The following is a 56690-nucleotide window of genomic DNA, read 5'->3' as shown; positions in this document are numbered from 1 at the left end:
ACGGCGTCCTCACCCGGGATCCGGCGGGCGTCATCCTCGTCATGTCCGATCTCACCGCCGTCCAGCGGGAGTTGCTCGTCAGCCGGGACGTGCCCTTCGTCGTCATGGACCCGGCGGGCTACCCCGCGGACGACGTCCCCTCCATCGGTACGACCAACTGGCAGGGCGGCTACACCGCGACCCGCCACCTGCTCGACCTCGGCCACCGCCGCATCGCCGTCATCGGCGGCCCGGAGAGCGTGCTGTGCAGCCGCGCCCGTATCGACGGCTACCGCGCGGCGCTGGAGACCGGCGGCGTCGACTGCGACGCCCTCGTACGGCACGGCACCTTCCAGACCGAGGCCGGCCACCGCATCGCCCGCGAGCTGCTGTCCGCCCCCGCCGCCGACCGCCCCACCGCGCTCTTCGCGGGCAACGACGTGACGGCGATGGGGATTTACCAGGCCGCCCGCGAACTGGGCCTGCGCATCCCGGAGGACGTGAGCGTCGTCGGCTTCGACGACCTGCCGGTGTCGGCGTGGATGGGCCCACCGCTGACGACCGTCCGCCAGCCGCTGGTCGACATGGCGGAGGCCGCGGCCCGCCTGGTGCTCGACCTCGGCCGAGGCGTGCAGCCCGGCATGCGCCGGGTGGAGCTGGCGACGAGCCTGGTCGTGCGGGGGAGCACGGCGGAGCCGCCGCCCGGCGCGCAGGACGCGTGAGTGAGCCGTACGGCCGGGGGGGGTGGACGCGCCCGGGCGTACGGCTCACGGCTTGGCGGCCGTCCGGCGTCAGTCCAGGACGACGTGCCCGATGGGCGGCATGTCGTTCGTCCAGGTGGGGACGTAGCCGAGGCAGTACCCGGTGTTGCCGTAGTAGTCGTCGCCGTTGGTGAGCAGGACGTAGCCGGTGCCCGGGCCGACGACGCCGTCCACGGTCAGCCCGCCGGACACGTACGGGCCGAGCTCGGCCTGCACCCAGCGGACCTGGTTGTAGGTGGCGGGTCCGAAGACCCCGTCCTCACCGATCTTCGGGTGGCCGAGCGTGTCGGCGATGTCGTTCGCCAGGTGCTGCACGCACCAGACGGCGTGCGTGTTGTTCGTGTAGCCGTACCCGACGTACGGGGAGCTGGTGCTCGCCTGCGCGGTGCCCGTGCCGACGGCCAGGGCCAGGCCCGCCGCCGTCGCGGCGACGGCGGCGCGGCCGAGGATCTTGCTGAACACGTGTGTGTCCCCCTTCGTGCTGCTGCTGCCGCCCGGCGGTTCACCGGGCGGCAGCAGCAGCGAACCAGGGCCGGCCAACGAGCGGCCAACACCGCACCAACACGCTTGGCACGCACGGCCGTTCGTCGCCGGCGGGCTGCCGGACGGTGGCCGTTCCCGCCGGAGGCGGCAACTCCGGGTCGCGACGGTCGTATTGCGGCCACGGGTGTCCGCTCACACGAAACCTGGCCGTCATCGAAGCGGGTTACGATCCGCTCACCTCCGCCCAGCACCACCCCCACCCTCACCCCGCCCCACCCCGCCGCCGATTCGTCGGCCCCCACCGTGAGGAGCGCGCCATCGCACTTCGGATCTGGCTCAGCAGCGCAGGCGTGGCCTCCACCCAGGTGATGCGGATGCTGCGGGACAACCCCGACGGGGTCGCCGTCCGCATCCACGGCAGCAACGTCGACCAGGACGCCCCCGCGCTCGCCGCGTGCGACGCGTCCGAGGTGGAGCCGCGGTACGTCGGCGACGCCGAGTACGCCGAATTCGCCCTCGACCTCTGCCGTCGCCACGCGATCGACGTACTCATACCGCCGCGCCGGCTCTCCGCCCTCGCCGGCCGCGCCGACGACTTCGCCGCGCTCGGCACCCGGCTGATGTGCTCGCCGCCCGCCGCGATCGCCGCGCTCACGAGCAAGACCCGTACGTACGAGGCCGCGCGGGCCGCCGGGGTGCCGGTGCCGCCGTGGCGGGCGGTGCGCGACGCCGCCGGATTCCGCACCGCCGTCGAGGAGTTGACGGCGGACGGCGAGCGGGTGTGCTTCAAGCCCTCGGGGGAGTTCTCGGCGTTCGGCTTCCGGGTGCTGGACGACCGCCCGCTGCGGATCCGCGACCTGCTCGCGCCGCCCGTGCCGGTGGTGTCCGTGCGGGCCGTCGCCGACGCGCTGGAGCGGGCGGCGGAGGCGGGCGAGAGCGTGCCGGAATTCCTCGTCATGCCGTACCTGGACGGTCCGGAGATCAGCGTGGACTGCCTTTCCGCGCCCGGCGGGACGCCGCTGGCGACCGTCCCCCGCGCCAAGCAGGGGCGTTACCGGCTCCTGCTCGACGACCCCGAGGCGATCGGCATCGCGCACGCCGTCGTCGAGCACTTCGGCCTCGCGTATCTGTCGAACGTCCAGCTCCGGCACCGCGCAGGGCGCCCCGTCCTGCTGGAGGCCAACCCGCGCGCCTCCGCCGGGGTCTTCCAGACCGCCTTCACGGGCCTCAACCTCCCCTGGGCGGCGGTGCGCCTGCTCGTCCGAGGGGAGCCCGGCGTGCTGCCCGAGCCGCGGCTCGGCGGGCGCGTCGCCGTCACGGAGTCCGCGGTGCAGATCGGCACCCCGGCCCCGGCACTGACCGGCCTGGACGGCGGGCGGGTCACGGGCGGCGTGGGGGCGCGGGTGCCCGCGCAGGCGGCGGTGGCCTTCCACGAGGAGGCGGCGGCGCCCGCGACCGGGTGATCCTCGGCACGCCGGGAAGATCGCCGCGGGCCCCTTGAGTTGACGGCTTCGGGGAGCAACTCCCCACGAGCCGACGACCGGAGGACGGACGCGATGACCAGGACGGTGCTCTTCCACGAATACGGCGGACCCGAGGTGCTGCGGGTCGAGGACGCAGACCCGGGCGAACCCGGCCCCGGCGAGGTGCTGGTGCGGATCGACGCGGTCGGCCTCAACCGCGCGGAGGCCCTCTTCCGCGCGGGCCACTACATCGAGCCCGTCCGCAGCTTCCCCGCCGGGCTCGGCGCGGAGGCCGCGGGCGTCGTCGAACGCCTCGGCCCCGGCGTCTCCGGGCTCGCGGCCGGGCAGCCGGTGAGCGTCATTCCGGCCTTCTCGCAGAACGACCACGCCGTCTACGCCGAGCGCGCCGTCGTCCCCGCCGCGGCCGTCCTCCCCCGCCCCGAAGGCCTCGGCGCGGTCGAGGGCGCGGCCGTCTGGATGCCGTACCTCACGGCGTACGGCGCGATGGTGCAGGTCGGCGGGCTGCGGCCGGGCGACACCGTCCTCGTCAACGCCGCCTCCAGCAGCGTGGGCCTGGCCGCGCTGCACGTCGCCGAACGCATCGGTGCCCGCGCCGTCGCCCTGACCCGCGGCCCGGCGAAGAAGGAGGCGCTGCTGCGCGAGGGCGCGTCGGAGGTCGTCGTCACGTCCACGGACGACGTCACCGAGGCGGTCCGCGCGGCCACCGGAGGGCGCGGCGTGGAGGTCGTCCTCGACGCGGTGGCGGGCCCGGGCGTGCGCGAACTCCTGGGCCTCGTCGCCCCGGACGGCACCCACATCGTCTACGGCGGCCTCAGCGGCGAGCCGACCCCGTACCCCGGCCTCGAACTCGGCATGCCCCCGGTCGCGTTGCGCACCTTCCTGGTCTTCGAGACCACCCACCACCCCGAACGCCTGCGCCGCGCCGCCGCGTTCATCGGCGCGGGCCTGCGCGCGGGCGCCTTCCGCGCGGTCGTCGACCGCACCTTCGAGCTGGGGGAGGTCGTCGAGGCGCACCGGTATCTCGACGCGGACGACCGGGTGGGGAAGACGGTGCTGACCGTCGCGCGCTGACGTTCACGGCGCCGACGCGGGCGGGTGCCTTCCGCCGGGCGGCGGGCGGGGGGGAGTCGTGCGGGCTCGGGCCCGGGTCCGTGCACGGGTGGGGTGGAGCGGCCCCGGGGGCAGCCTCCGTGTGGCGGGCGCGGGGGGGAGTCGTGCGGGCTCGGGCCCGATTCCGTGCACGGGTGGGGTGGAGCGGGCGCGGGGGCAGCCTCCGTGTGGCGGGCGCGGGGGAGTCGTGCGGGCTCGGCTCCTGCCCCGGCGGCGGGAAGGCACTGGCCTGCACGGATTCGGTCCCGCCCCTGGACAGCGGGCGCGGGCGGGCGCAGGCTTCTCGCTCATGAGCCCCGACGCTCCCGAGCCCCCCGCACCCGGCGCCGCCGCCTCCGGCACCCACCGCGACGGCACCGACGTCATGGCCGCCGCCGTCCACGACGCGGCCGACCGTATCGCCGGGCTGCTGCGGAACGCGTCCGCGTTCGGGGCCGGGGCCGGGGTGCGCATACCCCGCGCGGTGTGGACGGTCGGGGAGGCGGCGGCGCATCTCGCGCTCGCGAACCGGCTGATGGCCGGGCTCGCGGCGGGGGAGGACCACGGGACGTACGGCGACGGCACGCCCGGCGGGCTCGCGGCCGCCAACGCCGCGTCCCTCGCCGCCTACCCCGAGCGCGACCTGGACGTACTCGCCGCGGAGATCGCCACCTCCGCCCGCGCCTTCACCACCGCGGTCGCGTCCCGCCCACCGTCCGCCTCCGCCGACACCCCCATGGGCCCGATGGACCTGGCGACCTTCGGCTCGTACCTGCTCACGCACATCCTCGGCCACGGCTACGACATCGCGACGGCCCTGCGCCGCCCCCACATGCTCACCCCGGTGAACGCCGCCCTGACCGTGCCCTTCCTGCGTACGGCCATGCCGCGCGTGGTCAACCCGCGCACCGCCGCCGGCCACACCGCCTGTTACCGCCTGCGGCTGCGCGGCGCCGGGGCCCCGCCCTTCGCGGTGACCTTCACGTCCGGCACGGTGGAGGTCAGCGACGAGCCGCCGCGCCGCCCGGACTGCACGATCACGTCCGAGCCGGTGAGCTTCGTGCTGCTCGCGCTGGGCCGCCGCACGCCCGTTGCCGCCGCCGCCCGCGGGGCGATCGTCCCGACCGGCCCGCGCCCGTGGCTGGCGCCGCGCTTCCCGGGCCTGTTCACGGCGCCGTGAGGGCCGCGACCTCGTCCGCGGCCTGGGCGGCGCACCCCCAGGAGAGGGTGACGCCCGCGCCGCCGTGGCCGTAGTGGTGGACGACGGTACGGCCGCGAGGACGACGGCAGTGGTCAGACCGCTGACCCCGGCCCCGACGACGGTGACGTGCGAAGAGTTGGCCACAACAACGACCCTGGCCGCCGGGGCCCGCCCGGACGGAGTGCCCGACCGGCCACGATCTCCGGCCAACCGGCTTCGCGCCGGCGGCTACGCGCCTGGTGCGACGAAGCACAGCGCGTCCACCGCGCCGCTCGCGAACTCGTGTACCGCGGGCCCGAGTTCGGTCCAGCCCAGGCGCCGGTAGAGGCGGATCGCCGCGGTGTCCTTCGCCAGGACGTCGAGGACGAGCCGCATCCCGCGCGCCCGCGCGTCCGCGGTGGCCGCCTCCACCAGCGCGGCCCCGGCCGCGAGCCCCCGGGCCTCGGGGAGGACGAAGAGCCGCGCCAGGACGCCCACACGGTCGGGGTCGGCCCCGCTCCGCTCCACCCACATCCGCACGGCCACCTCCCCCGCGCCACCCCGGCCGACGGCCACATGCCCGACGACCCGCCCGTCCGCCTCCGCCACCCACGCCCCCAGCATCCCGGCCGGGCTGAGCCACCCCTCGGGGTCGCTCACCCCCTCCACCGGATAGCCGTCCGTCACGTGCACGACGGCGAGCCCGGCGGCCGCCTCGGCGAGGTCGCTGTCCCGCCGGACACGTACGAGGACGCCGGGCGGGGTGGCGGGCTGGTTCACGGGGTCTCCCTGGGGGTGTCCAACGGGTGGGTCAGCCGATCCTCATGTCGTAGCGGAGCCGCTGGCCTTCGGCGCGGAAGACGGAGACGTCCACCTGGTAGGGACGGGTCGCGTCCTGCGTCACGCGGACCATGCACAGGACGGGCTCGCCCGGGGCGAGCTGGAGGGCGGTGCGCTCGTCGGGGGTGGCGAGCCGGGCGTACACCTCCTCGTGGACGCGCCGGGGCTCGTGTCCCTGTGAGGCCAGGTACGTCACCGCGCCGCCGGGGATCTTCGCCTTTCCGGCGAGCGGGGTGCCGAGGGCCACGTCCACCGGGTAGTACGTGTCGGTCAGCTCGACCGGGGTGCCGTCCAGCAGCATCACCCGCCGCCGTACGACCACGGCCTCCCCCTCGGTCGCGCCGAGTCCCGCCGCGACTTCCGGCGGGGCCGGCACCTCACCGGCGGCGACGATGCGCTGGCTGCCGCGCCCGCCGCGCTGCCGCGCCTCCTCGCTCCAGGCGTCCGGTTGCCCCGCGCGCCGGGGCGCCACATAGGGGGCCGACGTGCTCACCCAGTCTCCGCCGGTCATGGCGCATGCCCTTCCCGTGGTCGGAGGTTGCCGTCCTCCACGGTAAGTGATCAGGCCCCGCGCTACGTTGGGGGCATGACCACCGGGACGGCCTCGCGCCACGCACGGATCGGTGACCCGGTGCTCCGCTGAGCGCCGTACGGGCCGGTGCGGGCCCGTTGTCCGGTCGGGGGACCCGCGGTGCCGCGCGGGCTCCGCCTTCGTCGTGTCGATGCTCAGGCTCCAACACATCAACCACGACAGGAGAGTTCATGCCCACCAGGACCGTGCACATCCCCACCGCCGACGGCCGGGCCGACGCCTTCGCCGCCTACCCCGACCAGGGGGACCAGCACCCGGGGGTGCTGATGTACCCGGACGGCTTCGGGATCCGTCCCGTCATACGGGAGTTGGCCCGCGAGCTGGCCGGGCACGGCTACTACGTGCTCGTCCCCAACGTCTTCCACCGGCACGGCCCGGCACCGGTGGTCGAACTCCCCGCGTACATCGGGGCGGAGGCCCGGCCCGCGGTCTTCGCCGACCTGATGCCCCTGATCGAGGCGCACACCGCCGCGCGGGTGCTGAGCGACGCCGATGCCTACCTCGGCTTCCTCGCCGACCGGCCCGAGGTCGGCCCCGGGCCCGTCGCAGTGACCGGCTACTGCATCGGCGGCCTCTACGCGATGCGCACCGCCGCGGCCCACCCGGGCCGGGTGGCGGCCGTCGCCGCCTTCCACGGCCCGGTGGGCGCCGCCGGGCCCGGCCTCTTCGCCGGCCTCACCGCGCAGGTCCACCTCGGGCACGCCGCGAGTGACCTGACGCCCGAGGCCCTCGGCGAACTCAACCGGGCCCTGGACGTCGCGGGCGTCAGCCACACCTCCGAGATCTATCCCGGCACGGTCCACGGCTTCACGATGTCCGACACCGACGCCTTCAGCGCCTCCGGCCTGGAGCGCCACTGGGACCGCCTGCTCCCGCTCCTGGGCCGGACGCTGCCCACGCCGCCGACGACGTCATGACGGCTGCCCGGTCCCGGCGCCCCAGCCCGTGGGCACGGTGTAGCACCAGCCGTGCGGCTGCCACGCGAAGGGGGCCGCGAGCAGGTCCGGGAGGGACGCCCCGGTGAGGAGGCAGTCGAGTGCCCATTTGTTCGCCGTGTGGGCGATCACCAGGACGCGCCGGCCGTCGTGGTGCTCGGCCAGCTCCCGCAGGAAGGAGTCCGTCGCGGCCAGCACCTGCCGGTAGCTCTGGCCGCCGGGGAAGGGGGTGTTGATACGCCGCGCGCGCTGCGCGTCGACGAGGTGGGACGGACTGCCGTTGAGATCACCGTAGTCGCACTCGCGCAGCCGCACGTCCTGGTGGATCGGGGGCCGCCCCCCGGGGAAGGCGATGCGCGCGGTCTCCACCGACCGGTGCAGGTCGGAGGTGAACACGGCGGCGATGTCCTCGCCCCGCCGCCGCTCACCGAGGTCGAGCGCTTCGCGGACGCCCTCCGCGGAGAGTTGGCCCGGCAGCCAGCCGGTGGAGATGCCGGCTTCGTTGTCCGTGGTGAGGGTGTGGGTCTCGTAGACGAGGGCGACTGCCATGGCGGGGCTCCTGACGCCGGGGGCCGTGGGCGGGACGGGGTGGCCGGTGACGTCACCGGGGCCAGTGGTCGTAGGGGTGGCGGCCCGGGCGGAAGCCCTGGGCCTCGACCATGGCCGCTGCGGCGGCGAAGCCGTGGGCGAGGCCGACGGGCGTGTGCGCGTCACTGCCGAAGGTGACCGCCTCGCCGCCTTCCTCACGCCACCACCGGACGATCTCGGGGTGCATCGGCCCGCGGGTGTTGACCTCCAGGACGCGTCCGCTGTCCGCGAGGGTGCGCAGGGCGTGGCGGAACTCGTCCTGGAAGTCGGCCGGGCGGAACGGGCCGGCGGTCTGCTCGGGCCAGTAGCGCACCGCGTAGTCGATGTGGGCGAGCGCGCTGAACCCGTCCGACTCCGTGACCAGCCGGACGACCTCCGCCAGGTACTCGCGCACGACCCGCGCGGGCTCCCGGTTCTCGTAGAGGTGGGGCATCTCCGAGTGCTCGCCGTCGATCTCCAGGCAGTGCAGCGAGCCGAGCACCCGGTCGAACCCGCCCGCCGCGAGCAGCGCGGCGGCCGCGGCGGGGTTCCAGTGCGGCTCGCCCATTTCCACGCCGCTGAGGATGCGCAGGTCCGGGAATTCCTCGCGGCAGCGCTGGAGGCACTCCTGGTAACCGTCGAGGTCGAGTGCCGGCGGGGTGAGTGTCGTGCCGCCCGGCGTGACGAACGCCTTCAGGTGTGGGAAGTCCGCCAGGTCCTCGGGCCGTACGATCCAGCTCGCGAAGTCGACGTGCTCGGTGAACGCGACCGCGGGGAGTCCGAGTTCGACGGCGCGCCGGCACGTCTGCTCCATCGACCCGCCCGGCGCGTCCCAGGACCACTGGCTGTGCACATGACCGTCCGCAGGCAGCACCACGGCTCCCACCCCTTTCGCCGCCACGAGTCTCGCACGCGGGCCCAACGGGCGCCCCTCCGACCGCCGTTCGCGCGGAGCCCCACCCGCGGAGCGTCGGCACGACCTTCCCCGGCACCCGCCAACGTCTCGCTCAGCTCGTGGGCTTTCGTCGCCTCCTCCAGGGGGAGGGTCCGGTCGACGGCCACCCGCAGGGCGCCCGACGCCACCAGGGCGGTGATCTCCTCCAGGTCCGCGCCGGACGGGGTGAAGCCGAAATCACCCAGAAGATGCTGACGCAGACGCTGCGCTCGCCGGAGCGCGACGGCAGCCCCTAGCTCCGGGCGGCGGCCCGCGCCGCGTCCAGGACCGCGTGGGCGCCCTGGGCGACGAGGTCCGCCGCCACCGCGCGGCCGAGGGCCTCCGGGGAGTCGGCGGCGTCGGTGCGGCGGGCGGTGAGCTGGGTCGTGCCGTCCAGCGAGCTGACCTGGGCGAGGAGGGTGAGTTCGCCGTCCGGGAGGAGCGAGGCGTACGCCCCGACGGGCACGCTGCACCCGCCGTGCAGCTCGGCGAGCAGCGCGCGTTCGGCCCGTACGGCCGCGTCGGCGGCGGGGTCGGCCGTGGTGGCGAGGAGGGCGCGCAGCGGTGCGGAGGCCTCGTCCGCGCGGACCTGGATGCCGAGCGCGCCCTGGCCGGGGCTCGGCGGGAAGAGGTCGAGGGGCAGCAGCTCGCCGATCGCGTCGTCGAGGCCGAGGCGGCGCAGGCCCGCGGCGGCGAGGACGACCGCGTCCAGGCCCTCCGACTCGATCTTGCGCAGCCGCGGCGGTACGTTGCCGCGGATCGGGACGATCTCGACGTCCGGCCGCACCGCGCGCAGCTGGGCGGCGCGCCGGGCCGCCCCCGTACCGACCCGGGCGCCCTTGCGCAGCCCCGCGAGGGTCGCCCCGCACAGCGCGTCGCGCACGTCCTCCCGGCCGGGCGGCGGCATCAGCATCAGGCCCGGCGGTACGGCCGTGGGCAGGTCCTTGAGCGAGTGGACGACCACGTCCACCTCGCCGCCCGCCAGCGCGGCCTCCTGCGCGCTGCTGAACGCCGAACCGCCGCTCCCCGCGGAGACGTCCGCGAGCCCCGACCTGCGGTCGCGGTCGCCGCCCTCCAGGATCACCCGGTGCGTGAACTCCGCCCCGGGGAAGCGCTCGCGCAGCGGCGCGAGGTACTGCCGCATCTGCGCCCGGGCGAGCTTGCTCGCCCGCGAGCCGACGAGATACCGGGCCACCGCGGCCACCTCCGCTCCGTCCGGACCGCACACCGGCCGGTCCTCCGAGCCTAGGCGGGGCCGCCGCGTGCTGATGCAGACAGCGGGTCGGCACGCGGGGGGCCGCCGCCGGGCGGGCCGGACCACGGGTGAGCCGCATCCCGGCGGCGCGGGTCACCCGCGGAGGCGAACTCAGCGGCGGGCGTGGCGGGTCACCCGCGGGAGCGGGGTCAGCGGCGGGCGTGGCGGATCTTGACGCGGCCGAAGCCGACGACGCCGGACAGCCGGATGGTCGGTGCCGTGGGCGAGGTGGTGGGGCGGGGGCGGTAGCGCAGGTCCTTCCAGGTGGTCGTGAGGTCGCCGACCTCCACGATCGCGTCGCGCGGCACGGTGATGCGCGCGCCGCCAGTGCCGAGCGCGAGTTCGAGGTCCAGGACGGGGTGCGGGAAGACCGCGCGGGAGAGGTCGAGGCGGACCTTGCCGAAGGCGGACTCGACCTTGAGCCTGCGGGGGAGCTGCCACGCGCCGCCGCGCCGGATACGGCCGGTGGCGGCGCTGATGGTGACGGCGGTCTCCTCGGGGTCCGGGGGCTCCGCCGGGAGGGAGTCGACGGCGGCCGCGAGGTCCGCCTCGGTGCGGGCGGTGAGGGCCCGGCCGAGGCGCTCGTCCATCTCCTCGTGCGTGAGGTGCTCGGCCGCGTACGCCTCGCGTAGCCGCCGGACGGCGGCTTCGCGGGCGTCGTCGGTGAGGGGCGGCTGGTGCGGCTGCGCGGGCGGGGTGGTCACCGTCCCACGATAGGGGCAGTGTTCAGGCGGGCGGGAGGCCGGTGAGCCAGCCGGTCAGGAGGGCGTTGACCTCCGCGGGGCGCTCCTGCTGGATCCAGTGGCCGCAGCCGTCGAGGAGGTGGCTCGACACCAGGCCGGGGAGCGTCACCGGGAAGGCGTCGATCGCCTCGGACATCCAGGTCGTGGAGGCGTCCAGGGCGCCGCCGGCGAAGAGGGACGGCTGCCGGACCGGGGCGCCGTCGAAGGCCGCGAGGTCCTCCCAGTCGCGGTCCATGTTCCGGTAGCGGCTGAGCGCGCCGGTCAGTCCGGTGCGCTCGAACTCGCCCGCGTAGACGTCGAGTTCGGCTTCGCCGAGCCATCCGGGCAGGCGCCCGTCCGGGAAGCGCTCGCGCATCGTGCCGCCGGGGCGGACGAAGTGCGGGTCGGGGGCGCCGGGCGCGGGCATCGTGTCGCCGGACAGGGCCGCGTAGATGCCCGCGAGCCAGCCGCGCACGTCGGGCTCGATCTCGGCCTCGGCGCGGCCGGGCTGCTGGAAGTAGGAGACGTAGAACTCCTCCTCCCCGCCCATCGAGGCGAAGATCTCGGACGGCCGCGGCCCGCCCCTCGGTGCGTACGGCACGCTCAGCAGCCCCACCGCGCGGAAGACGTCCGGGTGCAGCAGCGCGGCGCAGGCCGCGATGTTGGCCCCCCAGTCGTGCCCGACCACGACCGCGGGCCCCCCGCCCAGCGCCCGTACGACGGCGACCGCGTCCGCCGCCAGCTCCGTCATCCGGTACGCCCCCTGGTCCGCGGGCCGCGAGGACCGCCCGTAACCGCGGACGTCCACGGCCGCCGCCCGGTAACCGGCGGCCGCGAGCGCGGGCAGCTGCGCCCGCCACGAGTACCAGGACTCCGGGAAGCCGTGCACGAGCAGCACGAGCGGCCCCTCCCCCTGCTCCACCACATGCACCCGCCCGGCGGGCGACGGTACGAGCCGGTGCGTGATCTCCTGCGGCATGGCACTCCTCCGGACGGGACGCGGGGGACGGGGTCCGTCCACGATCATCCGTACCGCCGGCCGGGCCGCCAAGATCATTTGCCGGTTCGGCAAACCCGGCAGCTCCCCTTACGCCCCTCGCGGAACCGCCTTGCAGCCGCCCGAAACCGCTCCGTACGCTCGCCGTATGAGCGATCACGACGGACTGCCGGTGCTCGAACTCGCCTTCCCCGGGCCGGAACGCGACCGCGGGGTGGCCGCGATACGCAGCGGCGAGAAGACGGCCCTCACCGGGCTGAAGGAGATCTACGACCACGCGGGCGAGGCGCTCCCGGCGGCCGGGCAGCGGTACTCGGTCGTCGGCTCGGACGGGCGGCACGCGGTCACGATCGAGCTGGTGGACGTGACCGTCCTGCCGATGGCGGAGGTCGGGGACGACTTCGCGCACGCCGAGGGGCGCGGGTACGCCGACGCGGCGGAGTGGCGGGCGGCGCACATCGACTTCTTCACGAGCGAGGGCGTCCGCGACTTCCTGGGCCGCACGCCGGTCGTCGACGGCGGCACGCTCGTGGTGGCCGAGCGCTTCCGGGTCGTCCCGGAGTAGGTGGGTCGGCTCGCGGGTGACGGGCCGAAGCCGTGCGGCCCGCCCTCAGCGGTGGGCCGCGGCCGTGGCCGCTGTGCCGGACTCGGCGGGGGCTCGGCCGGGCGGCATCGGGGACGCTGTCATGAGGGTGTGCGCGTAGAGGGCCATGGCCGCGCCCGTGACCGCGAGGATGACGAGCCAGCGCACGCGCAGCCGCGCGGGCAGTGCGAGGAGCCAGTGCAGCGGGCCGCCGGACGGCGGGCGGGGCGAGCGGGCCCGGGCGCGGCTCATCGGACCCCCCGCGGGGAGGCGGCAGCGGGGGTGCGGGCGCGGCTCATCGGCGTCTCCGGGAGGCGGCGGAAGAGGAGGTGCGGTCGCGGGGGAGCGAGCGGCCGATCTCGTCGCGGTAGGCGAGGAGTTCGAGCGGCATGTCGAAGGCGACGGCCGCGACGACCTGCGGCCCGTACGGGGTGGCGCGGGTGTAGCGGGCGACGAACCGCTCGGAGCGCAGCGAGCCCTCGACGACCTCGACGTCCGTGCCGAGGGCGGGGATCCCGGCGGCCTGGATGCGGTGGCCGTGCTGCTCGGACCAGAAGCGCGGCACGGGCGCGAAGCGGGCGGCGCGCTCCGGGCCGCGCAGCAGCGCGTCGGCGGCGTGCTGGCCCATCTCGACGGCGTGGATGAGGTGTTCGACGCGCCGCGGGCGGGCGTCGAAGCGCGGGTTGGGCCAGCGGGCGACGTCCCCCGCGGCGACGACGCGCGGCATCGTCCGTCCCCACGCGTCCACCGCGTGGCAGGTCGGCCCGCACAGCACGCCGTCGGAGACGTCGAGGCCGCTGCCGCGCAGCCACTCGGTGCGTGGCTCGCCGCCGAGGCCGAGGACGACGAAGTCGCAGTCCAGCAGCGCCCCGTCGGACAGCCGCAGGCGCAGCGCGCCGTCCAGGTCCTGCCATTCGGTGATCTCCGTTTCCAGCCGGACGTCGACCCCGGCGCGCTCCTGGATCGCGCCGACGACTGCGCCGACCTGCCCGCCGAGCACGCGCCGCAGCAGCGGGGCGCTGTGCACGACGAGGGTGACGTCCATGCCGTGCTCGCGTGCGGTGCACGCGAGTTCGCACCCGATGAAGCCGCCGCCGAGGATGACGACGTGCCGGGCGCGCGCGGCGTGCATCGCGCGCTGCACGGCGGCGGCGTCGCGCAGGGTGCGCACGGTGCGGATGCGGTCGCTGAACAGCGGTGCCTCGGGCAGCCGTCTGGCGTCCACGCCGGTGGCGATGACCAGCCCGTCGTACGGGAGCCGTTCGCCGCCGCGCAGTTCGAGCGTGGAGGTCTGGAGGTCGAGGCCGGTGATACGGGTGTCCAGCAGCCAGTGCGCGTCGAGCTGCTCGTCGGCACGGAAGAGCAGCGCGTCCTCACCCAGCGCGCCGGACAGGTACTGCTTCGACAACGGCGGTCGGCTGTAGGGCAGATGGGGCTCCTCCCCGACGATCACCAGCTCGCCGTCGAAGCCGCGCTCGCGCAGCCGGGTCGCGGCGCTGAGCCCGGCGAGCCCGCCGCCCGCGATCGCGATCCGCCGCTGCCCGGTGCGCGTGGAGCTGCCGCTGCGGCGCGGCCGCGCGGGGCGCCGCTCGCCGCCGGGGGCGGCGCCGCCGTGGATGGTGACCGCCTGCATCGGGCAGCAGCGCACCGCCTGCCGGGCCTTGGCGGCCAGCTCGGCGGGCACCGCGCGGGTGTAGTGCAGCGAGCCGCCCGCCGAGATGCGGAAGACCTCGGGGGCTTCCTGCTGGCAGATGCCGTAGATGTGGCAGCGGTTGTTGTCGACGCTGATCCGCACCGGCTCGCCCTCGGGCACGAGCACGGGCCGCGGCAGGTCGAAGGAGTCCGCGGGAACGGTCTCGACGGGCGGCGCGGGCACCTGCGGCCGCGGCTGCCGTACCGGGGCGGGCGCGTACGGCTGGGGCGCGGGCGAGGGCACGTACTGCTGCGGCGGTGGCGCGTACCCGTACGGCTGCGCGGGCGCGGGGCCCGGCGGGCGGTAGGGCTGCGGCAGGCGCCGCGGGGGGCCCGGCGGGTGGCTCACGGGGAGACCTCCGAGCCGCCGGGGAAGGCCCGCTGCCGCAGCCGCGAGCGCGACGGCAGGATGCGGACGAGGAAGGCCATTAGCGCCGTGCCCGCCCCGGCGGCGACGCCGACCGCGACGAGGTTGACGTGCCGCGGCTCGGGGTGCACCAGGAAGATGTGCGCCCAGATCAACCCGAAGGAGACGTAGGCGAATTGGTGGAAGCGCAGCCACCGGTGGTAGCCGAGCCTGCGCTGCAGCCACACCGAGCAGGCCACCGCGACGGCGAGTTCGGTGCCGAGGATGCCGAGCCCCACCGGCACGCGCTGCATCCCGCCGGTGAAGGGGATCGCCAGGCGCTCCCAGCCGATCTGCCACACCGGCTGGTAGACGAACGTCAGCCCGTGGATGCCGCCGAAGATCATCGCGGAGAGCGCGAGCGTCATGTGCGCCCCGTAGAAGGTCGCCCGGTTGACCGCGCGCTGCATGAACCGCAGCCGCAGCACCACGCCGAGCACGACGGTCGCGACCATGAGCGTGTACGCGATGAGCGCGGCGAGCCGGGCGATCTTGTGCGAGCCGTCGTCGTACGGCATGTGCTTGTCGTACGCGTCGAGCGGCGAGCCCGGGATCGGCGTGCCCGGCGGGGCCGTGGCGTCCCGGGCGGCGCCCGCGGCGGCCGCGGCGGCGTGCGGCGCGAAGGCCAGCAGGCAGGCGGCGCAGGCCAGCAGCAGGACCGCGGCCGCGGCCGCCGCGTGCGGTACGGTCCGCCCGCGGACGGCGGGCACGAAAGAGGGCCCAGGGGCGGGCGCCTCCGCGGCGCCCGGTGTGTCGAACATGTCCAAGCCCTCCCTGCGGAGAGGAGCCCGCGGAGATTCCCGTGGAAAGGCACGGCAGGGCCGTGGGCAATGTCCGAGAGAACCCGCGAAAATCCCGCGAAAATCCGGCAGAGCGGAATTTCCCGCCGAGTGGAACACCCGGCGGGTGGTCCGTTCGGCGCAGAGGCTACACCACCGAAACGCCGCTGTGGGGGCGTGTGTTCGAGGCTCAGCAGCGGGGAAATGGAGGTAAATCCCGCTTTGCGGGCGGGGGTGCGCAGGTATCTCTGAGGTTGCTGTGAATGTCTTCCGGGCGCCGGACCGACCGCGGTGATCGAATGTGCCCGAAAGTTTTCGCGACTGTCCGAGCCCGTCCGGATACCACGGCAATTGCTTTGTCCGGACAAGAAAACACAGCAGCCCCTTTATGCGGAACGCCCCGCCGCCCGGTGTGCTCACCGGCCGGCGGGGCGCCGCGGAGGCCCGCGGGGCTCAGCCCAGCGCGACCTGCGCCGAGGACGTCAGCCCGCCCGCGGCCACCGTCAGCGTGACCTCGCCCTTGCCGACCGCGGTGAGCGTGCCCGCCGCGAGGTCGAGGACCGCGAGCGTGCCGTGGCGGCGGCGCGCGGTCGCGGCCTCGGCGGAGGTGCGCGCCACCGCGAGGCCGCGGCTTCCGGACCACGTCACGCTCGCCGGGAAGCGCAGCGGGAAGCGCAGGCCGAACTCGCTGGTGATCCCGGTCGCGGCGACGTCCGCCGTTGCGCCGCGCGCCAGTTGTGCCGGGGCGGCCAGCTCGATGCCGTCGATGAGCGGGCGCGATTCGGCGACGAGCCACTCGCGGGTGTCCGGGCTCGGCTCCCCGGCCCGTACGCGCGCCGGGCGCGGTTCGACGGCGACGTGCATCCAGCCGAAGAAGCCGCCCTGGTCGGGCGAGCTGTACGGGGTCTTGCCGACGGCCGGGGTCGTGATGTCGAGGACGCCGTCCGCACGCGTCACGGACGCGGTGTGCGCGTGGCCGGTGAAGAGCGCGACGGGCTTGCCGGACTGCTCGCGGAAGTCGGCGAGCCACTGCTGCAGCAGCCCCGCCTCCAGCTGGTCGGACAGCTGCGAGGCGCCCGCGCCGGACGGGTCGCTGAGCGGGTGGTGGAAGGACACGACGACGCCGGTCACCGTGCGGTCCTTCGCCGCCTTCGCCAACTCGGCCTGCAGCAGCGGCACCTGGTCCCAGTCGGAGGTGCGCATGTCGCCGGTGTGCGAGTCCAGCAGGATGAAGCGCACGCCCTTGTGGTCCAGCACCTGCTTGTTGGGGCGTCCGGTCGCGGACAGGAACGTGTCCAGCCCGCCGGTCGCCGACAGGCCCGCCTCGTGGTTGCCGGGCGTCCAGTGGACCGGCAGCGTCGCGGGGACGTGGTCGCGCAGCAGGCCGAGCGCGAGGTCGAAGTCCCCTTGCGTGTTGTTGTCGACGAAGTCGCCGTTGACCAGGATGAAGTCCGGCTTGCTCGCGACGACCTGGCCCAGCGCCTTGACGGCCTGCCGCCCGGAGAAGGAGTCCGGTCCGGCGGCCGCGCTGATGTGCAGGTCCGACAGCACCGCGAACGTCCATCGGTGGCCGGGCAGTTCACCCTGCTCGATCACGTACGGGTCCGGCTGCGGCGGCTCGGAGGCGTCCGGCTCCTGCCCGACCTGCGCGGCGAGGGCGTCGAAGAGCAGCACGCCCGCGTTCTTGTTGGTCTGCGCGGTCTCGGCGATGTAGATGCGGGAGAGCGTGACGGGGTCGGAGAAGCCCGCGGGGAGGTCGCCGACGACGCGCCGCCAGCCCGTCCAGTCCACGACGGTGGCGAAGGTGAAGGGCACGTTGGTGGTGCCCTGCGAGGAGAGCATCGCGCGCAGCCAGTGGCCCTTGCCGTCGCCGTTGACCCACAGCGCGAGCTTCTTGGTGCCCGGCGGCAGCGTGAGCGGCCCGGGCGCGGCCACCGCGTAGGCGGCCGACGTGCTGGACTGCCCGGTGAAGTCGTACGTCAACCGGAGCGCGTGGTTCCCGGCCGCGGCCCCCGGGCGGTCGTCGGCGGCGACCACCGCGACCGACGCCGTACCGCGGGCTGCCAGTGCCGTCCACTGCCCGGCGGCCTCGAACTCGCCGAGCGGGACGTCCACCAGGCCCACGGTGACCGGGAGTCTGGCCGTGACGCCCTGCACGGTCGCGGTGAGGGTCGCCGTCCTGCCGCCCCCGTCCGCGGCGCCGGTGACGTCCAGCCCCGCGGCGGTCGGCGTGACCGTGAGGACGGCCTTGTCGTAGTCGAGCGTGACGTCGCGGGGCGCCACGGGCGCGTCGAAGCCGTCCGCGTCGTAGCCGGTCAGGGCCACGGTCGCGGTCGCGCCCGGGTCGATGGTGACCGCGCGCTGGGTGAAGGCCAGCCGGTGCAGCTCGCCCAGGACGCGCAGCTCCGCCTCGCCGTCCGCCGCGCCCGCGTGGGCGCGCAGCACGCCCGCGCCGGAGCGGCGGGCGCGGAAGACGCCGCCGCTGACCGAGCCGAGCGAGCCCGGCTGCGCCGACCAGCCGACCTCGTGGCCGCCCGTTCCCGCCGGGCCCCACGCCTCGTCGTAACCGGCCACGGCGATGTCCACCGTGAGGCCCGGCACCACGCGGTCGGCCTGCGGGCGCACGTCCAGGCCGCGCAACTGCCCCGACCCCGGGCGGGAGAAGAGGCCGACGCCGTTCGGGACGGGCCGCTCGGCGCCGTCCGAGGGCGTGTTGACCACGCTCACACCGCTGTCCCCGGCGCGCCGCGCGACGATCTCCGTCGACCCGCCGCCGTCCAGCATGAAGGCCTCGTACGCGCCGAGCCTCGCCATCAGCACGGCCATGTCGTCGAAGCTCAGCCCCGCGGAGAAGTTCGCCGAGCCGTCCACGGCGACCAGCAGCAGCCGGTGCCCGCCCTGCGGCCAGCCCACCGCGGTGCGCGGCTTGGGCGCGTCGTTGCCGGTGCTCGGCGGGAAGTCCACCGCCGCGCCCGACCGGACCAGCACCGCGCCGCTGCCCAGCGCCATCCCCAGCGCGCCGGGCGCGTCGCTCTTCGGCGCGAAGTCCACGCTCACCGCGTCGCCTTCGCGCACCGCGGCGAGCCGCGCGGCCGCCGCGCCGCGGCCCAGCAGCACAAGTCCGTCCGCGGGCACGGGAGTCGGCGTCAGCCCGGAGTTCACCGCGCTCACCACGCCGCCGCTCACGACGACCTCGGTGTACGGGCCGGGGTCCTGGAGCAGCGTGCGGTCGGCCGGGCCCCACAGCGGGGTGTAGACGGCCATCGAATCGGCGGGCACAACAGGGGAGTTGAGCGCGGCGAGCGGACGTGTGGCGCCCGCGACCGTGACCGTCCCGGAGATCATCAGGTCCGCGAGCCGTGCGACCCGGTCGGCGCCGACCGCCATGACCGTCTGCGCGGTGCTCGTGCCCTTGCGCAGCTGCCCGCCCTTGATCTCCGGGCCCTCGGCTGCGTAGGTCTCGGTGATGTCGAAGTAGTCGCCGTTGACGGCGGCCACCGCGTGCTGCCCGTCCGCCGCGCCCTTGAGCTGCCGCGCCCGGCTGACCTCGGCCGCGACGAGGTCCACGGACACCGACGCCGTGCCCAGGTCGGCGTTCAGCACGTGCGCGCGCGTCCAGCCCGTCCGCCCGAACAGGTCGAAGGACGTCAGCACGATGCCGGGTGCGACCGGCCGGTCCACCCGGCCCGTGACGACCGACTCGCCGTCCACGGCCAGGTCGTACACCGGCGCCTTGAAGCGCCCGGCCTTCGCCGGTCCGCCGCCGGAGGCGTCCTGGCCCTGCCCGTCGGCGCCGCCGCCCGCCGCGTACGCCGGGGCCGCCCCGACGGCGGCCCCGCCCGCGACGAGGCCCGCCGCGACCGCCCCGGCGATCAGCCCGCGCCGCGTGACCTGCCCGCCCGCCGCCCCGGGGCCCGCTTGCGTCCTCATGTCCCTGCTCGCATCCGTGTCCATGGCTGCTGACGCTAGGCGGTCGCACTTGCCCGGGAACGGAAGTCGGGGTGAACACCTGGCGGCACCGAGGTTCCGTCATTCCGCTCGGCGGGACGTGTGTGCACGTCAGAGGCGCGCGGGACGGATCGGGGGGAGGTCTCCCCCGTCACTCGGTGTCGATGCCGTAGTCGTGGATGAGGGCCTCCAGGCCGCCCGGGTAGCCCTTGCCGCCCGGCACGAAGTCCCAGTCGCCGGACGGGCGGCGGCGGAAGGAGCCCAGCACGAGCGCGGTCTCGCCCGGGCGGCCCTCCGACACGGCGAGCGAGCCGAGGTCGGCGCGGGCGGCGTCGAGCAGCCGCAGCGTCGCCGCCTGGAAGGAGGTCAGGTCGGTGTGCGCGGTGACGGCGGTCGGGTCGAGCGCGGCGGCCAGCACGAGCCGGTCCGCGCGCGCGGGCAGCGCGTCGAAGGCGACCCGCAGCGCGGCCCGGTCCGGTGGCGGCGCGGGGATGGCGCGCACGGTGCCGTCGGGGGTGCGCGGGTTGTTGTAGAAGACGAAGTGCTCGTCGCTGAGCGCGGTGGTGCCCGCGCACACCAGCGCGCACACGTCGAGCGGTACGTCCCCGGTCCAGCTCAGGGCCAGGACGTTGTGGTCGTCGGCCGCCTCGTCGTCGTCGGGTCCGGGCACGGGAGCCGGGGCCGCCGCGGTGGGCGACGGGCCGAGGCGACCGCGCAGCCCGTGCGCGTGCAGCAGCTCCACCAGCTGCTCACCGGAGACGAGTTCGAGTGGTTTGCCGTGCGCGAAGGTGTGCGCGGTCGGGCCGAAGCGCGAGGTCGTCACCAGCACGCCCTTGTTGGCGCCGGTGTGCTGGACGGTGCCGAACAGGTCCCGTACGGCGGTCGGCGGCACGGTGTGCCGGTAGCGCTTGACCTGCACGACGATCGAACCGCCGGTGATCGGGGCGGGGTCGAGGGCGTCGACGTCCACGCCGCCGTCGCCGGAGCGCACGGTCGTGACGGCCTGCATGCCCATCGCCCGGAAGAGGTCGGCGACGAGCTGCTCGAAGACCAGCGGGTCCATCGCGAAGAGGTCGGGCTCGTCGTCCCCGCCGTGTGTCACGACCGCGGAGCCGCCCGCCGCGCCCCCGACGTCCTCGGGCAGCCTGCCCGGGCGTATCGGCACCAACTGCTCGGGCCGCGCGGACAGTTGCCCGCGCAGACCCTCCACCAGGCAGTCCACCGCGCTGACCCGCGCGAGGTCGAGCCGCTCGAAGTCCGCGCGGGTGGCCGTCACGGACGCCAGGTGCAGCTGCGAGCGGCGGCCGGTCACCGGGTCGTGGCCGTCCACGTAGCCGGTGAGCGCGACCGACTCCAGGGCGCCCGGCTCGTCCGCCGCGAAGAGGTCGCGCAGCGCGAGGAGCACGCACTGCGCGAGCAGGTCGCGGTAGAGCGCGCGGCGCTGGGTGGCGGGGCGGGGCGTCTCCTTCAGCCGGTCGGCGGTCGGCATGTAGCGCACGGACTTGGTCTCCGGCACGACGTCGTACGCCGGGAGCTGCCAGGTCAGGACGAGCTGCCGCTGCGCCGGGTCGTACGCGGCGCTCACCGAGCGCGGCAGGTCGTCGGGCCAGGCGGTGGAGGCGTAGAGGGCGGCGGAGAAGTACTCGACCGCGGCCTGCGGATCCCCGCGGCGCAACGCGGCCACGGACGTGGCCACTTCGGTGTTGTGCCGGCGTACCGCGGCCAGTGCGGTCGCCGCCCACGCGTCGTACTGCCTCCGGTAGGCGGCGAGTTGGGCCTGCCGCTGGGATTCCGCGTGCTGGGCGGCGCGCAGGTCGTGGGCGTAGCGCGCCTGCGCCTCGTCCTCGGCGCGCCGCCGGGCGCCCCGGCCCCACGCGGCGTTCTGCGGCGGCCGGTAGCGCTGGGGATCGGGCATCGGCACGGGGCGGCCGAGCGGCCCCGGGTCGAACGGCTGCAGCCGCTCGGACCGCGCGAGCCCCCCGGTCCCGAACGCGGGCGCCCGGCACCCCGCCGCGAGCAGGCCCTCCAGCGCCGCGACCCGCGCGTCGATCTCAGCGGTCAGCCGCTGCGCCTCGGCCTCCTGGCCCTGCCGGTAGGCCGCCTGCCGCTCGCGGTCCCGCCGGGCCACCTCCCGCTCGTACGCCCGCTGCTGCTGGGCCCGCTGCCGCTGCGCCTGCGCCTGCGCGCGCACCTGGGCCTCCTGCTGCCGCTGCTGGCGCCGCTGCGCCTCGGCCCACGCGGCCAGCGGACCACTGGCGGAGCGACGACTCATACGGTGGCTTCCCCGTCCCCCCGCCGGCCCCGCGGCCCCCCACGGGCCGACCCCCGGGCCGACGGCACATATGTCCGATTCTAGTCCGCCCACCCCCTGCTGCCCACGCCCGGTCGGCACCGGGACCGGCCACCGGGCGCGCCGGAGCCGCGTGACCTGACGGGTGAGCAGCTCCGCCCGCGGCCCGCCGCCCGCCGCCCACGCCCGGTCGGCACCGGGACCGGCTGCCGGGCGTGCCGGAGCCGCGTGACCTGACGGGTGAGCAGCTCCGCCCGCGGCCCGCCGCCTGCTGCCCACGCCCGGTCGGCACCGGGACCGGCTGCCGGGCGCGCCGGAGCCGCGTGACCTGACGGGTGAGCAGCTCCGCCCGCGGCCCGCGGCCCGCCGCCCGCCGCCCGCCGCCCGCCGTCCGTCGGCTGGTCGAATTCCCGCGCCTCGGCGGGCGGCACGGGGTTAGGTTTGCCCGCATGCTGATCGCATGGTGGGTCCTCGTCCTGGTGGCGGCAGGCGCGAACATGACCTACTGGCTGCGCCGCGCCCGCCCGGCCCGCATCAGGTTCGAGGCCGAACACCGCGACGAGTTCGCCCGGATGGGCAGCCGCGAGCGGTCCTTCCCGGGTCCGGAGGGCAGCCGGATCCTCGTCCTGCACACCGTGACGTTCCTGCTGCTGGTCACCGTGGGCGTGGTGGGGGCGGTCGGGCTCTCCGGCCACTTCTGAGGACACGGCGGCGGTGCCGTACGCCGTCCTGGACGGCCCTCGGGGAGTACCGCGCGCGCCACCCGCAGGGCCTGCCGGTGGTCGGACGCAGCGTCTACCCGGCCAGTCGTTCCCGGGCGTAGTCGCGTAGCTCGGCCAGCGGTCGCTCGGTGCGTCCGTCCAGGCGCCGGATGAGCGCGGAGACCAGGTCGATGCAGCGGGCGGCCCCTGTGTCGAGGGCGGCGTCGAAGGCGGCCCGGGCGCCGTCGGCCGCGGCAGCGGCGTCACGGTCACGCAGCGAGCTTTCGGCGCGGTAGGTCAGGAACACGGCCTTGGTGCGGGAGCGGGAGGGGTCGAGGTCGCGCAGCCCAGTGCTGATGGCGGCGTCGGCGCGGGCCGGATCGCCGAGGTCGAGCCAGCAGCGTCCCGCGTCTGCGTCGATGTCGGACTGCGACATCCAGGAGACCGCCGGAGGTGTGCTCTGGGGGGTCATCCGGTCGAGCTCGGCCTCGGAGGACGCCAGCGCGAGCCCTGCTGCGTGGCGGTCCCGGAGGACGGCACAGGCCCTGGCGCGGCGCAGGTCGAGCAGGGACCGGACGGCCGGGGCGCGGGTGCGGGAGCGGGCGTGCTCCAGGATACGGACCGCATCCGCGGGCCGGGCCAGCCAGGCTGCCTGGTAGGCAAGGTCGGACAGGGCGACGGCGGCGAGATCCCGGTCGTCGGCCTGGTGGGCGGCGTGGACGGCGGCCTGCCAGTGCCGTTGGGCGCCGGCGTGCCGGTCGGCGTCGAAGCGCAGCCACCCGGCGCAGTGTGCGAGGCCGGCCGCCACGGTGTGCAGGCGACGGCCGGCTGCTGTGGTGTAGCGGCTGTGGTCGAGGAGATCGATCGTGGTGGCCAGGTGGGCGTCGACGAGGCCGGAGATCTGGTGGTGGTGCGGTCCGTTGGCGTGGGCGCGCAGTTCGCCGGAGCGCTGCTCCAGCCAGCTCAGGAGGTCGGGGTCGACGCGCCGCCCGTCGAGTGCCTGCGAGAGGTGACGCGGCTCGATGCGGGCCCAGTCGGCAGCAACGTCAACGAGGGCGCTGCTGCTGAACACCAGGAAGGATCGTCGGTCCATGCGGGTGATCTGAACCTCTCTGATCGCGGCCCGGCTGCCGGATGGACTGAACGCAGCGGGCTGTTCGAAAGCGGCGGGGAGCCATGTCGGCCAGGGGTGTCGTCCGATGTAGGCGAGGGGGACGTCGAGGACGGCTGCCAGCAGCGTCTGGCTTTCCTGGCCGGGTACGGCGCGTTCGGACTCCCACAGCCAGATCCGGTTGCGGTCGATGCCGCTGCGCAGACCTAGCCGTCGGGCCTGGTCGCGGAGTAGGCGGGCCAGGTCGTCCATGGACCAGTTGTGGTGCCGGCGGATGTGTGTGAGCGGATGCCGGTCCAGTTTCATGTCGCCCCCCGAGGTGCCGCCCGGTGCCTGCTGTAACACCTTGCCGTACCCGGCGGCGTCCTGAGAGGGCGTCACCGCGGCGGGCACACACCGGGCACACAGTCGTCCCCTGGGGGATGAGCGGCGGCTGGTGGTGTCCTCGGCAGCGGACGCCGCGCATCGGGGCGCGGTGCTGTCGAAGGGTGGGGTCGACGTGGACACACAGGACCGCTTTGCTGATCTGTCGGGTGCGACGGTTGCGGTGACCGGGGGATTCGGGCTGATCGGCAGCCGTATCGTGCACAGGCTCCGGGCGCTGGGCGCCAAGCCGCTGGCCGTGGGCAGGCTGGATGCCTACGGGTCGTCCGTCTACTCCTCGGTGTTCGGGCTGTCCCCGCAGGACGGGGACGTCATCGCCGGGGACATCACCGACGCCGCGCTGATGGACGACGTGGTCTCGCGCAGCGACTACGTGATCCACGCCGCGGCCCTGGCCGACGTTGCGGAATGCACTCGCAATCCGGCCGCGGCTCTGCGGGCCAACGTCGACGGCACACAGACCGTGCTCGACTCCGCGGCCCGGCACAGCGGCACCGTCAGGCGGCTGGTGTTCGTGTCCTCGGCCAGCGTCTACGGCGTCGGTACCGGCACGGCGGACGTGGGGGCGCGGTTCGCCGAGGACGACGGGCTGGCGCCCGAGTCGGTGTACGCCAACACCAAGCTGTGGGGCGAGCACCAGACCGGACTGGTCCTGGGCGGCTCGGACAGCTCGTACGCGATCGTGCGGTACTTCTCGGTCTACGGCGAGCCGCAGGTGGTCAAGGAGAACAGCCACAGCTGGGTCGTGGCGTGGTTCGCGATGCGGGCCGCGCTGGGTCTGCCGCTGCACCTGAACGGCGGCGGGGTGCAGGTCCGTGATTTCGTGCACGTTGACGACATCGCCGAGGCGACGCTGCTGGCGGCGGTGACCGGCGGCGCGGAGCGGGCGACCTTGAACGTCGGGACCGGCCGGGCCACGTCCATCCGGCAGGTCGCCGAACTGGTGGGCCGGCACTTTCCCGGCGCCCGGATCGTCGAGACGCCCAGGCCGCAGGGCGACCCGCTGGGCGCCTGCGCCGACATCACCCGCATGCGGCGGGTACTGGACTGGGTTCCGCAGGTGGGCATCGAGGACGGCGTCGACCGCTACGTGGCGTGGCTGGAGCGGTCTCCCGAGGCGATCCCGCAATGGCTGCGCGCCCAGGCCGGGGCGGCATGAGCCGGTCAGATCACGGGGGGCCGGCCGAGGCGGGTCAGCTCCAGCACCGTGCGCCACCGCATCGGTTTGCGCGGCCCGCAAGGGGTGCGCCAGCCCTCGGCGAAGCCGCCGAACCAGGCCCGCAGCCCCGACAGGCTCCGGGTGCGGGCCAGTGTCAGCGACACCCACACCCCCAGGTAGACGGGTACCAGCGCCGCCGGGAGGTGGCGCCTGGCGAGGTAGACCCGGTTGCGGGCGTTGACCTGGTAGAAGAACGCGTGCCGGGCCGGCGAGGTACGCGGGTGCTGCAGCAGCAGGTGCGGCTCGTAGACGACCTTCCAGTCGGCGTCGATCGCCCGCCAGGCCATGTCGGTCTCTTCGTGCGCGAAGAAGAACGCCTGCGGCCACGGCCCGACCTCGTCCAGCATCCTCGTGGACAGCACGTGCGCCCCGCCCAGGAAGCCGGTCACCGGCCCGCCCCGCATCGGGTCCCCGGCCCGCAGCCGGGGCACGTGGCGGCGCTGGGTCGCACCGGTCTCGTCGGCGATGCGGAAGCCGACGATCCCCAGGCGCGGGTCCTGCTCGTAGAGCGTGGTGATCGTGGCGAAGACGTCGTCGGCGACGAGCAGGCCGTCGTCGTCCAGGTCGAGCACGAGGTCCATGTCCTTCAGGTGCTCCAGTGCAGCGTTGCGGCCGCCGGTCACCCCCAGGTTCTCGGCCAGCTGCACTGTCTTGACCCACGGGGGCAGGTCCGGCACTTCGCACCCGTTGGCCACCACCACCGTCCGGGCTGCCGGAGCGGTCTGTGCGCGGACCGATTCCAGCAGATCCGCCAGCTCCTTCGGCCGCGTGCCCATCGTCAGGATCGCCACGCCCAGCTTCACGCCTGCCCGCACCTATCTGTCGAGGTCCCGATGACCGATCGTGCCGCGCCCGGCTCCTTGCACGCGCTCGCCTTGGAGCGCCGTCTACCGGCACACCAGCCCATGGACCAGGTGACGCTCAGGTGGATCGAGGACAACCGGCCGGCGAACTTCGACGCGGCGCCCAGCATCCCACGCCCCGGGCTCCTCCTCGTGCCGGACAGACACTGGTTCGCGGTCCCGGCCGTGGCCGACTCCAACCACGGCATCCGCCACAACGGGCGCGTCAGCCTCCTGGCCGTGCTCCTGGCCCAGGAGCAGGGGCTCGACAGCGACGCCGTCGCGGCGGCGTGCATCGCCGGAGCGGTCCACGACTGCCGGCGGCACGACGACCGGGCCGACCACGGTCACGGACAGCGCGCCGCACGGTGGCTCGGCGACCACGCCGCGGCGGTCACCCGCGCCCTGGGGCACGAGCTGCCGGAGGCGATGCTGCAGCGTGCGGCGGACGCGGTCGCCGTCCACGACGTGCCCTACGAGCAGTTCACCCCGTCCCGGGAACGCGGCTACCAGGCGGACCCGTTCCTGGTCGACGTCCTGAAGGCGGCCGACTGCCTGGACCGCTACCGCCTGCCGCTGCAGCGGTGGTGGCCCGACCTGACGCAGTTGCGCATCACGGTGCCCGGGTGGCTGCCGCCCGCCGCGTTCGCTCTCGTCGTACGCAGCGAGCAGGCCGTCCACGACGGCTCAACCCCCGCGGGCGCCGTCACCAGCGCACGCCAGAGCTTGATCACCTGCACCCCGTAGGAGACGCCCATGGACACCGACCTCGACGACGCCCACACCGACTACACCGCCCCGCGCCCGCGCCCGGTGCCCGCCGGATGCGCCCAGAGCGACGCCGACTGGCTGCGCTACCTCCAAACCGACACCCCCGGCGGGCCGCTGCTGGCCGGCAACGCCATGACCCGACAGCTCGCCAGCGGCCACCCGATCCACCTGATGCACACCACGACCGCACTGGACGCCATACGCGCCAGCGGCCAGCTGTACGCCTCGTCCGGATGCCTGGTGGCCGCGCTGTACTGCGCTCCGCTGACGCCCACCGCCAACGGGCTGCGGCCGCACAACCTCGGCGCGTACCTGCTGCGGACCAAACCGCACACCCGCACCCTGGTCATCGAGATCACCCCGGATTCACCCGTGCCGGCCCGGGGGATCGACTACCTGCGGCTGGGGCCCGTCCACCTGGGCACCTACCAGGACCTTCGCGGATTCCTCACCGAGGCCGAGGACGCCCGGCTCCGTCGGCGGGCCGTGCAGCAGATCCGCACGGCTGCGCCGTTCCTGGACACGGTCCTGGCCAACGCCACCGGGCGGGGCACACCGCCGGAGGCGTTCGTCGACCAGCTGGCCGCAGCCGTCCCCGTCCTGCCGTTCCTGGGCTACGTGTACTTCGAGGTGCTGTCGGAGTACCTGATGCTCCACTCCACCAGCGCGCAGACCCGGGCGTACGCAGAAGTCGGCGAGATGAACAACGGGCTCTGCAAGCGGCTGGCGTTCTCCGCGGTCAGCAGCATGGGCACGCTGTTCGACCTGTCCCGCTTCCACCCGGGCGCCGACCGCCTCCACGCACTGATCGCCGGCATCGAGCCCCGCCTCGATCCGGGCGCAGCCCGCTACACCAGGGACCGCCTGTCCCACCTGTTCACCGCAGTAGCGCTCGACCACGGCCAGGACGCGACGGCTTTCACCTTCCGCGGCCAGGACTTCAACAGCCTCAGCCGGACCGCGCCGTCCCTGCTGGGGCAGTGCCTGTTCCGCGAGATGCGGATTCTGGAGCGCTACCCGCAGCTCTACCTCGCCTTCGAACAGGCCAAGGCCCTGCGGGCATGGAGTTACTGGAACGACCACCAGATCGCGACACCGTTCAACGGCTTCCTCCCCAAAGGCGAGATCGGTGTCAACCCCGCCTACCCCGGCGCCGCCTGCACCGTGTGGCTGGCCGAGGCCGGCGAACGGGGCCTGCTCCACCCGGTCGACGAACTCGACGTCGCGTTCGTGCCCCGCCTGGCCGACCTGAGCATGACCGCGATGCGCCGGGACTCCACAGGCAGAGCCGCCGGTCATCAGGCCGACACATGAACTGACCACCCATGGCACCCGCGGCCCCGCCTTCCAGCCTGTCGGGCCGGCGCCGCCTACGCCGAGGCTCCCGCCCAGCGGGTCCGCACCACATCGTGGCCGCGGGCCTCCCCCGAGGCCAGGTCGGTGACGGCGAATCCCGGGCGCGGGCCCGCCGCCCGCTGCCCGCATCGGGGCATGACCGCCAGCAGCACCGCTGCGTCCGCCCCGGCCCGCGCCGGAGCCCGGCCGCAACCGTGACCGGGACCAACGCCCCTTCGGCACCGGGGCGTGGCACGCCCCCGACGAGTTCGCCGAGCCGCTCCTGGCAGACCCGGCCGCGCTGCGCGCACGGCGGCCGGTGCCGCGCTCCCGGCTCCGTCGAGCACCTGGTCCGGGGGGAGACCGGCGGGCCCGGCGGTGCTGGTCAGCTGGGTCACGGTAGGCGCGGGGTCCGTCATCCGGCAGTGTGTGCCGAGCGGTCCCCGGTCGGCCCCGGCCACGCCCGCCCAGCGGCCTCGGCCCAGCAGCGCGTCCACCGCCGCCGGCGCCCGTTGTCCACGGCGTGGGGGAGCATCCGGCCGGGGGTGCGTTTTGGCGCGACACGCGCCAGGGCAGTCCGCTCGGCAGGCGCGCGATGGGCCATCAGCCCGGGGGCGTTGCCCTGCGGCTGTGGGTGCGTTGCGGAGGTTTCCGGCCGAGCGGAGGCCGAGTGCCCCCGGCACCTCGGGGAGCGCCTCGCCGCCGGCTACTGATCCCCCTGCGCGGAGGCGGAGTTCAGCTCCTCGGCGAGCCCGACGACGATGTTCTCCGGACCGCGGACGTACGCGAGCAGGTAGGCGTTCTCGAACCGCACGATCTCGTCGACCACTTCGGCGCCGAGCCCGCGCAGCCGCGCCACGGTGTCGCGGATGTCGTCGACGGCGAACATCACGCGCCTCAGCCCGAGCGTGTTGGACGGCGCCTCGTACGGCTCGGGCCGGACGGCCCGCGGCCGGTCGAACCGGGCCAGTTCCACCCGCCCGTGGCCGCCCGGGACGCGCAGCATCGCCACTTCCTGCCGGACGTCGCGCAGCCCGATGACGCGCTCGGCCCATGTGCCGTTGAGGGGGAAGCGCCCCTCCAGCTCCAGGCCGATCTCCTCGAAGAACGTGATGACGGCGTCGAGATCCTCGACGACGATCAGGACGTTGTCCATCCGCTGGACCGCCACGGCGGGCCTCCTCCACTTGTCGCCTGCTGGGTACGGCAACGGTGGCCGCTCCCGCTCCGGGAACGGAGCAGGCGCGCCGCCCTCGACGTCCCGGCGTCGCAACGGCCTCCGGTTTCGGGGGGTTTCACCCACCGCCGGGACGTGAAAGCGCGGTGCGACCGGCGTGAAACCCGGCGGGCGGAAGCTCTGGGCCACAAGGAAGCGCGGGGCCCGGCAAGGGGCCCCGGCCCCGGCCGAAGGAGCTCACCACCATGGCACTCACCCTCTCCGCCCAGGACCGGCAGACCCTGCGCACCGCCGCCTACGGCGCCGTGACCCTCATGGCCGCGGCGGGCGCGACCGGCAAGCCGCACAAGGCCGCCACCCACGGCTCGATCGCGCTCGCCTCGGCGACCGGCGAGGTCGGCCACGTCCTGGCCGCGAAGTCGAAGATCGGCGACCTCGGCGGAAAGTCCGTCGCCGAGATGGCCGACCGCATCCTGCCCGCCCTGACCGCGACCATGAGCCTGCTGGCGAAGCAGGACGCCGCCGAGGCGGCCGGCTTCCGCAGCACCGTGCTCACCGCGGTCGAGGCCGCGTCGCTGGCGCAGAAGGGCGCGCCGGGCCCGGTCATGGCGGACATGAGCCGCAAGATCACCGCGGCGCTCGACGCCGCCTGACGGTGGGGGCCGAGCCGGACCGCCGTCCGACCCCGGGAACACCCGCACCTGCCCCCGCGCACCCGTCGCCGAACCCCGGCGGCGGGTGCGCGGGCGTACGGCCCCGCCCCCGCAGGGCCTCGCGGGGTGGGGCCGTCCGCCTACGGGCACTCGCACCCGCGGGCACTCTCGTGGGGCTCAGCCCTCCTGCGGGAGCATCAGGGCTCAGCCCTCCTGCGGGAGCAGCACCATGCGGAAGCGGGCCTTGCCCGAGAGCATCCGGCGGTAGGCGGCGTCGGCGTCGGCCAGCGGGGCCGTCTCGGTCATCGGGGTGATGCCGTGCAGCGCGCTGAAGGCCATCGTGTCCTCGACGTCCTGCGACGTGCCGGACGGATGGCCGCGCACGACCCGGGCCTGCATGATCAGTTGGAGCGGGTGGATGCCCAGCGGCTCGGTGGTCGCGCCGATGACGACCAGCTCGCCGCGCGGGCCGAGCCCGTCCACGGTGGAGGCGATCGCCTCGGAGTTGCCGACCGTGGCCAGCACGACCTTCGCGCCGCCCAGCGCCCGCAGCGCGTCGGCGGCGGGGGTGGCGGCGCTGTCGATGTAGTGGTGGGCGCCCAACTCCTTGGCGAATTGCGCCTTTTCGGGGCCGCGCGCGATGGCGACCGTCTCGAAGCCCATCGCGGCGGCGTACCGCACCCCGAGGTGGCCGAGCCCGCCGATGCCGAGGACGGCGACCAGGTCGCCGGGGTGCGCGGAGCTGCGGCGCAGTCCGTTGAAGGTCGTCACGCCCGCGCAGCCCAGCGGGGCCGCGTCGGCGGCGGAGAGCCCGTCGGGGATGCGGGCGAGCGCGTCGGCGGGGGCGACGACGGACTCGCCGAAGCCGCCCTCGTACGCCCAGCCGGGCACCTTCAGGTTCTCGCACACGATGAAGTCGCCCTGGCGGCAGGGCGTGCAGTGGCCGCAGGAGCCGCCGAACCAGCCGACTCCGACCCGGTCACCCGTCTTCCAGCCGCGCTCCGCGACCCCCTCACCCAGCTCGGCGATCCGCCCGGCGATCTCGTGGCCGGGCACCAGCGGGTAGGACAGGCCCGGATAGCCGCCCTCCACGAACCCGGCGTCGCTGTGGCAGATCCCGCACGCGTCGACGGTGATCCGTACGTGTCCAGGGCCGGGCGGGGACGGCTCGCGCTCGGCGATCGCCAACGCCCCGCCGGCGGCGGGCACCTGGGCAACGCGATAGGTGGCCACGCGGACCTCCGCAAGTTCTCCCGGTGAGCACTCCTCCTTCCATGAGAGCACGCCCGGACGCGCCCCGCGCGACAACGCGGGATGCGCCGCGCCGCCACCGCGCCACCGCGCCTCCGCCCCGCCGCCACCGCGCCTCCGCCCTGCCGCCACCGCGCCTCCGCCCCGCCGCCTCACATGCACCTCACAGGCTGCGCCGACGCCCGGCGGGAAGCGGCCGGCCGGGGACGGAAGGTCGCGCACGGCTCTTGACCGGCGTGGGAGCGAGGCTGCAAGAATCCGTGGGGGTCTGATGGATTCTGTTTGTTGCTGATCAATTCTGGTGGGTGCGGTGTGTCCGCGCCCGCTGCTCGTACGCCTCCCGGAGGAGTGGTCACAGTGCCGGTAAACCGCAGGTCGATCCTGGTCACCGGAGCCGCGGGGGCCGCCGTCCCAGCGCTGCCCGGGCTCGTCGGCAGCGCACGGGCGGCCACTCCGGGGGAGGGCGGCGGCGCGCAGAGTGAACACGGACGCGCAGCCGCGTTCGACCCGGCCGGGCGCAGTCTGGACCTCTCCGACGGGTGGCGCTTCGCCCTCGCCAACTCCGCGGGCGCCGACGACCCCACGGGCGCGTACGCGGGGGCCGCCGAGCCCGGCTACGACGACTCCCGGTGGCGCGAGGTCGCGGTCCCGCACGACTGGAGCATCGAGCTGACGCCGACGACCGGGGACAACACCTCGGGCGGCACCGGCTTCCTGCCCGGCGGCCTCGGCTGGTACCGCAGGACGTTCACGCTGCCGAAGACGCTCGCCGGGCGGCGGATCTCCGTCGAGTTCGACGGCGTCTACATGGACAGCTCCGTGTACGTCAACGGCACGCTCGCGGGCGGCCACCCGTACGGCTACACCGGCTTCGCCTTCGACGTCACCGAACTGCTGCACACCGACGGCCGTACGCCCAACGTGCTCGCCGTGCAGGTGCGCAACCAGCTGCCCAGCAGCCGCTGGTACTCGGGCAGCGGCATCTACCGGCACGCCCGCCTCGTCGTGACCGACCCCGTGCACATCGCCCGCCAGGGCGCGTACGTGACGACGCCCGGCCTCGCCGACGCGCTCGCCGCCGGGAGGGCCGCGACGGTCCGGGCCGAGGTCACCGCCGTCAACGAGTCCGGCGCGGCCCGCGCCGCGACGGTCGTCGCCACCGTCCGCGACCCCGACGGGCGCGCGGTGGCGACCACGAGCACCCCGCTCGACCTGCCGACCGCCGAACCGGCCACCGCCGTCGTCGAGTTGGCGGTCAACGCGCCGAAGCTGTGGTCCTTCGACACCCCGCACCGCTACACGCTGGAGGCCGAACTGCGGGTCGGCGGCGCGGTGGTGGACGCGCTGCCCGCCGTCTTCGGCTTCCGGCACGTCACCCTCGACCCCGATCTGGGGTTCAGCCTCAACGGCGCATACGCCAAGCTCCAGGGCGTCGACCTGCACCACGACCAGGGCGCCCTCGGCTCCGCCGTCAACCGGGACGCCCTGCTGCGCCAGATGACCCTCATGAAGTCCATGGGCGTCAACGCCTTCCGCACCTCCCACAACCCGCCCTCGCCGGAGATGATCGACGTCTGCGAGGAGCTCGGCATCGTGATGATGGTCGAGGCCTTCGACTGCTGGCACACGGGCAAGAACACGTACGACTACCACCGCTTCTTCGACGCCTACAGCTCCGCCGACATCGCGGAGATGGTGCGCGCGGCCCGCAACTCGCCCGCGGTGATCATGTGGTCGATCGGCAACGAGATCCCCGACTCCACCAGCACCGCCGGGCTCGACATGGCCCAGCGCCTCATCGACGTCGTGCGCTCGCTGGACGCGACCCGCCCGGTCGTCATCGGCTCCGACAAATACCGCGGGCTGCCGTCGGCCGGCTCGGCCGCCGACCTCATGCTCGCCAAGCTCGACGGCCTCGGCCTCAACTACAACACCGCGGCCTCGGTGGACGCGCTGCACGCCCGCTACCCGCACCTCTTCCTCTTCGAGTCCGAGTCCTCCTCCGAGACCGCGACCCGCGGCGCCTACCAGGAGCCCGAGCACCTCAACACCGGCGAGAACTACACGCCGGGCAGACGCGCCACGTCCTCCTACGACAACAACCTCGCCTCGTGGACGATCAGCGGCGAGTACGGGCTGAAGAAGGACCGCGACCGGCGGTTCTTCGCCGGGCAGTTCCTGTGGTCGGGCATGGACTACATCGGCGAGCCCACGCCCTACTCGGTCTTCCCGGTCAAGGCGTCCTTCTTCGGCGCGGTCGACACCGCGGGCTTCCCCAAGGACATGTACCACCTCTTCCGCAGCCAGTGGTCGAGCGAGCCGATGGTGCACCTGGTGCCGATGGACTGGACGGACCACGAGGACGGCGAGACCGTCGAGGTGTGGGCGTACTCCAACGCCGACACCGTCGAGCTGTTCCTCGACGGCCGCTCGCTCGGCGTGCGCCGCTTCGACACCAAGAAGACGGTGGACGGGCGCACGTACCTGGAGACGACCGAGGCGACCGGCGACGACCGCACGGTCACCGGCGGCCCCTACCCCGGCAGCTACACCAGCCCCAACGGCAGCGCCGGCAAGCTGCACCTGACGTGGCATGTGCCCTTCGCGGCGGGCGAGTTGAAGGCGGTCGCGCGCCGCGACGGCAAGACGGTCGCCACCGACGTGCTGCGGACGGCGGGCCCCGCGAGCGCCGTACGGCTCGTCGCCGACCGCAAGTCCGCGCCCGGGGACGGGCGTTCACTGGTCTACGTCACCGCCGAGGTCATCGACGCACGCGGCACCGTCGTGCCCGGCGCGGAGGACCTGCTCACCTTCGACGTGACCGGCGGCTCGCTCGCCGGGCTCGACAACGGCCGCCAGGAGAGCGCCGAGCGCTACCAGGCCACCACCCGCACCGCCTTCCACGGCAAGGCGCTCGCGATCGTCCGCGCGGGCGTGAAGGCCGGGCGCCTGACCGTCACCGCGAGCGCGCAGGGCTTGCGTTCCGGCTCGGTCGCCGTCCACCTCGACCACGCGGCGACCGTCGTCACCACCCCGCCCGCGCGGTTCGCCCCCGGCCCGGTCGAGGAGCCCGACTACCCGCTGGCGGACGCCAGTTACTCCGGCGCCGCGAACACGCTGCCCGCCGCGATGCTCGACGGCGATCCGGCCACGGGCTGGTCCAACGCCTTCCGCAAGGCCGCGACCGCCCTGCTCCCCGTCTTCAGCGGCGCCCGCGCCGCCGACTGGGTGTCCGTGACGTGGGCCGAGCCGCGCGACATCGCCTCGGTCACCGTCTCCTTCACGATCGACGCCACGCACTCCCTCCCGGCCGGGCTCACCGTCTCCGCCTGGGACGGCGACCGCTTCGTGCCCGTCTCCGCCCCGTCCGTGGCCTGGGCGACCGTGTCCGGCGCCCCGACGACCGTGAGCTTCACCCCCGTCCACACCGCCCGCATCCGCCTCGACCTCACCTCCGCCGCACCGGGCACCGCGGACGGTGCCCAGCGCATCACCGAGCTGACCGTCTCCGGCTGAGCCCCGCGCTCACCGCGCGCCCGGGTCGTGGGGGTCCGGGCGCGCGGGTTAGCGTGGGGCCCGAACGGCTCTACGGGCGGAGGGAATCGGCGATGGCGGACACGGCGGCGCGGCTCGAAGCGGACCTGCGGGATGCCGAACGGGATCTCCAGGCAGCGGTGTTGGCGGGCGACGCCGACGCGCTCGACCTCCTGCTCGACGACCGCGTCCGCTACACCGGCCCGGACGGCGGCGTCCTCACCAAGGCCGACGACCTCGCGGCCCACCGCACCAGGACGCTCGTCGTCGAGGCCTTCGACCAGGAGGAGTTGCACGTCACGGTCGCCGGCACGACCGGCGTCACGTACGTCCTCGCCGCGCTGCGCGGCACCGCGGCGGGCGAGCCCTTCGCCGCGCGGCTGAGGTACACCCGCACCTGGGCGCACACATCCGTCGGCTGGCGCGTCCTGGCCGCGCACGCGGGAGCGGTCCTCGGGGGATGACGCGGGGATCGGTGACAGGACCGTTGCAGCAAATGTGACCCCCGTCACGTGCGTTGGGGTACCGCTGCCGGTTGGGTGGGGGGATGCGAACCCCCCTGACCTCGGCCGCGCTCGCCGCGGGCCTGCTGCTCCTCGCGGGCTGCGGCACGCAGACGGCGACGACTCCCGGCTCCCGGACCGCCGTGCACTGCGTGGTGCCCGACCCGGCGCGGGACGAGGCCGCGGGCCAGGGCGTACGGATCACCGGAGTCACGGGCGGCGGCACGCCGGAGTGCCCGGGATCGTCCCGGAACCTCCAGGTGCACTACGAGGTCGCCAACGACGGCCCGCAGGAGCGGACTTACGCCGTCGTCGTCGAACTGCGCAACGCCGCGGGCGAGGTGCTGGCGAACGTCCACGGCACGGTCCCGGACGTCGCCCCGGGCGCGACCGTCCAGGCCTCCGTCGACGGCTCCGTCGACGGCTCCGGCACGTCCGCCGCGTCGGAGGTCACCCGCGTCCGCCTGGAGCAGGTCCGCCGCGTCCCCGCGGCCGAGGCCCCCGCCGCGGCCGGCCCCTGCCCCGCCTCTGGCATCCGGGTCACCGCCGACCGCGGCGACGCGGCGATGGGCCTGCGGGTCGTCGGCCTCCACCTCACCAACTGCTCCACCAAGCCCTACACCCTCGACGGCTACCCCGCCGTCACCCCCCTGGACGAGGACTGGAAGACCCCCTCCACCGTCACCGTCCTCCACGGCACCGGCGACATCACCACCCTCCCCGACTTCGACGCCCCGCCCCGCCGCCTCACCCTCGCCCCCGGTGCGTCCGCGACCTCCGGCCTGGTCTGGCGCAACACCGTCACGAACGGCACCGCCGTCGACGCCCCCTACGCCCGCGTCGTCGCCCGCCCCGGGGCCTCCCCCGTGATGCTGACCCCCGAACTCGACCTCGGCACGACGGGCGAGCTGGGCGTGAAGCCCTGGACGAAGGACGCCGGCCGCCCGTCCCCGAGCACGCCACCGGTTTCCCGGCCGAGCGCCTGGAAGAGCTGAGCGGGCGCCCCCTGCCGGAGCGTTCGCCCTATCCTGGCTGCACACGGGAAGGAGCCGTCCAATGAGCGTCGACGCGATCGTGCACACCGAGTTTCCCGAGGGGTACACGGTTCTGTTCGGGGCTGACGGAAAGGTGATCACGACCCCGCGGAGCGAAGAGCACTCGAAGACCATCAGGTCGATGATGATCGACTCTCTCCCTCTCGGCCGTCACGCCAACGTCGTCTCGGACGTGTACATCGACTTCCCCGCCGACGAGTTCTCCGCCCCCGACTTCGCGATCATCCGCGAGGAGGCTCACCGAGAGAGCACGCGCCACAGCTTCGAGGACCTCCTGCTGATCTCCGAGGTCGTCTCCACGTCGTCAGCGCGCAAGGACTACGACGACTGCACCGCCAAGTACGGCCGCTACGGCATCCCCGTGTACATGGTCGTCGACCCTTACGCCGAGGAAGTCGGCCTGCACACGCAGCCGACCACCGCCGGCTACATCGCGGCGCACACCCATGCGTACGGCACCGGCAAGCTCCCCATCGCCCTGGCCGACGGCCGGACCTTCACCCTCGATCTCGACGAGTTGCCCCGCCGGGCCAAGCCCACGGGGCGCTGACCGTTTGCTTCACCCGTTCGGGGGGTTCCGCCCGACTCGGTGAACCCCCCGGGGGTATCGTGGGCGGTGATGCGGCTTCGGTGCCCGAGTGAGGAGACGTACCCGGTGGCAGGCGTGGGTGAGCGGCGGCGGGCGGGCCTGGCCCGGTTGCTGGTGCTGGCCGGGCTGCTGTTCGGGGTGCTGCTCATGCACGGGAATCCGGCGTCGGCGGCGACGGGTTGCCACGACGGGGCGATGGCCGCGGCTTCCGCAGCTTCCTCCACCTCCGCTGTTTCCTCGGCTTCCGCTGCTTTCGCCGCTTCAGCCGCTTCCCCCGAGGAGCACGCAGCGGGCATGCACGGGCTGCCCGCGGACGGGGAGGCCCTCGCGGGGCACGACCACGCCGCACCGCGGGGCGGGGAGATGTGCGTCGCCGCGCCCGTACGGGGGGTGGTCCTGCCGGACCTCGGCGGCGCCGTGGCCGGGGGCTGGGCGGTGGCCGCCGGGGTGCTCGCCGCCGGTGCGGGCTGGGCCCTCCGGGCCAGGCGGCGGGGGCCGCCGGGGGACGGGCGGGCCGTCCTGCTGCGAGGGTGCGTCGCGCGGACGTGAGCGGGCCCGCCCGGGACTCCCGGGCGCCGAGCCCCTGTCCACGTGCGCGCCGATCCGGTGCGCCCGCCCGGAAAGACCTCTTCCCATGTCACAGCTCAGCACATCCGTACGCCCTGCCCGCCGCCGTTTCGCCGCCGCGGCCGCAACCGCCGTCGTCCTCGGCGCGGGACTCGCCGGGTGCGGCTCGTCCGGCAAGGACGGCTCGTCCATGCCCGGCATGCACCACCACGCGATGCCCTCCGCGTCCGCGTCCATGCCCGCCGACATGCCCGGCATGGACGGCATGGCGGGGAGCGGCGACGGGCTCTCCGACGCCGCGGGCGGCTACCGCATGACCGCGGCCACCGCCGACGTCATGCCCGGCATGGCGATGCCCTACCGCTTCACCATCACCGGACCGGACGGCCGCCCCGTCACGGACTTCGCCGTCGAGCAGACGAAGCGGCTCCACTTCTACGCGATCCGCTCCGACCTCACCGGCTTCCAGCACCTCCACCCCACCATGGCCGCGGACGGCACCTGGACCGCCGGGCTGCCCGTCCTCGCACCGGGCGCCTGGCGGCTCTTCGCGACCTTCACGCCCTCGGCGGGCAAGCAGGACCTCGTCCTGAGCCGTACGCTCACCGTCCCCGGCACCGTGCGCGCCACGCCCCTGCCGGAGCCCGCGGCGAGCGCGGGCGTCGACGGCTACACCGTCAGCGTCCGGGCGGAGCTCACCGCGGGGAAGGCGGGGCCGCTCACCGTCGCCGTGGCCAGGGGCGGGGTACCGGTCACCGACCTGGAGCCGTACCTCGGGACGTACGCCCATCTGACCGCCTTCCACGCCGGGGACCAGGCCCTCGCGCACCTGCACCCGGAGACCGCCGCGGCGGCGGAGGGCGGCACGGGGGGCACGGAGGGCAAGGGCGGCGGGCCCGAACTGGCCTTCCACGCCGAGCTGCCCGAGCCGGGCGACTGGCGGCTCTTCCTGCAGTTCCGCGCGGGCGGCACCCTGCACACCGCGGCGCTCACCCTGCGCGTGGCCGGGTGAGCGCCGCGGCGTGACCCGCCTCAGTGGAAGGCGTGGACGACGGCGTGGCCCTTGCCGCGTCCGATCATCCAGCGGTTCACGGGCGTCGTGAGGAGGAAGGCGGCGACCAGGGAGAAGGCCAGTGAGCCCCAGAACAGGCCGTCGCCGAGCCCGGCGTCGAGGGCGCCGGGCACCCCCACCATGACGGTGTTGTCGATGATCTCCATGACGGCGATCGAGACGGTGTCGGCGGCGAGCGCGATCTTCACCGCCTGCCGCACCGGCACCTGCGCGCGCAGCACGCCGCGCATGGTCAGCGCGTAGCCGAAGACGAAGGCGAGGGCGATCGAGATCACGACGGTCGGGCCGTTGGAGAGCCCGGCTGCCGTGCCGATCACCATGCCGAGGACCTCGCCGATGGCGCAGCCGGTGAGGCAGTGGAGCGTCGCCTGCGCGGCGGTGCGCCACGTCGTACGGCTCCAGCCGCCGCCGTGGCCGCTGTGGGCGTCGTGCCCGTCGTGCCCGCCGTGATGCCCCGCGTGGCCGGAGTGGTCCATGGCTGGCTCCTTCGTGAGCGTGCGGATCAAGCGTTCGCTGCCCTCAACCATATACCCCCCAGGGGTATTCCTCGGTCCCCTTCCCGTCCCGCTCCGGAGGGTCCGCACCCTCATAGCATTCGGAAAGCTTGCCGACATCTGACCGAAAACCGCCCGTCGATCAAATTGCCAGGTCAAGCCCCTCTCTGTGGCCGATTTCCGTCGTCCGCTCCACCCGTTCCGAACGGCTACCCGCCGGTAGATGAACGAAAACGGCCAACCTGGAGCCCCCACGTTCGGCATGTTGTCAGCCTCCGGCGGCGTACCTAACAATGGGAGCGCTCCCAGGACCGGCCCGGCCTCCGGCGCCGGTGCCGGCGCCCCTCCACCTCCGTGCGCCCGGCCGGACGCGGCGCACTCCCCCCACCACCCGGCGGCCGCGCGCCGCCCAGCCCAGGAGGTCCCCCATGCGCTTGTCCCGTTCCCGGTTCCGGCGGTTCCGGCCCAGAGCGTGGGCGGTCGTGGCGTCCGCGGCCGTCGCGGGTATGGCGAGCGCCGCGCTCGCCGTCCCGCAGGCGGGTGCCGCGCCCGCCCCGCAGGCGGCCGCGGCAGCGCCCGCCGCGCTCACCGCGTCCGTCGAGGACGACGGCGCCGGCTGCGCGGTGGGGACGAACAACCCGGCGTCCACCTCCCAGCTCCCCGATCCCTTCACCCGCCTCGACGGCACCCGCGTCAGCACCCTCGGCGACTGGCGGTGCCGCCGCGAGGAGATCAAGCAGCGCGCCGAGGCGACCGTCTACGGCACGAAGCCCGGCAAGCCCGCGAGCGTCACCGGCACGGTGTCCGGCACCGGCATCACCGTCAGCGTCTCCGACCAGGGCAAGAGCGCGAGCTTCTCGGCGAGCGTGAGTCTGCCGAGCGGCACCGGCCCCTTCCCGGCCGTCATCGTCTTCGGCGGCATCGCCGACACCGCCACGATCAAGGCGTCCGGCGCGGCGGTCGTCAATTTCGACCCGACGACCGTCGGCAAGGAGGGCACCCCGCGCAGCAGCAAGCAGGGCGCCTTCTACTCGATCTACGGCTCCGGCAGCAGCACGGGCCTGCTGATGGCCTGGTCGTGGGGCGTCAGCCGGATCATCGACGTCATCCAGCAGTCCGGCGGCAACGTCCTCAAGGCCGACGCGACCGGTGTCACCGGCTGCTCGCGTTACGGCAAGGGCGCGTTCGTGGCGGGCGCGTTCGACCAGCGAGTGGCGCTGACGATGCCGATCGAGTCCGGTTCGGGCGGCACGGACGTCTTCCGCAGCATCCCGTCGGACAGCGGCGCGCAGCCGCTGGACAGCGCGTACAACGAACAGCCCTGGCTCGGCGACGCGTTCGGCTCTTACACCGGCAACCCGAACGCTCTGCCCGTCGACACGCACGAGATCGTCGGCATGATCGCCCCGCGCGGCGCGTTCATCATGGAGAACCCGCACGTCGACTGGCTGGGCGCCAAGTCCGGCAGCCTGGCCGCGCTCGGCGGCGCGGAGGTCTACAAGGCGCTCGGCGCGGGCGGCAACATCTCCTACTGGTCCGACGTCCAGGACGGCACGCACTGCGCGGTCCGCCCGGAGTGGAAGGCCCCCCTCCAGGCGAGCATCCAGAAGTTCCTGCTGAACACGGGCAGCGCCCCGGCCGTCTTCCGCGTGTCCTCCCTGAAGTCCGCGAACCTGTCCCAGTGGCGCACGTGGACGACCCCGACCCTGAGCGGCGACTCGTCGGGCGGTACGTCGACCGGCACCTCGACGGGTACGAGCACGGGTACGTCGACCGGTACGAGCACGGGCACCTCGACCGGCACCTCGACGGGTACGTCGACCGGCACCTCGACGGGTACGTCGACCGGCACCTCGACCGGTACGAGCACGGGTACGTCCACCGGTACGACAGGCTCGACCACCGGCGGCAGCAGCTCCGGGTGCTCGGCGGCGTACAAGACGGTGAACTCCTGGTCGGGCGGCTTCCAGTCGGAGGTGACGGTCACCAACAGCGGTACGGCCGCGATCTCCGGGTGGAGGACGGCCTTCACGCTGCCCTCGGGCACAACGATCACCCAGGTCTGGAACGGCACGAACACGGCCACCAGCGGTGCGGTGACCGTGACGAACGCCTCCTACAACGGTGCCCTCGGCGCCGGAGCGAGCACCACGTACGGCTTCACGGGCAACGGCGCGGCCCCCACCCCCACGGTCAGCTGCACCACCAGCTGACGGCCCCGCCCAACCCCGCCCGCCCCGCCCCGGCTCCCCCCGGCGGCGGGGCGGACGGCGTTCGCCCGGTGGGGGTCGGCTGATACCTCACCCTCCGGGCGGATTTCGGCATCCTGACCGTTACCGGACGAAACGCGGCGCATTCCGGCCACCGCGCCGTATCGGCCGGTGCGCGGCGCCGTGCGTGCGGAGACTTGGCGTATCGGAAGAAAGCCTCAGGGGAGGGGAAATCCATGCAGCCCACACCGAAGCGGCCCGTGAAGGACGACCGGAGACCCGACGCACCTCAGCAGCCGGGCCAGGGGGCTCCGGCGGCCGCCGACGCCGTGCTCCGCGTCGTGCGGAACATCGACGCCTGCACGTTCGCGTGGGAGGACCGCACGTCCGACAACAAGAAGGCGGTCCGCGTCACGGTGGACGGCTGGAAGCTCCTGATCGACGTCCACCCGTGCCGGATGGGCACGGTCACGACCCCGCAGGGCTTCTTCATGGGCGGCGCCTACGTGCGCGACGGCGGCCCGGGTAACGAGTGCAACCTCGACGCCCTCGCGGAGGCCCACCGCGACGACCTCGGCTTCGATCTGCGCGACGTCTTCATCCGCCGCTTCGCCCAGCTCTTCCCGGACGAGATCGCCGCGATGATCGCGAACAAGGACGCCAAGAGCCCCGCCAGCCAGAACACGAACTGGCGCAACCGGCAGGACCCGCCGAAGCCCCCGCCCGGCGCCCCGGGCGGCACCCCCTCCGGCGCCCCGACCGGGCGCAAGCCCTGGCACCGCGACGAAACTCCCTAGACCCGCACCCCCGGCGAGAAGCCCGTCCAGCGCAGGTCGCCCGGCAGGTGGCCCATGTCGTTCTGGGTCAGCAGCGACGTCGGGCGGCCCGGCGCGTAACGGATCACCGTCAGGCTGGCGTTACCGTGGTTGAGGCCGAGCCAGCGCCAGGGCGGGGCGTCGAGGGCGTGGCGGACGAGCCAGCCGACGAGGAAGTTGTGCGTGACGACCACCTCGTGGACGTCCGCCTCCCCCTCGCTCGGCCCGGTGAAGCGCCCGGCCGCCTCCTTCGCCAGCCGCGCCCCGCACGCGCGCTCCTCCTCCGTGACACCGGCGAGGAAGCTCAGCAGGAAGTCGGCGCACTCCGCGGGGAGTTCGTCCCGAGGCGGCACGTACGGCACGTAGTCCCCGGCGACTTCGGACTCCCGCAGCACCGCCCCGCCCAGCTGCTCGGTGACGATCTCCGCGGTCTCCCGCGCCCGCGCCAGCGGCCCGTGCCACACGGCGGAGACCGGATTCCCGGCCAGCCGCTCCCCGAGCAGCCGCGCCTGCCGCCGCCCGCGATCCGACAGGCCGCTCTCGTCGGGCACCGCCTCCCCGTGGCGTACGAGATACAGAAACCTGGCACCCATGTGCCCACCTCTCTCCCCACCAGAAGCGACGCCTCCACCCCGCGCCGGGGTTCCCGCACGCCCGGAGCCGTGGACGGTGGGGGGAGGTAACGTGCCAGGCATGATGCGCGTGTGGGGGATGGCGGTCGGGCTGCTCGTCGTCGGGGGTGTCTGCGGGGGGCTGTCCGTCGCCCGAGGGGACTACGGCACCGGGGGCGGCTTCGTCGGGGGGTTCCTGGTGCTGGCGGGGGTCAACTCGCCGCTCTTCTTCCCGCGGTCGGTGACAGCCGCGGAGGCGGAACGGCGCAGTGCCGAGGACGGGCGGGCGGTCGTGTACTGGCGGCCGGGGTGCGCGTACTGCCTGCGGCTGCGGGCCAGGCTGGGGTGGCGGGCGCGGCGGGCGCACTGGGTGAACATCTGGCGGGATCCGGCGGGGGCGGCGGCCGTGCGGGAGGTCAACGGGGGCAACGAGACGGTGCCGACCGTCGTCGTCGCGGGGCGGGCGCACACCAATCCCGATCCCGCGTGGCTGCGGGGGCGGTTGGCGGGGTCCTGATCCCGCGGTTCGCGCTCCCGCCCCGCGCCTTCCGGGCGTCGAGGACGCGTGCGCCGCAGGGCCGAGGGGCCGCCGTCCGTCGGAGCGACGCGGATTCCGCTCCCCGCGGCGCGGAGCCGGGCGGTATCGTCGCGGGCATGACGACACGAAAGGGCGATGCCGCGTAGGCCGCCCGGCGCGCTACGCGCCGCACCGCATGCACGCCGGGGGGCCGCCCGGCCGTACAGCCAGGTCAGGGGCCTGGGCGCAAGCACGCAGGCCGCCGTACGGCGGGTCGAGGCGCGCAGGTTCGGGCCCGGCTTCCTGAAGGGGGCGCTCGCGACGTACGAGGGGTTCCTGCGGCAGCCGGGCCGTGTGCTCTACCCGCCGCGCGCCGACTGCCCGTGCTGCGACGTCCTCGACGCCCGCGACGACGTCCAGGACGTGCTGCACGCCCTCCCGCCGCGCGCCCGGCGGGAGTTGGGGCGGGTCGTGGCCCGGCTGGACGCGGAGTTCGAGCGGCGGACGCTGCCGGATCCGTTCGCCGCGGGGCAGCCCGCGAGTTGGCGGCACCGGCGCCGCCCGTGGTGGCACCTGCGGCTCACCGGGCCGTAGACGTCAGTTGCCGACGAAGCGCACCGTCTCCCGCAGCGGCGCCCGGTCCGTGAACAGCGGCGGGGCGCCCTCCGGCGCGTATCCGATCGCCCGCCGCAGCCAGTACGCGCCGCAGCACCTTGCCGGGGACGGGCCTGCCGCCGAAGGCCCGCACCGCGCGGCGGCTGCGTACGGCCTCGTAGACGTCCATGCGCTCCCCTTCCGCCGACCGCCCCCGCCTGGCCCGCAGCATCGCACGGGCGGCGCGCCGGGCCGCCGGGCGGGTCTTTGACTCGGGCGGGGCGGCGGGTGAGGGTGGCGGCATGGCCCGTTCCGCCCGCCGCCCGGTCGCGGCCGCCGCCCTGTCCCTCGGCTGCCTGCTCTGCGGGTGCGGGGTCGGCTCCCCCGCGGCTCCGGCTCCGGTGGGCCCGGCCCCCGCGTCCGCCAAGGCGCCGCAAGGCACCCCGTCCGGCACGGCCCCGCATGCCACCGCGTCCGGCACGGCCCCGCGAGCCACCACCCCGCTTGCGGGGCTCCCCGCCACCGACGCGGTGTTCCGCGCCATCGAGGACCGCTACGGCGCCCGCGTCGGCCTCTTCCTCCTCGACACCGGCACCGGCCGCACCGTCACCTACCGGCCCGACCGCCGCTTCGCCGCGTGCTCGACGGTCAAGGTGCTCGCCGCGGCCGCGCTGCTCCGGCAGGAGGAGACGGACCTCGACCGTACGCTCACGTACACCCGCGCGGACGTGCTCGCCCACGCCCCCGTCACCTCGCGGCACGTCGCCGCGGGCATGGCGCTGCGCGACGTCATGGACGCGGCACTGCGCTACAGCGACAACACCGCGGAGAACCTGCTGCTGCGCGAACTCGGCGGGCCCGCGGGCCTGCAGCGGGCGGTGCGCGGCCTCGGCGACGCCACGACCCGCACGGACCGCACCGAGCCGTCCCTCAACGAGGCCGCCCCCGGCGACATCCGCGACACCAGCACCGCCCGCGCCCTCGCTGCGGACCTGCGGGTGCTGCTCGTCGGCAACGCCCTCCCCGCCGACCGCCGAGCCCTCCTCACCGACTGGATGACGCGCAACACCACCGGCGGCCCGTACATCCGCGCGGCCCTCCCCGCGGGCTGGACGGCCGCGGACAAGACCGGCAGCGGCGGATACGGCACCCGCAACGACATCGCGGTCCTGCGGCCGCCGGCCGCGGCGCCGCTCGTCATCGCCGTCCTGACCTCCCGCGACCACGCGGACACGTCGTCCGCTGACGCGCTCATCGCCGACACCACCCGCGCGGCCCTGACCGCCCTGACCTCCCCATGACGCGGGACCCGCACCCCTCACCCCCACTGGCGGGTAGCCGCCACACCGGGACACCGACGGAATTCGTTGACCTGCGGAGATAGCGTGTCAGTAGTGTTCGTTTCCCGGCGGGACGGTGACGGTTTCCCGTTGGGGCCGGGTGTGGTCAGTCCGGTGTACCCGCGGCCTCGTCGCTTCGCCCCCGCCAGTGGGCGAGTTCGTGGCGGGTGATGAGGGTGTGGGGGTGGCCGGGGCCCAGCACCCTCGCCCGGTCCTCCAGGAGTTCGGCGAGGGCGGTGGCGGCACCGGAGGCGTCTCCCGCCTCCCCCCGCTGGTAGGCGAGGTTGTGGCGGGTGGTGAGGGTTTCGGGGTGGTCGGGACCCAGCACCCGCACCACGTCTTTCAGCAGCTCGGCGAATGCGGTCGTGGCACCCGCTGCGTCCCCCGCCTCCCCCCGCCAACGGGCGAGGTTGCTGCGGGTGGTGAGGGTTTCGGGGTGGTCGGGACCCAGCACCCGCACCACGTCTTTCAGCAGCTCGGCGAGGCCGGTCGTGGCACCCGCTGCGTCCCCCGCCTCCCCCCGCCAACGGGCGAGGTTGCTGCGGGTGGTGAGGGTATGGGGGTGGTCGGGACCCAGCACCCGCACCATGTCCTCCAGCAGCTCGGCGAAGCCGGTCGTGGCGCCGGCTGCGTCCCCTGCGTGTCCCCGCCAGTAGGCGAGGTTGTGGCGGGTGGTGAGGGTTTCGGGGTGGTCGGGACCCAGCACCCGCACCACGTCTTTCAGCAGCTCGGCGAGGGCGGTGGCGGCGCCGGCTGCGTCCCCCCCCTCCCCCCGCCAGCGGGCGAGGTTGCTGCGGGTGGTGAGGGTTTCGGGGTGGTCGGGACCCAGCACCCGCACCACGTCTTTCAGCAGCTCGGCGAGGCCGGTCGTGGCGCCGGCGGCATCCCCCGCGTGCCCTCCCCAGTAGGTGAGTTCGTGGCGGGCGGTGAGGGTGTCGGGGTGGTCGGGGCCGAGGTGGTGGGTGGTGGTCTGGATGAGGTGGTGGAAGTGGTCGCGTGCCGCGATGACCTGCCCGGCTTCGCCTAGGCTGCGGCCGGCCCGGTAGTGCACGGTGTGGGCGTCGGGTCGGTAGAGGCAGCCGGAGGGTTCGGCGTGGCCGGTCAGGACGGTGGTGTTGGCGCGCAGGGCCTGGGCGAGGTCGGTGTCGCGTTCGATGTCGGGCCAGGCCTCGGTGAGGGCGTCGGCGGCTGCCCGGGTGCAGGCGGTGTGCTGCTCGGGGGTGAGGGTGTCGGCGGTGGTGCGCTGGATCAGGGCGTGGACGCGCACGGCGTGGTGAGGGGTGTCGGGGCTGTGGTCGACCAGGCTGAGGCGGTGCAGGACCCGCAGTGCGGTGTAGACCTGTTCCACGGCCACCGCTGTCGCGACGTCGGTGCCGTCCTGCGCTTCGGATGCCTGCCCGGTGCCGGTGGCGTACCACGCGCGGGCGGGCCCGGAGTCAAGGACGGGGGCGGGGATGCCGTTGGGGTCCAGGACTGCGGCCAGCTGGAGCAGGCGGCGGGCGAGTCCGGGCGGGCCCTGGCGGTCGGCGAGGTCCAGCGACAGCGACCACGCCGCGGTCACCGGGTCGTCCTGGTCGTCGGGCAGGTCACCGCGTGCGGGCAGGGCGTGGTCGAGGGTGCGGGCGTGGTCGGCGAGCCGTGCGCGGTAGTCGGTGACCGGCAGGGCCTGATCGACCAGATACGCGGCCGCCTGCGACAGCGCCAGCGGCAGGTGTCCCAGGTCGTCGGCGAGGCCGGCGAGCTGATCGGCGGGTGCGGTGCGGCCGTGCGCGGCCAGTACACCGGCGAGGTACGCGGTAGCTTCGGCGGGGGAGAACAGGCCGACGTCGATACGGCGCCGGCCCTGGCCGGTCAGTGCCGCGCCCCGGTTGCGGGTGGTGGCCAGGGTCCGGCCGGTAGGGCTGTCCGGCGGCCACAGGCCCTTCACGTCCGCCGGGTCGGCGATGTCGTCGAGGACCACCAGCCACCGGTGGTCCTGGACGCGCAGCCACGCCAAGAAGACAGTCGCGGCCCGCTCGGGGTGGCCCGGGTCGGCGCCGCACAACTCCTCACCGGCCTGCGCGTACGCGGCCACGATCGCGGTGCGGGAGACCGCGGTCACCCACACCAGCACCTCCACCCGCCGCTCGTCCCAGGAACGGTGCGCGAAATCCGCTGCGAGCTGGGTCTTGCCGACCCCGCCCATCCCCGTCAAAACCTGGCACAGCACCGCCGTGCCCCCGCCGTCCATCGCCGCGGCCAACCGCCCGGCCTCGGCGCGGACCTGGAACGACATGGCACGAGAAGGCACCACACCCACCTGATGCGGCAGAACAGCAGGCTGCCGCCGGGCCGCGTGGAGGTGGACGTCGCCGTCGATCCGCTGAGCTGCTATCGACTGGCCCACCGCACGGACATCCACGTCCCCGCCCGTGGACAGCCCCCGGCCGGCCGCATTCACCCGCGGCCCTAACCGCCCAGCATCCTCACGCCGCTCACCCACCCGGTGATCCCCCACGCCCGTTCCAACTCTCAGTACCACAGCCCAGCACACACCCGGCATTCCGTCACCCCGAACACCTCATTTCGTCGGTAGCCCACACCCCTGGGAGGGGGACGATCCGGGGGTGCCCTTGTCCTGCCGGGGGCGCTATCCCCTACCCCCCCACCGGCAGGCGGCCGCGCTCCGGCCGGGAGGGGGACGATCCGGGGGTGCCCCCGCAGGAATGCGCATCGACTCCGTCGCGGATACGTATGAGGTCAGACGCGCATTCCGAGGAGGTACCCCCGGAGTGGCCCCCGACCCCACCCACCTCGGGCGGCGAGGTGCCCCGCCGGGGACACCGGGGGCGCGGGGAACTGCGCGACCGGCCCACCACCGGCCGGTGGTCCGGATCGGACGGAATTGCCCCTTCGGGTCGGTGACGACCCGCGCCCCGGTGGGGGCTGGCCGCGCCGTTCTCCCCCATAGCTTCGCCTGGGGGCACCCCCACGCAGGCCCTGGGTGTACCCGGCGGGGCATCGCGCCCCTCGCCGGGGCTGGGGTCGGGTGCCACTCCGGGGGTACCTCCTCGGAATGCGCGTGCACCCTCTTCCGTAGCCGGTAAGGGACTGGCAAGCGCATTCCTGCGGGGGCACCCCCGGATCGTCCCCCTCCCAGGGGGTGGGCGGCTGCCCGCCGGTGGGGGTGAGGAGGGGTGCGCCCGGCGGGGCGAGGAGCGTGGGCCGCTGCCCGCCGGTGGGCGTGAGGGGAGTGCGCCCGGCGGGGCGAGGGGTGTGGGCCGCTGCCCGCCGGTGGGGGTGAGGAACAGCGCCCGGCAGGGCGAGGGGGGTGGGCGGCCGCACGCCGGTGGGGGGTGGATCGCTCGGCCGGTGAGGGCAAGGGCACCCCCTTTTCTTCGTAGCCCGCAGGGCTACTCTGCACAGTTGTGACCACCGAGTTGACGTTGTTGCCCCGCGTGGCGTTCCGGGGGCGGGAGATCACCGCGCCCAGGCTGCGGGGGCTGCTCGCGCTGCTCGCGGGGGATCAGGGGGCGGGGTGCAGCGGGGGGCGGCTGGTCGAGGGGCTGTGGGGGGAGGAGGACGCGCCGGAGCGGCCGGGGAAGGCCGTGCAGGTGCTGGTGTCGCGGCTGCGGGCGCAGCTCGGCGCGGATGTGGTGGCGACGACGCCGACGGGGTACCGGCTGACGCTGGACGAGGAGCAGGTCGACTCCTCCGCGCTCCTGCTGCGGGCGGCGCAGGCGCAGGAGTGCGCGCGGCGGGAGGACCACGCGGGGGCGCTCGCCGCAGCGGAGGCGGGGCTCGCGCTGTGGGACGGGAGCGGGGACCGGGGTGAGGACCCCGTGGGCGCGCTGCGCGCGGACCGCGCGGCCGCGCACGAGGCGCTGCTGCGGCGGCGCGCGCTGGCGCTGGCGCGGCTGGGCCGGCGCGCGGAGGCCGCGGAACCGCTCGCGGAGATCGCCGCGCGGGCCCCGCGGGACGAGGAGGTGCTGGCCGAACTGCTGCGGGCGGAGGCCGCGACCGCGGGCCCGGCGGCTGCGCTGACGCGCTACGACGCCTACCGCAGGCGTCTGCGGGACGAGTTGGGCGCCGACCCGGGCGCGGCCCTGCGCGCGGTGCACGCCGAGCTGCTGCGCGCGGAGGCGCCGGCGGTCCGCAAGGGCGTGCCGCACGAGCCGAATCCGCTGGTGGGCCGGGAGGCGGACGTCGCCGCCGTGACGCAGCTGCTGCACACCTCGCGGGTGGTGACGGTCGCGGGTCCGGGCGGGCTCGGCAAGACCCGGCTGGCGCAGCTGATCGCGCGGGAGGCGGACGAGCGCACGGTGTGCTTCGTGCCGCTCGCGGGCGTGTCCGCGGACGCCGACGTGGCGGGCGAGGTCGCCGCGGCGCTGGGCGCGGCGGACCCGCGGGGCCAGGGCGCTGCGGGCGCGATCGCGGCGGGTCTGGGCCAGGGCCCGGCGCTGCTGGTGCTGGACAACTGCGAGCAGGTGGTGGCCGGGGTCGCCGACCTCGTACGTGCCCTGGTGGCGCTGTCGCGCGACCTGCGGGTGCTGACGACGAGCCGCGCGCCGCTGGGGCTGACGTCGGAGGCGGTGTACGCGCTGCCGGAGCTGGACCGCGCGCACGCCGCCGAGCTGTTCGCGCAGCGGGCCCGCGCCGCGCGTCCCGGGGTCGAGCTGCCCGCCGCCCAGGTCGCGGAGCTGTGCGCGCAGTTGGACGGGCTGCCGCTGGCGGTGGAGCTGGCGGCGGCGCGCGTACGGGCCCTGTCCGTACCCGAGATCGCCCGCCGTCTCCAGGACCGGCTGCCGGACCGCTACGCCCTGCTGCGCGGCGCCGCCCGCGACACCCCGGAGCGGCACCGCACGCTGCACGCGGTCGTCGAGTGGAGCTGGAATCTGCTGGAGGAGGACGCGCAGGCGGCGCTTCGTGCGCTGTCCGTCTTCCCGGGCGGCTTCACCGAGAACGCCGCCGCCCACGTACTGCCGCCGGGCGCGGACGTCCTCGGCATGCTGGAGCAGCTCGCGGACCAGTCCCTGCTGTCGGCGGCCGACACCGTCGCGGGGCTGCGCTTCCGGATGCTGCAGACCGTACGGGAGTTCTGCGCGGCCAAGCGCACCGAGGCGGGCGAGGACGCCGAGGTCACGACCCGGCTCCTGGCGTGGACACGGGACTTCGGGCGCAGCGAGCACGACGTGCTGTTCGGCACCGACCCGTTCGACTCGTGGGACCGGGTGCGCGCCGAACAGGACAACCTGGCCCTGGCGTTGCGGCACGCGCTGGCCCGCGGCGACGGCCCGTCGATCGCGTCGGCGGCCGCGGTGCTGGGCGCGATCTGGTCGACGGGCTCCAGCTACGGGCGGCTGGTGGCGCTCGCCGCGGACACCGGCCCGCCGCTGTCGCACTACGACCCCGAGCCGGAGTACGTCGAGGTCGTGCGCACCGCCGCGGCGATCTGCACGGCGACGCTCTTCATGGGCCTGGGCCCGCGCGCCCTGCGCCCCCTGCACACGCTGCGCCGCCTGCCGCAGGGCGAACCGGACACGCTGGTACGGGCGTTGGCGCGGGTGCTGTGCGTGATCCCGGACCTGCGGCCGCCCGGCTACGCGGAGCTGCGCGAGCTGTGCGGGCGCTCCGGCCAGCCGCTGCTGGCGGGTGTCGCCGAATGCGTGGCGAGCTACGTGTGGGAGTACGAGGACGGGCCGGTGGCAGCGCTGGCCGCCGCGCGGCGGGCGCTGGAGGGGTTGGAGCCGCTGCACCACCCGCTGCTGCGGATGCTGTGCCACGCGAGGATCGGCGAACTGGCCCTGCGGATGGGCCAGGGCGACGACGCGTACCACCATCTGCTGGCGACGATGGCCCAGCAGCAGGCCGTCGGCGACCGGACCGACACCATGAACGTACGGGCCGCGCTGGTGCTGGCGTGTCTGCAGCGCGGCGCCGTCGACGAGGCCGAGCAGTGGCTCGACCGGGCCGCGGCCGGTGAGGCGCCGTCCGACGATGCCGACGCCGCCGGAATCCTGGGCGCGCGGGGCGAGATCGCGCTCGCCCGCGGGCTGACGGAGCTGGGGCTCGGGCTGTGGCGGGAGGCGGCGGCGGCGCTGGACGGCGGCGGTGCGCGGGCCGACGGCGCCGAGTCGTACATGAACGCGTGGGCGCTGCAGTTGCGGGCCGCGGCGCTGGGCGCGCACGCCCGGCACGGACGCGTGGAACCGGCCCGGGGCCTGGCGGCGCTGCTGCGGTCGCGGCTGCTGGGGATGCTCTCCCCGCACGACGGGCGCCCGCCGCTCCTGGCGGCCGAAATGCCCGTCTACGGCACGGTGTTGCTGGCGCTGGGCCATGCCGCGCTCGCGGGCGGCGACGCGTCGGCGGCGCGCTGGGTGGCGCTGGCCGAACGCCTGGGCGTGCTGGGCGAGTTGCAGCCGCCCTCGGCGGTGGCGGACGCGCGTGCCGCGGCGGAGGACGCCGACGGGGCGGCGTACTCCGGCGCGGTCGCGGAGTACGCCGCCCTGGGGCGGGAGGAGTTGCGGGACGCGGTGCTCGCGACCGTCACCGGGCGTGCGACGGATCGCGGTTGAACAGGCTCGTCGACCACCAGGCGCCGAGCGCGGTGAGGGCGACGCCCCAGCCGACCGCGAGCCACCCGTTGTGCCCGATCGGCGTGCCCAGCAGCAGGCCGCGCAGCGACTCGATGAAGGGCGTGAAGGGCTGGTAGTCCGCGAACCAGCGGAACCACCCCGGCATCGAGTCGACGGGCACGAACGCGCTGCCCAGCAGCGGCAGGATCATCAGCGGCAGCCCGACGTTGCTCGCGCCCTCCGGGTTCGGCGAGGACAGGCCGATGCCGACCGCGAGCCAGGTCAGCGCCAGGCCCACCAGCAGTGTCAGGCCGACCGCGGCCAGCCACTCCAGCGGCGAGGCGTCGGTGCGGAAGCCGATCGCGAAGCCCACGCCGATGACGAGCACGACGCTGATGAGCACCTGGAGCACCCCGCCGACCACGTGCCCGACGAGCACGGAGCCGCGGTAGATCGCCATGGTGCGGAAGCGGGCGATGATGCCCTCGGTCATGTCGGTGCACACCGACACCGCGACGCCCAGCGACGCACCGCCGATGGTCATCATGAGGATGCCGGGCACGACGTAGGCGATGTAGCGGGCGCGGTCGGGGTGCCCGCCCAGGCCCGAACTCATCACGTCGCCGAAGATGTAGACGAAGATCAGCAGCAGCATCACGGGCGTGAGCAGCAGGTTGAGCGTCATGGACGGGTAGCGGCGGGCGTGCAGCAGGTTGCGGCGGACCATCGTGGACGAGTCGCGCACGGCCAGGGGCAGGGTGCTCATCGGGCGTTCTCCTCAGCGGACTTGGTGCGGGCGGGGGCAGGGACGGTGGGGCCGGACTCGGGACCGGTCAGGGCGAAGAAGACGTCGTCCAGGTCCGGGGTGTGCACGGTCAGCTCGTCGGCGGCGACGTCGACCGCGTCCAGCCAGTCGAGGATCGCCCGCAGTTCGCGCTGCGTGCCGTCGCTCGGGATCTGCAGGGCGAGCGCCTCGTCGTCGCGGGCGGAGCCGGTGAGCGCGCGGGCGGCGTTCTCGTACGCGGCCGGGTCGGTGAAGCGGAGCCGGACGTGCCCGCCCGGCACCAGCCGCTTGAGCTCGCCGGGGGTGCCCTGCGCGACGAGCCGCCCGCCGTTCAACAGGGCGATGCGGTCGGCGAGTTCGTCGGCCTCGTCCAGGTACTGGGTGGTGAGGAAGACGGTCACGCCGCCCGCGACCAGCTCACGGATGACGCCCCACGTCGCGTTGCGGGCGCGCGGGTCCAGGCCCGTCGTCGGCTCGTCGAGGAAGATCACCCGCGGCCGGCCGACCAGCGTCATGGCGATGTCGAGGCGCCGCCGCATGCCGCCGGAGTAGGTCGAGGCGGGCTTGCGGGCGGCCTCGGTGAGGTCGAAGCGCTCCAGCAGCTCGGCGGTGACGCTGCGCCGCTCGCTGCGGCCCAGGTGGTGCAGGTCGGCCATCAGGAGCATGTTCTCCTCGCCGGTGATCAGGTTGTCCACCGCGGAGAACTGTCCCGTCACGCCGATTGCCGCGCGCACCGCCTGCGGCGCGGCAGCCAGGTCGTGCCCGGCGACGCGGGCCTCCCCGCCGTCCGCGCCGATCAGCGTGGAGAGGATCTGCACGGCGGTGGTCTTGCCCGCGCCGTTCGGCCCGAGCAGCGAGAAGACGGTGCCGGCCGGGACGCTCAAGTCGATGCCGTCCAGGACGGTCTTGTCGCCGTAGGCCTTGCGCAGCCCGCGGGCCTCGATCGCGATGTCCGGCGCGGTGCCCGCCGGGGGGTTCGGTGTCGTCGTCATGCCGGTAAGGCTGCGGGGGCGCGCATTCACGCCGGTTGCAGCGCGGTTTCAGCGCCTTCGGGCGGGGGCCGCGGGCTGAAACCGCGGGGCGCGGCGGCTGGGACCGCGGGGCTGCGGCAGCGGAACCGCGAGGCTGCGGGGGCCGGACCGCGAGGCTGGGGCGCCGGGAACCCCGAGGCCCGCGAGCCCGGTGCCCTACCACCCGAACCAGTCGTCCCAGCAGGGGAGTTCAGCCGAAATTGCCACAGGCGTCTCTCACTCGTCGCCCGTCTGCTGGATCGTCGGGGGCGCTCCGGAAGACCGGCTGAAAGGAACTCCTGCCATGCGTGACATGAAGGACCTGCGCAGGTCGCACCCCCACTCCCGTACCGCGAGCGTGTGCGGTACGGCCCTGCTGCTGGCGGCTGCCGCCGCCCTCGGGCTGACGGGGTCGCCCGCCTCCGCCGCGCCCGCCGCCCCCGTGGCGGCCGGGCACGGCACGCAGCACCTGCCGTCCGTGACCGTGCGGCGCGGCGGTCCCGAGCACACCGTGCACGTCACCGCCGACCGCAGCGGCGAGGCCGTCGTGACGCTGTCCTCGCAGGCACCCGGCATCTCCTGGGGCACGAAGGGCGCCGAATCCGCGGTCGTGTCGGCGTACGTCGACGGGCACTACGCCACCGACATCGTGATCCCCTCCGACCAGCCGATCACCCGCGACTTCAGCCTCGGCCACCTCACCCGCGGCGGCCACACGCTGGCCTTCCGCTTCGCCGCCGACCGCTCACCGCAGGCCGCGACCCGCGCCACCCTCGGCGGCATCGACCTCAAGGTCTACGGCGAGAGCACCGACACGGGCCTGATCCTGCGCAACGCCCCCGTGCTCTACGGCCGCAACCTCCCCGAGCTGGGCAGCGCGTTCCAGAGCAGCACCACCGACGCGCCGCTGTACGAATACCACGAGGTGCTGCCCGCGCCGACCCCCGGCCACAAGATCCTGCAGTACACCGTCATCTGGACGAACGAGGACGGCGGCACCAACTCGCCCGCCCTGATGGCCCGCTGGGGCCGCACCACCGACATCGAGTGGGCCTACGACGTCGAGGTCGACGCCCACGGCGAACCGGTGCCCGGCACCGGCGTCTACCAGGCCGCCAACCACCAGACGCTGGTCTTCGCCGGCGCGTACGAGGGCGACCGCCCGCGGCTTGAGACGTGCACCTCCAACAACAACCTGTGCGACACCGTCGACGACCCGATGCGCTTCTCGCCCGCGCCCGTCCAGGAACTGCCCGCGGGCCAGCCGCGCGAGCACATGATGGACGTCAACCCGTGGCTGTACCCCGTCATGGCGCAGGAGATGACCCGCGAAGGCAAGATCGAGTCGCCGTCCAGCCCCGCCACCCCGGAACTCGGCGACCAGCGCACGTACCTCTACCTGGCCGTCGCCCACACCGCGACGCCGTCCACCGACGCGGGCGCCGTCGGCCTGTCCGTCGGCGTACGCCTCAAGGGCGACCCGACGCTCTACCGCTCCAACCACGTCGACCCGACCTGGTCCGTCACCCGCGAGGGCACCGCGGCCACGACCGTCGAACTCCCAGCGGGCACCACGCAGTCCGACATCGCGGAGATCGTCGCCCTGCGCACGCCGGTGACGGAGACCGGCGCGAGCCTGACCGTCACCGCCGTCACCCGCGCGTTCTTCCTCCAGGACGACTACCTGCCCGCCGACTCCTTCCTCGACTGGACCGGCTCCACCGTCCTGACCCAGGACGCCCCCGAGGCACCCCTCTTCACCGCGGCGGGCTGAGCCTCCCCGGACGGAAATCGGGGCGGCGGCGACCGATGAGTTCGGCGCCGCCGCACCGTCCATCCCTGTGACCGGACCCGAACACCCCCGCGGGGAGACGCACATGACCACCGCAGCCGCCGCCAAGGGCCCCGCGAGCTACTTCCCCTCCATCGAGAAGAAGTACGGCCGCCCGACAGCCGAGTGGCAGCAGCTCATCCGCTCCTCCGCGCTGACCCGCCACATGGAGCTGGTCGGCTGGCTCAAGTCCGAGCACGGCCTGGGCCACGGCCACGCGAACGCCCTCGTGGCCGCGACCCTCGCGGAGGACGCCCGCGGCTGAGCCGTACGGGTCAGGTCGTGGTGCCGCGAGGCTGCTCCGGCCCGGAGATCTACGCCCGAACGCCGGGGCCCGGACCCAGGCCACCGCCTGTGCCCGCGCTCGGGCGGTGGCGCAGGCACGAGATGACGACGACGACCGGCCACACCGCCGTCGCCGCCGTGACGACGCGCTCGGCGACACCCGCCGGACCGTGCCGCTGGTTCTCCACCACGAACCAGGCCGCTCCCAGCAGCATCAGCCCCGTCACCGCCCACGACGGCGCCGGCCGCAGCCCCCACGGCCCGCCCGCGGGCCGCCGCCACGCCGCGAGCACCGGCCACAGCGCCAGCAGCGCGAAGCCCACCGTCACGACCGACCCGTGCGACAGCGAACCGCCCGTCGCGGGCGCCGGAAAGACCGCCAGCAGCATCGCCGCCACCCCGCCGCCGCCCAGCGCCAGCCGCCCCGCGAGCGCGGCGGCCCGCAGCCCGGCGGCCGTCGCCAGATGGCACAGCCCCAGCGCGAGAAGCGTCGCGGTGAGCGCCCAGTACGCCTCCTGGTTGTCCGCCGCGAGGACGCTGATCGTCTGTTTGACGGGGTTGTAGTCCGGCCCTTCCACGACCGCGGCGGTGGTCGAGCCGCCGAGCAGAAGTACGGGGGCGGAGCCGGACGAGAGCACCGCCCACCACGTCACATGTCCCATCGCACCACCGTAATTCGCTCCCACGGCAGCGGCGGCGACGTTCGGCCGGAGGTGGGCCTGTCGCGCCCCGCCCCTCCCGCGGCCCCCGCCGTACGTCGGCGACTGCCCCGCCGCGGTGGTGCCCGCGCCCGGCGGCGCGGGGTGCTTCCCCCCCACCACCCGTGCTGGTGGGGGCGCCGGCTTCTGCTCCCCTGCGGGGGCGCACCACAGCCGGGGGCTGCCCGCCGTGCGCGGCCGCCGCTTCAGCGGCGGGGGCCCGTGCGGGTAGACGTCGGCTTTCTGCCCACCTGCGGGGCGCGTTCGCGGGTGGGGTCGAACCGTGCTCCCTCCGCCATCACCCCCACCGGCGGGCAGCTGCCGAGACGTCGGGAGGGGGACGATCCGGGGGTGCCCCCGCAGGAATGCGCTTGCCAGCCCTTACCGGCTACGGATGAGGGTGCACGCGCATTCCGAGGAGGTACCCCCGGAGTGGCCCCCGACCACCCGGCGCCCGACGGCGAGGGGCGCGGGGCGCGGAGAGCGGCGCGACCAGCCCCCACCGGCGGCAAGGCCGCGCAGTGAACCGCACCACCCACCCCGGAGCGCCCCAGGACGATTCGGCAAGCACCGAACCGTCCCGCCCATAGCGTCACCCCATGACGCCCACGACGCACGTGCTCGACGCCCACGCGGCCATCACCGCGGCCCTCGCGGACCCCGCCCT

The 56690-nt window shown here is 74.7% G+C and carries 48 protein-coding genes and 2 pseudogenes (1 of these 50 running past the window's edge); 25 read left to right on the top strand and 25 right to left on the bottom strand.

Annotated elements, in window-relative coordinates:
- Window positions 1-701 carry the 3' portion of a LacI family DNA-binding transcriptional regulator gene (locus tag IH54_RS0121475; RefSeq protein WP_078862406.1) on the top strand. The gene continues 322 nt to the left of window position 1, outside the view, so 701 of the gene's 1023 nt are visible here — the last part of the coding sequence; its start codon lies off the left edge, out of view; its stop codon occupies window positions 699-701.
- Between the two features lie 69 nt (window positions 702-770).
- Here the strand turns inward: IH54_RS0121475 and IH54_RS0121470 are convergent, their stop codons facing one another.
- Complete coding sequence (locus IH54_RS0121470) at window positions 771-1202, bottom strand: peptidoglycan-binding domain-containing protein (RefSeq protein WP_052397710.1); 432 nt, start codon at window positions 1200-1202, stop codon at window positions 771-773.
- A gap of 2 nt (window positions 1203-1204) precedes the next feature.
- On the opposite strand from IH54_RS0121470, the gene IH54_RS0121465 reads away from it, so the two are divergent.
- The 3 genes from IH54_RS0121465 (at window position 1205) to IH54_RS0121455 (ending at window position 4976) form a co-directional block, all read left to right on the top strand.
- Window positions 1205-2686 (top strand): ATP-grasp domain-containing protein, encoded by a 1482-nt coding sequence (locus IH54_RS0121465; protein WP_324607809.1) that lies wholly within the window; start codon window positions 1205-1207, stop codon window positions 2684-2686.
- A gap of 93 nt (window positions 2687-2779) precedes the next feature.
- Entirely contained in the window at window positions 2780-3778 is a 999-nt protein-coding gene (locus IH54_RS0121460) for a zinc-dependent alcohol dehydrogenase family protein (RefSeq protein WP_031519194.1), read from the top strand.
- A gap of 328 nt (window positions 3779-4106) precedes the next feature.
- The gene (locus IH54_RS0121455) at window positions 4107-4976 is read left to right on the top strand and encodes a maleylpyruvate isomerase family mycothiol-dependent enzyme (protein ID WP_234343681.1); all 870 of its coding nucleotides are present in this window, start codon (window positions 4107-4109) and stop codon (window positions 4974-4976) included.
- 249 nt (window positions 4977-5225) lie between these two features.
- Here IH54_RS0121455 and IH54_RS0121450 read toward each other — a convergent pair whose 3' ends face one another.
- Both IH54_RS0121450 and IH54_RS0121445 read right to left on the bottom strand, forming a co-directional pair.
- Window positions 5226-5756 carry a GNAT family N-acetyltransferase gene (locus IH54_RS0121450; RefSeq protein ID WP_031519192.1) on the bottom strand — a complete coding sequence of 177 codons (531 nt, stop codon included), beginning with the start codon at window positions 5754-5756 and terminating at the stop codon, window positions 5226-5228.
- Between the two features lie 31 nt (window positions 5757-5787).
- Window positions 5788-6327, bottom strand: coding sequence for a GntR family transcriptional regulator (locus tag IH54_RS0121445; RefSeq protein ID WP_031519191.1), 540 nt, complete (start codon window positions 6325-6327; stop codon window positions 5788-5790).
- A gap of 251 nt (window positions 6328-6578) precedes the next feature.
- Here IH54_RS0121445 and IH54_RS0121440 point away from each other — a divergent pair, with 251 nt between their 5' ends.
- Window positions 6579-7325 (top strand): dienelactone hydrolase family protein, encoded by a 747-nt coding sequence (locus IH54_RS0121440; RefSeq protein ID WP_031519190.1) that lies wholly within the window; start codon window positions 6579-6581, stop codon window positions 7323-7325.
- On the opposite strand, the gene IH54_RS0121435 is transcribed toward IH54_RS0121440, so the two are convergent.
- The 6 genes and pseudogenes from IH54_RS0121435 to IH54_RS0121410 all read right to left on the bottom strand — a co-directional run bounded on the left by IH54_RS0121435 (window position 7320) and on the right by IH54_RS0121410 (window position 11800).
- Window positions 7320-7892 (bottom strand): histidine phosphatase family protein, encoded by a 573-nt coding sequence (locus IH54_RS0121435; protein ID WP_031519189.1) that lies wholly within the window; start codon window positions 7890-7892, stop codon window positions 7320-7322. The genes IH54_RS0121440 and IH54_RS0121435 overlap by 6 nt on opposite strands.
- Before the next feature lie 52 nt (window positions 7893-7944).
- A complete protein-coding gene (locus tag IH54_RS0121430) occupies window positions 7945-8787 on the bottom strand; it encodes a PHP domain-containing protein (protein ID WP_031519188.1) in 843 nt (280 codons plus the stop codon).
- A 182-nt stretch (window positions 8788-8969) separates the two neighbouring features.
- Window positions 8970-9014 (bottom strand): annotated as a pseudogene (locus IH54_RS48125) (hypothetical protein); the annotation flags it as partial.
- A gap of 83 nt (window positions 9015-9097) precedes the next feature.
- Entirely contained in the window at window positions 9098-10039 is a 942-nt protein-coding gene (gene hemC / locus IH54_RS0121420; protein ID WP_031519187.1) for a hydroxymethylbilane synthase, read from the bottom strand.
- A gap of 209 nt (window positions 10040-10248) precedes the next feature.
- Complete coding sequence (locus tag IH54_RS0121415) at window positions 10249-10803, bottom strand: DUF1707 SHOCT-like domain-containing protein (RefSeq protein ID WP_031519186.1); 555 nt, start codon at window positions 10801-10803, stop codon at window positions 10249-10251.
- Window positions 10804-10825: 22 nt separating this feature from the next.
- Window positions 10826-11800, bottom strand: a complete 975-nt coding sequence (locus tag IH54_RS0121410) for an alpha/beta fold hydrolase (RefSeq protein ID WP_031519185.1) — start codon at window positions 11798-11800, stop codon at window positions 10826-10828.
- A gap of 166 nt (window positions 11801-11966) precedes the next feature.
- On the opposite strand from IH54_RS0121410, the gene IH54_RS0121405 reads away from it, so the two are divergent.
- On the top strand, window positions 11967-12383 hold the full coding sequence (locus IH54_RS0121405; RefSeq protein WP_031519184.1) for an ASCH domain-containing protein: 417 nt from the start codon (window positions 11967-11969) through the stop codon (window positions 12381-12383).
- A gap of 45 nt (window positions 12384-12428) precedes the next feature.
- On the opposite strand, the gene IH54_RS0121400 is transcribed toward IH54_RS0121405, so the two are convergent.
- The 5 genes from IH54_RS0121400 to IH54_RS0121380 all read right to left on the bottom strand — a co-directional run bounded on the left by IH54_RS0121400 (window position 12429) and on the right by IH54_RS0121380 (window position 21498).
- Window positions 12429-12653 carry a hypothetical protein gene (locus IH54_RS0121400; RefSeq protein WP_031519183.1) on the bottom strand — a complete coding sequence of 75 codons (225 nt, stop codon included), beginning with the start codon at window positions 12651-12653 and terminating at the stop codon, window positions 12429-12431.
- 43 nt (window positions 12654-12696) lie between these two features.
- A complete protein-coding gene (locus tag IH54_RS41850; RefSeq protein ID WP_052397709.1) occupies window positions 12697-14442 on the bottom strand; it encodes an FAD-dependent oxidoreductase in 1746 nt (581 codons plus the stop codon).
- Entirely contained in the window at window positions 14439-15260 is an 822-nt protein-coding gene (locus IH54_RS41845; protein ID WP_052397708.1) for a ferric reductase-like transmembrane domain-containing protein, read from the bottom strand. The genes IH54_RS41850 and IH54_RS41845 overlap by 4 nt, the downstream gene beginning before the upstream one ends.
- A gap of 471 nt (window positions 15261-15731) precedes the next feature.
- Window positions 15732-19208 (bottom strand): phosphodiester glycosidase family protein, encoded by a 3477-nt coding sequence (locus tag IH54_RS0121385; RefSeq protein WP_031519180.1) that lies wholly within the window; start codon window positions 19206-19208, stop codon window positions 15732-15734.
- A gap of 169 nt (window positions 19209-19377) precedes the next feature.
- On the bottom strand, window positions 19378-21498 hold the full coding sequence (locus IH54_RS0121380; protein ID WP_052397707.1) for a restriction endonuclease: 2121 nt from the start codon (window positions 21496-21498) through the stop codon (window positions 19378-19380).
- Window positions 21499-21965: 467 nt separating this feature from the next.
- Here IH54_RS0121380 and IH54_RS0121375 point away from each other — a divergent pair, with 467 nt between their 5' ends.
- Window positions 21966-22217: a hypothetical protein gene (locus IH54_RS0121375; protein ID WP_031519178.1), complete on the top strand. Its 252-nt coding sequence runs from the start codon at window positions 21966-21968 to the stop codon at window positions 22215-22217.
- A 94-nt stretch (window positions 22218-22311) separates the two neighbouring features.
- On the opposite strand, the gene IH54_RS0121370 is transcribed toward IH54_RS0121375, so the two are convergent.
- A complete protein-coding gene (locus IH54_RS0121370; protein ID WP_159011976.1) occupies window positions 22312-23709 on the bottom strand; it encodes a helix-turn-helix domain-containing protein in 1398 nt (465 codons plus the stop codon).
- A 118-nt stretch (window positions 23710-23827) separates the two neighbouring features.
- Between IH54_RS0121370 and IH54_RS0121365 the strand changes: the two genes are divergently transcribed.
- Complete coding sequence (locus IH54_RS0121365; protein ID WP_031519176.1) at window positions 23828-24871, top strand: NAD-dependent epimerase/dehydratase family protein; 1044 nt, start codon at window positions 23828-23830, stop codon at window positions 24869-24871.
- A gap of 5 nt (window positions 24872-24876) precedes the next feature.
- On the opposite strand, the gene IH54_RS0121360 is transcribed toward IH54_RS0121365, so the two are convergent.
- Window positions 24877-25707 carry a glycosyltransferase family 2 protein gene (locus IH54_RS0121360; protein WP_052397717.1) on the bottom strand — a complete coding sequence of 277 codons (831 nt, stop codon included), beginning with the start codon at window positions 25705-25707 and terminating at the stop codon, window positions 24877-24879.
- Window positions 25708-25764: 57 nt separating this feature from the next.
- Here IH54_RS0121360 and IH54_RS0121355 point away from each other — a divergent pair, with 57 nt between their 5' ends.
- On the top strand, window positions 25765-26520 hold the full coding sequence (locus IH54_RS0121355; protein ID WP_031519173.1) for a hypothetical protein: 756 nt from the start codon (window positions 25765-25767) through the stop codon (window positions 26518-26520).
- Window positions 26521-26529: 9 nt separating this feature from the next.
- Window positions 26530-27858 (top strand): hypothetical protein, encoded by a 1329-nt coding sequence (locus IH54_RS0121350; protein WP_052397704.1) that lies wholly within the window; start codon window positions 26530-26532, stop codon window positions 27856-27858.
- Window positions 27859-28585: 727 nt separating this feature from the next.
- On the opposite strand, the gene IH54_RS0121340 is transcribed toward IH54_RS0121350, so the two are convergent.
- The gene (locus IH54_RS0121340) at window positions 28586-29050 is read right to left on the bottom strand and encodes a VOC family protein (RefSeq protein WP_031519169.1); all 465 of its coding nucleotides are present in this window, start codon (window positions 29048-29050) and stop codon (window positions 28586-28588) included.
- A gap of 251 nt (window positions 29051-29301) precedes the next feature.
- Between IH54_RS0121340 and IH54_RS0121330 the strand changes: the two genes are divergently transcribed.
- Complete coding sequence (locus tag IH54_RS0121330) at window positions 29302-29709, top strand: hypothetical protein (RefSeq protein ID WP_031519166.1); 408 nt, start codon at window positions 29302-29304, stop codon at window positions 29707-29709.
- A gap of 204 nt (window positions 29710-29913) precedes the next feature.
- Here the strand turns inward: IH54_RS0121330 and IH54_RS0121325 are convergent, their stop codons facing one another.
- The gene (locus tag IH54_RS0121325) at window positions 29914-30942 is read right to left on the bottom strand and encodes an alcohol dehydrogenase (RefSeq protein WP_031519163.1); all 1029 of its coding nucleotides are present in this window, start codon (window positions 30940-30942) and stop codon (window positions 29914-29916) included.
- Between the two features lie 375 nt (window positions 30943-31317).
- Between IH54_RS0121325 and IH54_RS0121320 the strand changes: the two genes are divergently transcribed.
- The 6 genes from IH54_RS0121320 to IH54_RS0121295 all read left to right on the top strand — a co-directional run bounded on the left by IH54_RS0121320 (window position 31318) and on the right by IH54_RS0121295 (window position 38220).
- Window positions 31318-34476, top strand: a complete 3159-nt coding sequence (locus IH54_RS0121320) for a glycoside hydrolase family 2 TIM barrel-domain containing protein (protein WP_031519161.1) — start codon at window positions 31318-31320, stop codon at window positions 34474-34476.
- A gap of 92 nt (window positions 34477-34568) precedes the next feature.
- Window positions 34569-34958, top strand: coding sequence for a nuclear transport factor 2 family protein (locus IH54_RS0121315; protein WP_031519158.1), 390 nt, complete (start codon window positions 34569-34571; stop codon window positions 34956-34958).
- An 83-nt stretch (window positions 34959-35041) separates the two neighbouring features.
- Complete coding sequence (locus IH54_RS0121310; protein WP_063762342.1) at window positions 35042-35992, top strand: DUF4232 domain-containing protein; 951 nt, start codon at window positions 35042-35044, stop codon at window positions 35990-35992.
- Window positions 35993-36053: 61 nt separating this feature from the next.
- Window positions 36054-36602 carry a Uma2 family endonuclease gene (locus tag IH54_RS0121305; RefSeq protein WP_031519153.1) on the top strand — a complete coding sequence of 183 codons (549 nt, stop codon included), beginning with the start codon at window positions 36054-36056 and terminating at the stop codon, window positions 36600-36602.
- 105 nt (window positions 36603-36707) lie between these two features.
- A complete protein-coding gene (locus IH54_RS41840; protein WP_052397703.1) occupies window positions 36708-37190 on the top strand; it encodes a hypothetical protein in 483 nt (160 codons plus the stop codon).
- Between the two features lie 85 nt (window positions 37191-37275).
- On the top strand, window positions 37276-38220 hold the full coding sequence (locus tag IH54_RS0121295; RefSeq protein ID WP_031519148.1) for a hypothetical protein: 945 nt from the start codon (window positions 37276-37278) through the stop codon (window positions 38218-38220).
- A gap of 20 nt (window positions 38221-38240) precedes the next feature.
- Here IH54_RS0121295 and IH54_RS0121290 read toward each other — a convergent pair whose 3' ends face one another.
- Complete coding sequence (locus IH54_RS0121290; RefSeq protein ID WP_031519145.1) at window positions 38241-38756, bottom strand: DUF4396 domain-containing protein; 516 nt, start codon at window positions 38754-38756, stop codon at window positions 38241-38243.
- A gap of 500 nt (window positions 38757-39256) precedes the next feature.
- On the opposite strand from IH54_RS0121290, the gene IH54_RS0121285 reads away from it, so the two are divergent.
- Window positions 39257-40987, top strand: coding sequence for a cellulose binding domain-containing protein (locus IH54_RS0121285; protein ID WP_234343676.1), 1731 nt, complete (start codon window positions 39257-39259; stop codon window positions 40985-40987).
- Between the two features lie 233 nt (window positions 40988-41220).
- On the top strand, window positions 41221-41781 hold the full coding sequence (locus IH54_RS0121275) for a hypothetical protein (RefSeq protein WP_031519141.1): 561 nt from the start codon (window positions 41221-41223) through the stop codon (window positions 41779-41781).
- Here IH54_RS0121275 and IH54_RS0121270 read toward each other — a convergent pair.
- Complete coding sequence (locus IH54_RS0121270) at window positions 41778-42392, bottom strand: histidine phosphatase family protein (protein WP_031519139.1); 615 nt, start codon at window positions 42390-42392, stop codon at window positions 41778-41780. The genes IH54_RS0121275 and IH54_RS0121270 overlap by 4 nt on opposite strands.
- 100 nt (window positions 42393-42492) lie before the next feature.
- Between IH54_RS0121270 and IH54_RS0121265 the strand changes: the two genes are divergently transcribed.
- Window positions 42493-42927: a glutaredoxin domain-containing protein gene (locus tag IH54_RS0121265; RefSeq protein ID WP_031519137.1), complete on the top strand. Its 435-nt coding sequence runs from the start codon at window positions 42493-42495 to the stop codon at window positions 42925-42927.
- Between the two features lie 156 nt (window positions 42928-43083).
- Entirely contained in the window at window positions 43084-43521 is a 438-nt protein-coding gene (locus IH54_RS0121260) for a hypothetical protein (RefSeq protein WP_031519136.1), read from the top strand.
- 91 nt (window positions 43522-43612) lie between these two features.
- On the opposite strand, the pseudogene IH54_RS47945 reads toward IH54_RS0121260, so the two are convergent.
- Window positions 43613-43711: pseudogene (locus IH54_RS47945) on the bottom strand (nitroreductase); the annotation flags it as partial.
- A 112-nt stretch (window positions 43712-43823) separates the two neighbouring features.
- On the opposite strand from IH54_RS47945, the gene bla reads away from it, so the two are divergent.
- Complete coding sequence (gene bla / locus IH54_RS0121255) at window positions 43824-44822, top strand: class A beta-lactamase (RefSeq protein WP_031519135.1); 999 nt, start codon at window positions 43824-43826, stop codon at window positions 44820-44822.
- A gap of 145 nt (window positions 44823-44967) precedes the next feature.
- Here the strand turns inward: bla and fxsT are convergent, their stop codons facing one another.
- Window positions 44968-47151, bottom strand: a complete 2184-nt coding sequence (fxsT, locus tag IH54_RS0121250; protein WP_234343674.1) for an FxSxx-COOH system tetratricopeptide repeat protein — start codon at window positions 47149-47151, stop codon at window positions 44968-44970.
- A gap of 1117 nt (window positions 47152-48268) precedes the next feature.
- On the opposite strand from fxsT, the gene IH54_RS0121245 reads away from it, so the two are divergent.
- A complete protein-coding gene (locus IH54_RS0121245) occupies window positions 48269-51415 on the top strand; it encodes an ATP-binding protein (protein ID WP_031519133.1) in 3147 nt (1048 codons plus the stop codon).
- Here the strand turns inward: IH54_RS0121245 and IH54_RS0121240 are convergent.
- Together IH54_RS0121240 and IH54_RS0121235 are read right to left on the bottom strand one after the other, a co-directional pair.
- Window positions 51387-52181: an ABC transporter permease gene (locus IH54_RS0121240; RefSeq protein ID WP_031519132.1), complete on the bottom strand. Its 795-nt coding sequence runs from the start codon at window positions 52179-52181 to the stop codon at window positions 51387-51389. The two genes, IH54_RS0121245 and IH54_RS0121240, sit on opposite strands and share 29 nt — an antisense overlap.
- Window positions 52178-53191, bottom strand: coding sequence for an ATP-binding cassette domain-containing protein (locus IH54_RS0121235; protein ID WP_031519131.1), 1014 nt, complete (start codon window positions 53189-53191; stop codon window positions 52178-52180). The genes IH54_RS0121240 and IH54_RS0121235 overlap by 4 nt, the downstream gene beginning before the upstream one ends.
- A 322-nt stretch (window positions 53192-53513) precedes the next feature.
- Here IH54_RS0121235 and IH54_RS0121230 point away from each other — a divergent pair, with 322 nt between their 5' ends.
- The gene (locus IH54_RS0121230) at window positions 53514-54983 is read left to right on the top strand and encodes a hypothetical protein (protein WP_199923428.1); all 1470 of its coding nucleotides are present in this window, start codon (window positions 53514-53516) and stop codon (window positions 54981-54983) included.
- A 103-nt stretch (window positions 54984-55086) separates the two neighbouring features.
- Window positions 55087-55305 carry a DUF4287 domain-containing protein gene (locus IH54_RS0121225; RefSeq protein WP_031519129.1) on the top strand — a complete coding sequence of 73 codons (219 nt, stop codon included), beginning with the start codon at window positions 55087-55089 and terminating at the stop codon, window positions 55303-55305.
- Window positions 55306-55354: 49 nt separating this feature from the next.
- Here IH54_RS0121225 and IH54_RS0121220 read toward each other — a convergent pair whose 3' ends face one another.
- Complete coding sequence (locus IH54_RS0121220; protein ID WP_031519128.1) at window positions 55355-55987, bottom strand: DUF998 domain-containing protein; 633 nt, start codon at window positions 55985-55987, stop codon at window positions 55355-55357.
- Window positions 55988-56690 lie beyond the last annotated feature (703 nt).

It is taken from the genome of Streptomyces sp. NRRL F-5123 (genome assembly GCF_000721495.1).
Lineage (GTDB): Bacteria > Actinomycetota > Actinomycetes > Streptomycetales > Streptomycetaceae > Actinacidiphila.
Note: the sequence above shows the minus strand (reverse complement) of the source record. Positions and strands in the feature narration are given on the sequence as shown.

What these genes read in the sequence shown, in the direction of transcription:
- IH54_RS0121385 (WP_031519180.1), bottom strand. Translation starts at nt 19,208, where the DNA reads ATGAGGACGCAAGCGGGCCCCGGGGCGGCGGGCGGGCAGGTCACGCGG.
- IH54_RS0121455 (WP_234343681.1), top strand. Translation starts at nt 4,107, where the DNA reads ATGAGCCCCGACGCTCCCGAGCCCCCCGCACCCGGCGCCGCCGCCTCC.
- IH54_RS0121260 (WP_031519136.1), top strand. Translation starts at nt 43,084, where the DNA reads ATGCCGCGTAGGCCGCCCGGCGCGCTACGCGCCGCACCGCATGCACGC.
- IH54_RS0121380 (WP_052397707.1), bottom strand. Translation starts at nt 21,498, where the DNA reads ATGAGTCGTCGCTCCGCCAGTGGTCCGCTGGCCGCGTGGGCCGAGGCG.
- IH54_RS0121265 (WP_031519137.1), top strand. Translation starts at nt 42,493, where the DNA reads ATGATGCGCGTGTGGGGGATGGCGGTCGGGCTGCTCGTCGTCGGGGGT.
- IH54_RS0121270 (WP_031519139.1), bottom strand. Translation starts at nt 42,392, where the DNA reads ATGGGTGCCAGGTTTCTGTATCTCGTACGCCACGGGGAGGCGGTGCCC.
- IH54_RS0121225 (WP_031519129.1), top strand. Translation starts at nt 55,087, where the DNA reads ATGACCACCGCAGCCGCCGCCAAGGGCCCCGCGAGCTACTTCCCCTCC.
- IH54_RS0121240 (WP_031519132.1), bottom strand. Translation starts at nt 52,181, where the DNA reads ATGAGCACCCTGCCCCTGGCCGTGCGCGACTCGTCCACGATGGTCCGC.
- IH54_RS0121310 (WP_063762342.1), top strand. Translation starts at nt 35,042, where the DNA reads ATGCGAACCCCCCTGACCTCGGCCGCGCTCGCCGCGGGCCTGCTGCTC.
- IH54_RS0121410 (WP_031519185.1), bottom strand. Translation starts at nt 11,800, where the DNA reads ATGCCGCAGGAGATCACGCACCGGCTCGTACCGTCGCCCGCCGGGCGG.
- IH54_RS0121230 (WP_199923428.1), top strand. Translation starts at nt 53,514, where the DNA reads ATGCGTGACATGAAGGACCTGCGCAGGTCGCACCCCCACTCCCGTACC.
- IH54_RS0121400 (WP_031519183.1), bottom strand. Translation starts at nt 12,653, where the DNA reads ATGAGCCGCGCCCGGGCCCGCTCGCCCCGCCCGCCGTCCGGCGGCCCG.
- IH54_RS0121435 (WP_031519189.1), bottom strand. Translation starts at nt 7,892, where the DNA reads ATGGCAGTCGCCCTCGTCTACGAGACCCACACCCTCACCACGGACAAC.
- IH54_RS0121405 (WP_031519184.1), top strand. Translation starts at nt 11,967, where the DNA reads ATGAGCGATCACGACGGACTGCCGGTGCTCGAACTCGCCTTCCCCGGG.
- IH54_RS0121440 (WP_031519190.1), top strand. Translation starts at nt 6,579, where the DNA reads ATGCCCACCAGGACCGTGCACATCCCCACCGCCGACGGCCGGGCCGAC.
- IH54_RS0121290 (WP_031519145.1), bottom strand. Translation starts at nt 38,756, where the DNA reads ATGGACCACTCCGGCCACGCGGGGCATCACGGCGGGCACGACGGGCAC.
- IH54_RS0121305 (WP_031519153.1), top strand. Translation starts at nt 36,054, where the DNA reads ATGAGCGTCGACGCGATCGTGCACACCGAGTTTCCCGAGGGGTACACG.
- IH54_RS0121350 (WP_052397704.1), top strand. Translation starts at nt 26,530, where the DNA reads ATGGACACCGACCTCGACGACGCCCACACCGACTACACCGCCCCGCGC.
- bla (WP_031519135.1), top strand. Translation starts at nt 43,824, where the DNA reads ATGGCCCGTTCCGCCCGCCGCCCGGTCGCGGCCGCCGCCCTGTCCCTC.
- IH54_RS0121445 (WP_031519191.1), bottom strand. Translation starts at nt 6,327, where the DNA reads ATGACCGGCGGAGACTGGGTGAGCACGTCGGCCCCCTATGTGGCGCCC.
- IH54_RS41845 (WP_052397708.1), bottom strand. Translation starts at nt 15,260, where the DNA reads ATGTTCGACACACCGGGCGCCGCGGAGGCGCCCGCCCCTGGGCCCTCT.
- IH54_RS0121315 (WP_031519158.1), top strand. Translation starts at nt 34,569, where the DNA reads ATGGCGGACACGGCGGCGCGGCTCGAAGCGGACCTGCGGGATGCCGAA.
- IH54_RS0121220 (WP_031519128.1), bottom strand. Translation starts at nt 55,987, where the DNA reads ATGGGACATGTGACGTGGTGGGCGGTGCTCTCGTCCGGCTCCGCCCCC.
- IH54_RS0121235 (WP_031519131.1), bottom strand. Translation starts at nt 53,191, where the DNA reads ATGACGACGACACCGAACCCCCCGGCGGGCACCGCGCCGGACATCGCG.
- IH54_RS0121275 (WP_031519141.1), top strand. Translation starts at nt 41,221, where the DNA reads ATGCAGCCCACACCGAAGCGGCCCGTGAAGGACGACCGGAGACCCGAC.
- IH54_RS0121460 (WP_031519194.1), top strand. Translation starts at nt 2,780, where the DNA reads ATGACCAGGACGGTGCTCTTCCACGAATACGGCGGACCCGAGGTGCTG.
- IH54_RS0121375 (WP_031519178.1), top strand. Translation starts at nt 21,966, where the DNA reads ATGCTGATCGCATGGTGGGTCCTCGTCCTGGTGGCGGCAGGCGCGAAC.
- IH54_RS0121360 (WP_052397717.1), bottom strand. Translation starts at nt 25,707, where the DNA reads ATGGGCACGCGGCCGAAGGAGCTGGCGGATCTGCTGGAATCGGTCCGC.
- IH54_RS0121295 (WP_031519148.1), top strand. Translation starts at nt 37,276, where the DNA reads ATGTCACAGCTCAGCACATCCGTACGCCCTGCCCGCCGCCGTTTCGCC.
- IH54_RS0121330 (WP_031519166.1), top strand. Translation starts at nt 29,302, where the DNA reads ATGGCACTCACCCTCTCCGCCCAGGACCGGCAGACCCTGCGCACCGCC.
- IH54_RS0121355 (WP_031519173.1), top strand. Translation starts at nt 25,765, where the DNA reads ATGACCGATCGTGCCGCGCCCGGCTCCTTGCACGCGCTCGCCTTGGAG.